Annotated in this window: 52 protein-coding genes and 7 pseudogenes (2 of these 59 running past the window's edge); 35 read left to right on the top strand and 24 right to left on the bottom strand. The window is 60.9% G+C overall.

Going from position 1 to position 56,868, the window contains the following annotated elements:
- The 6 genes from livM to N7E02_RS08515 all read left to right on the top strand — a co-directional run.
- On the top strand, positions 1–1,063 hold the 3' portion of the coding sequence (gene livM, locus N7E02_RS08540) for a high-affinity branched-chain amino acid ABC transporter permease LivM (protein WP_374730755.1). Its footprint begins 290 nt before the window's first position; the window shows 1,063 of its 1,353 coding nt (coding positions 291–1,353); its start codon lies off the left edge, out of view; it ends in the stop codon at positions 1,061–1,063.
- Entirely contained in the window at positions 1,063–1,950 is an 888-nt protein-coding gene (locus N7E02_RS08535) for an ABC transporter ATP-binding protein (protein WP_286581444.1), read from the top strand. The genes livM and N7E02_RS08535 overlap by 1 nt, the downstream gene beginning before the upstream one ends.
- Positions 1,950–2,678 carry an ABC transporter ATP-binding protein gene (locus tag N7E02_RS08530; protein ID WP_286581443.1) on the top strand — a complete coding sequence of 243 codons (729 nt, stop codon included), beginning with the start codon at positions 1,950–1,952 and terminating at the stop codon, positions 2,676–2,678. Before N7E02_RS08535 ends, N7E02_RS08530 begins: the two co-directional genes overlap by 1 nt.
- 39 nt (positions 2,679–2,717) lie before the next feature.
- On the top strand, positions 2,718–3,071 hold the full coding sequence (locus tag N7E02_RS08525) for a DUF6867 family protein (protein WP_286581442.1): 354 nt from the start codon (positions 2,718–2,720) through the stop codon (positions 3,069–3,071).
- Between the two features lie 139 nt (positions 3,072–3,210).
- Positions 3,211–4,332, top strand: a complete 1,122-nt coding sequence (locus N7E02_RS08520; RefSeq protein ID WP_286581441.1) for a branched-chain amino acid ABC transporter substrate-binding protein — start codon at positions 3,211–3,213, stop codon at positions 4,330–4,332.
- A 278-nt stretch (positions 4,333–4,610) separates the two neighbouring features.
- Positions 4,611–5,057 (top strand): PAS domain-containing protein, encoded by a 447-nt coding sequence (locus N7E02_RS08515; RefSeq protein ID WP_286581440.1) that lies wholly within the window; start codon positions 4,611–4,613, stop codon positions 5,055–5,057.
- A gap of 308 nt (positions 5,058–5,365) precedes the next feature.
- Here the strand turns inward: N7E02_RS08515 and N7E02_RS08510 are convergent.
- From N7E02_RS08510 to N7E02_RS08495, 4 genes and pseudogenes are all read right to left on the bottom strand, one after another.
- Positions 5,366–6,297: pseudogene (locus tag N7E02_RS08510) on the bottom strand (response regulator).
- Positions 6,290–9,675 (bottom strand): annotated as a pseudogene (locus N7E02_RS08505) (hybrid sensor histidine kinase/response regulator). The pseudogenes N7E02_RS08510 and N7E02_RS08505 overlap by 8 nt, the downstream one beginning before the upstream one ends.
- A gap of 86 nt (positions 9,676–9,761) precedes the next feature.
- Positions 9,762–10,106 carry a DMT family transporter gene (locus tag N7E02_RS08500; protein WP_286581439.1) on the bottom strand — a complete coding sequence of 115 codons (345 nt, stop codon included), beginning with the start codon at positions 10,104–10,106 and terminating at the stop codon, positions 9,762–9,764.
- On the bottom strand, positions 10,103–10,672 hold the full coding sequence (locus tag N7E02_RS08495; protein WP_286581438.1) for a TetR/AcrR family transcriptional regulator: 570 nt from the start codon (positions 10,670–10,672) through the stop codon (positions 10,103–10,105). Before N7E02_RS08495 ends, N7E02_RS08500 begins: the two co-directional genes overlap by 4 nt.
- Positions 10,673–10,978: 306 nt before the next feature.
- Between N7E02_RS08495 and olsC the strand changes: the two genes are divergently transcribed.
- Positions 10,979–11,803 carry an ornithine lipid ester-linked acyl 2-hydroxylase OlsC gene (gene olsC, locus N7E02_RS08490; protein WP_286581437.1) on the top strand — a complete coding sequence of 275 codons (825 nt, stop codon included), beginning with the start codon at positions 10,979–10,981 and terminating at the stop codon, positions 11,801–11,803.
- A 93-nt stretch (positions 11,804–11,896) separates the two neighbouring features.
- On the opposite strand, the gene N7E02_RS08485 is transcribed toward olsC, so the two are convergent.
- Positions 11,897–12,616: a DUF1194 domain-containing protein gene (locus N7E02_RS08485; protein ID WP_286581436.1), complete on the bottom strand. Its 720-nt coding sequence runs from the start codon at positions 12,614–12,616 to the stop codon at positions 11,897–11,899.
- A 350-nt stretch (positions 12,617–12,966) separates the two neighbouring features.
- Between N7E02_RS08485 and urtA the strand changes: the two genes are divergently transcribed.
- The 21 genes and pseudogenes from urtA to ureG all read left to right on the top strand — a co-directional run bounded on the left by urtA (position 12,967) and on the right by ureG (position 30,212).
- Positions 12,967–14,256: an urea ABC transporter substrate-binding protein gene (gene urtA, locus N7E02_RS08480; RefSeq protein ID WP_286581435.1), complete on the top strand. Its 1,290-nt coding sequence runs from the start codon at positions 12,967–12,969 to the stop codon at positions 14,254–14,256.
- A gap of 182 nt (positions 14,257–14,438) precedes the next feature.
- A complete protein-coding gene (gene urtB, locus N7E02_RS08475; protein ID WP_286581434.1) occupies positions 14,439–16,043 on the top strand; it encodes an urea ABC transporter permease subunit UrtB in 1,605 nt (534 codons plus the stop codon).
- Positions 16,040–17,215: an urea ABC transporter permease subunit UrtC gene (gene urtC / locus N7E02_RS08470; RefSeq protein ID WP_286581433.1), complete on the top strand. Its 1,176-nt coding sequence runs from the start codon at positions 16,040–16,042 to the stop codon at positions 17,213–17,215. The genes urtB and urtC overlap by 4 nt, the downstream gene beginning before the upstream one ends.
- A 4-nt stretch (positions 17,216–17,219) precedes the next feature.
- Positions 17,220–17,981, top strand: a complete 762-nt coding sequence (gene urtD, locus N7E02_RS08465) for an urea ABC transporter ATP-binding protein UrtD (RefSeq protein ID WP_286581432.1) — start codon at positions 17,220–17,222, stop codon at positions 17,979–17,981.
- 260 nt (positions 17,982–18,241) lie between these two features.
- Complete coding sequence (urtE, locus tag N7E02_RS08460) at positions 18,242–18,937, top strand: urea ABC transporter ATP-binding subunit UrtE (RefSeq protein ID WP_286581431.1); 696 nt, start codon at positions 18,242–18,244, stop codon at positions 18,935–18,937.
- 203 nt (positions 18,938–19,140) lie between these two features.
- Positions 19,141–20,295 carry a CE1 family esterase gene (locus N7E02_RS08455; protein ID WP_286581430.1) on the top strand — a complete coding sequence of 385 codons (1,155 nt, stop codon included), beginning with the start codon at positions 19,141–19,143 and terminating at the stop codon, positions 20,293–20,295.
- Positions 20,232–21,056 carry an urease accessory protein UreD gene (locus N7E02_RS08450; protein WP_286581429.1) on the top strand — a complete coding sequence of 275 codons (825 nt, stop codon included), beginning with the start codon at positions 20,232–20,234 and terminating at the stop codon, positions 21,054–21,056. The genes N7E02_RS08455 and N7E02_RS08450 overlap by 64 nt, the downstream gene beginning before the upstream one ends.
- A 33-nt stretch (positions 21,057–21,089) precedes the next feature.
- Positions 21,090–21,392: an urease subunit gamma gene (locus N7E02_RS08445; RefSeq protein ID WP_286581428.1), complete on the top strand. Its 303-nt coding sequence runs from the start codon at positions 21,090–21,092 to the stop codon at positions 21,390–21,392.
- A gap of 12 nt (positions 21,393–21,404) precedes the next feature.
- Positions 21,405–21,662, top strand: coding sequence for a DUF1272 domain-containing protein (locus tag N7E02_RS08440; protein WP_286581427.1), 258 nt, complete (start codon positions 21,405–21,407; stop codon positions 21,660–21,662).
- Positions 21,663–21,673: 11 nt separating this feature from the next.
- Complete coding sequence (locus N7E02_RS08435; RefSeq protein ID WP_286581426.1) at positions 21,674–21,979, top strand: urease subunit beta; 306 nt, start codon at positions 21,674–21,676, stop codon at positions 21,977–21,979.
- Position 21,980: 1 nt separating this feature from the next.
- On the top strand, positions 21,981–22,340 hold the full coding sequence (locus N7E02_RS08430; RefSeq protein ID WP_286581425.1) for a GFA family protein: 360 nt from the start codon (positions 21,981–21,983) through the stop codon (positions 22,338–22,340).
- A gap of 9 nt (positions 22,341–22,349) precedes the next feature.
- On the top strand, positions 22,350–22,772 hold the full coding sequence (locus N7E02_RS08425; RefSeq protein WP_374730677.1) for a lysozyme inhibitor LprI family protein: 423 nt from the start codon (positions 22,350–22,352) through the stop codon (positions 22,770–22,772).
- Between the two features lie 54 nt (positions 22,773–22,826).
- Positions 22,827–24,536 carry an urease subunit alpha gene (gene ureC / locus N7E02_RS08420; protein WP_286581424.1) on the top strand — a complete coding sequence of 570 codons (1,710 nt, stop codon included), beginning with the start codon at positions 22,827–22,829 and terminating at the stop codon, positions 24,534–24,536.
- An 18-nt stretch (positions 24,537–24,554) separates the two neighbouring features.
- Positions 24,555–24,995, top strand: coding sequence for a GNAT family N-acetyltransferase (locus N7E02_RS08415; protein ID WP_286584103.1), 441 nt, complete (start codon positions 24,555–24,557; stop codon positions 24,993–24,995).
- Between the two features lie 12 nt (positions 24,996–25,007).
- The gene (locus N7E02_RS08410) at positions 25,008–25,679 is read left to right on the top strand and encodes a TIGR02117 family protein (protein WP_286581423.1); all 672 of its coding nucleotides are present in this window, start codon (positions 25,008–25,010) and stop codon (positions 25,677–25,679) included.
- Positions 25,680–26,625: 946 nt separating this feature from the next.
- A complete protein-coding gene (locus N7E02_RS08405) occupies positions 26,626–26,901 on the top strand; it encodes a DUF982 domain-containing protein (protein ID WP_286581422.1) in 276 nt (91 codons plus the stop codon).
- Positions 26,902–27,259: 358 nt separating this feature from the next.
- Complete coding sequence (locus N7E02_RS08400) at positions 27,260–27,436, top strand: hypothetical protein (RefSeq protein ID WP_286581421.1); 177 nt, start codon at positions 27,260–27,262, stop codon at positions 27,434–27,436.
- A 188-nt stretch (positions 27,437–27,624) separates the two neighbouring features.
- Positions 27,625–28,167: a peroxiredoxin gene (locus tag N7E02_RS08395; protein WP_286581420.1), complete on the top strand. Its 543-nt coding sequence runs from the start codon at positions 27,625–27,627 to the stop codon at positions 28,165–28,167.
- Positions 28,168–28,305: 138 nt separating this feature from the next.
- The gene (gene ureE / locus N7E02_RS08390; RefSeq protein WP_286581419.1) at positions 28,306–28,836 is read left to right on the top strand and encodes an urease accessory protein UreE; all 531 of its coding nucleotides are present in this window, start codon (positions 28,306–28,308) and stop codon (positions 28,834–28,836) included.
- Positions 28,837–28,858: 22 nt separating this feature from the next.
- Positions 28,859–29,559 (top strand): annotated as a pseudogene (locus tag N7E02_RS08385) (urease accessory protein UreF).
- A gap of 41 nt (positions 29,560–29,600) precedes the next feature.
- Positions 29,601–30,212 (top strand): urease accessory protein UreG, encoded by a 612-nt coding sequence (ureG, locus tag N7E02_RS08380; RefSeq protein ID WP_286581418.1) that lies wholly within the window; start codon positions 29,601–29,603, stop codon positions 30,210–30,212.
- A 92-nt stretch (positions 30,213–30,304) separates the two neighbouring features.
- Here ureG and N7E02_RS08375 read toward each other — a convergent pair whose 3' ends face one another.
- The 8 genes and pseudogenes from N7E02_RS08375 to N7E02_RS08340 form a co-directional block, all read right to left on the bottom strand.
- A complete protein-coding gene (locus N7E02_RS08375; RefSeq protein ID WP_286581417.1) occupies positions 30,305–31,006 on the bottom strand; it encodes a Crp/Fnr family transcriptional regulator in 702 nt (233 codons plus the stop codon).
- Between the two features lie 165 nt (positions 31,007–31,171).
- Positions 31,172–34,468 (bottom strand): efflux RND transporter permease subunit, encoded by a 3,297-nt coding sequence (locus N7E02_RS08370; protein ID WP_286581416.1) that lies wholly within the window; start codon positions 34,466–34,468, stop codon positions 31,172–31,174.
- A pseudogene (locus tag N7E02_RS08365) lies at positions 34,465–35,663 on the bottom strand (efflux RND transporter periplasmic adaptor subunit). Before N7E02_RS08365 ends, N7E02_RS08370 begins: the two are co-directional and overlap by 4 nt.
- A gap of 273 nt (positions 35,664–35,936) precedes the next feature.
- Positions 35,937–36,902, bottom strand: coding sequence for an ABC transporter substrate-binding protein (locus N7E02_RS08360; protein ID WP_286581415.1), 966 nt, complete (start codon positions 36,900–36,902; stop codon positions 35,937–35,939).
- A 55-nt stretch (positions 36,903–36,957) separates the two neighbouring features.
- Positions 36,958–38,085 (bottom strand): ABC transporter permease, encoded by a 1,128-nt coding sequence (locus tag N7E02_RS08355; RefSeq protein WP_286581414.1) that lies wholly within the window; start codon positions 38,083–38,085, stop codon positions 36,958–36,960.
- Positions 38,082–38,981 (bottom strand): ABC transporter permease, encoded by a 900-nt coding sequence (locus N7E02_RS08350; protein ID WP_286581413.1) that lies wholly within the window; start codon positions 38,979–38,981, stop codon positions 38,082–38,084. Before N7E02_RS08350 ends, N7E02_RS08355 begins: the two co-directional genes overlap by 4 nt.
- Entirely contained in the window at positions 38,981–39,316 is a 336-nt protein-coding gene (locus tag N7E02_RS08345; protein ID WP_286581412.1) for a hypothetical protein, read from the bottom strand. The genes N7E02_RS08350 and N7E02_RS08345 overlap by 1 nt, the downstream gene beginning before the upstream one ends.
- A gap of 261 nt (positions 39,317–39,577) precedes the next feature.
- A complete protein-coding gene (locus N7E02_RS08340) occupies positions 39,578–40,375 on the bottom strand; it encodes an ABC transporter ATP-binding protein (protein WP_374730676.1) in 798 nt (265 codons plus the stop codon).
- A 126-nt stretch (positions 40,376–40,501) separates the two neighbouring features.
- Between N7E02_RS08340 and N7E02_RS08335 the strand changes: the two genes are divergently transcribed.
- The gene (locus tag N7E02_RS08335) at positions 40,502–40,915 is read left to right on the top strand and encodes a cupin domain-containing protein (RefSeq protein WP_286581411.1); all 414 of its coding nucleotides are present in this window, start codon (positions 40,502–40,504) and stop codon (positions 40,913–40,915) included.
- 55 nt (positions 40,916–40,970) lie between these two features.
- Here N7E02_RS08335 and hydA read toward each other — a convergent pair.
- The 5 genes and pseudogenes from hydA to N7E02_RS08310 form a co-directional block, all read right to left on the bottom strand.
- A pseudogene (gene hydA / locus N7E02_RS08330) lies at positions 40,971–42,424 on the bottom strand (dihydropyrimidinase).
- Positions 42,425–42,459: 35 nt separating this feature from the next.
- Positions 42,460–42,792 carry a type II toxin-antitoxin system PemK/MazF family toxin gene (locus N7E02_RS08325; RefSeq protein ID WP_286581410.1) on the bottom strand — a complete coding sequence of 111 codons (333 nt, stop codon included), beginning with the start codon at positions 42,790–42,792 and terminating at the stop codon, positions 42,460–42,462.
- Positions 42,789–43,001, bottom strand: coding sequence for an antitoxin MazE-like protein (locus N7E02_RS08320; RefSeq protein WP_286581409.1), 213 nt, complete (start codon positions 42,999–43,001; stop codon positions 42,789–42,791). Before N7E02_RS08320 ends, N7E02_RS08325 begins: the two co-directional genes overlap by 4 nt.
- A gap of 486 nt (positions 43,002–43,487) precedes the next feature.
- Positions 43,488–44,741: a Zn-dependent hydrolase gene (locus N7E02_RS08315; RefSeq protein ID WP_286581408.1), complete on the bottom strand. Its 1,254-nt coding sequence runs from the start codon at positions 44,739–44,741 to the stop codon at positions 43,488–43,490.
- A gap of 11 nt (positions 44,742–44,752) precedes the next feature.
- Complete coding sequence (locus tag N7E02_RS08310; protein WP_286581407.1) at positions 44,753–45,007, bottom strand: hypothetical protein; 255 nt, start codon at positions 45,005–45,007, stop codon at positions 44,753–44,755.
- Here N7E02_RS08310 and N7E02_RS08305 point away from each other — a divergent pair.
- On the top strand, positions 45,000–45,638 hold the full coding sequence (locus tag N7E02_RS08305; RefSeq protein WP_286581406.1) for a TetR family transcriptional regulator C-terminal domain-containing protein: 639 nt from the start codon (positions 45,000–45,002) through the stop codon (positions 45,636–45,638). The two genes, N7E02_RS08310 and N7E02_RS08305, sit on opposite strands and share 8 nt — an antisense overlap.
- 295 nt (positions 45,639–45,933) lie before the next feature.
- Here N7E02_RS08305 and N7E02_RS08300 read toward each other — a convergent pair whose 3' ends face one another.
- Positions 45,934–46,968, bottom strand: coding sequence for a glutamine synthetase beta-grasp domain-containing protein (locus N7E02_RS08300; protein WP_286581405.1), 1,035 nt, complete (start codon positions 46,966–46,968; stop codon positions 45,934–45,936).
- A 415-nt stretch (positions 46,969–47,383) separates the two neighbouring features.
- Between N7E02_RS08300 and N7E02_RS08295 the strand changes: the two genes are divergently transcribed.
- Positions 47,384–47,575: a DUF2735 domain-containing protein gene (locus N7E02_RS08295; protein ID WP_286581404.1), complete on the top strand. Its 192-nt coding sequence runs from the start codon at positions 47,384–47,386 to the stop codon at positions 47,573–47,575.
- Positions 47,576–47,632: 57 nt separating this feature from the next.
- On the opposite strand, the gene N7E02_RS08290 is transcribed toward N7E02_RS08295, so the two are convergent.
- The gene (locus N7E02_RS08290) at positions 47,633–48,664 is read right to left on the bottom strand and encodes a YeiH family protein (RefSeq protein WP_286581403.1); all 1,032 of its coding nucleotides are present in this window, start codon (positions 48,662–48,664) and stop codon (positions 47,633–47,635) included.
- Between the two features lie 111 nt (positions 48,665–48,775).
- On the opposite strand from N7E02_RS08290, the gene N7E02_RS08285 reads away from it, so the two are divergent.
- Positions 48,776–49,657, top strand: coding sequence for a LysR family transcriptional regulator (locus N7E02_RS08285; RefSeq protein ID WP_286581402.1), 882 nt, complete (start codon positions 48,776–48,778; stop codon positions 49,655–49,657).
- A gap of 29 nt (positions 49,658–49,686) precedes the next feature.
- On the opposite strand, the pseudogene N7E02_RS08280 reads toward N7E02_RS08285, so the two are convergent.
- From N7E02_RS08280 to N7E02_RS08265, 4 genes and pseudogenes are all read right to left on the bottom strand, one after another.
- Positions 49,687–51,536 (bottom strand): annotated as a pseudogene (locus N7E02_RS08280) (ABC transporter ATP-binding protein).
- 205 nt (positions 51,537–51,741) lie between these two features.
- Positions 51,742–53,655 carry a methyl-accepting chemotaxis protein gene (locus tag N7E02_RS08275; RefSeq protein WP_286581401.1) on the bottom strand — a complete coding sequence of 638 codons (1,914 nt, stop codon included), beginning with the start codon at positions 53,653–53,655 and terminating at the stop codon, positions 51,742–51,744.
- A gap of 346 nt (positions 53,656–54,001) precedes the next feature.
- A pseudogene (locus N7E02_RS08270) lies at positions 54,002–54,408 on the bottom strand (rhodanese-like domain-containing protein).
- Positions 54,409–54,933: 525 nt separating this feature from the next.
- Positions 54,934–55,239 (bottom strand): helix-turn-helix transcriptional regulator, encoded by a 306-nt coding sequence (locus N7E02_RS08265; protein ID WP_286581400.1) that lies wholly within the window; start codon positions 55,237–55,239, stop codon positions 54,934–54,936.
- Positions 55,240–55,438: 199 nt separating this feature from the next.
- Between N7E02_RS08265 and N7E02_RS08260 the strand changes: the two genes are divergently transcribed.
- The 3 genes in view from N7E02_RS08260 to N7E02_RS08250 are tightly spaced (at most 58 nt apart) and all read left to right on the top strand, a layout consistent with a single transcriptional unit that may run on beyond the window.
- The gene (locus N7E02_RS08260; RefSeq protein WP_286581399.1) at positions 55,439–55,714 is read left to right on the top strand and encodes a hypothetical protein; all 276 of its coding nucleotides are present in this window, start codon (positions 55,439–55,441) and stop codon (positions 55,712–55,714) included.
- Positions 55,715–55,767: 53 nt separating this feature from the next.
- Entirely contained in the window at positions 55,768–56,367 is a 600-nt protein-coding gene (locus N7E02_RS08255; protein WP_286581398.1) for a hypothetical protein, read from the top strand.
- Between the two features lie 58 nt (positions 56,368–56,425).
- Positions 56,426–56,868: the 5' portion of an AAA family ATPase gene (locus N7E02_RS08250; protein ID WP_286581397.1), read on the top strand. Its footprint extends 217 nt past the window's final position; only the first 443 of its 660 coding nucleotides appear in the window; the start codon lies at positions 56,426–56,428; its stop codon lies off the right edge, out of view.

Raw genomic sequence — 56,868 nt, 5'->3', positions numbered from 1 at the left:
GCTCTTCCTGGTCTGCTACCCGTTCCTGGCAATGCTGATCTTCGGCCGCCAGGGCTCGCTCAAATATGTCGACAATTTCGGCATCCAGATCCTCATCTACGTAATGCTCGCCTGGGGCCTGAATATCGTCGTCGGTCTCGCCGGCTTGCTGGACCTCGGATATGTCGCCTTCTACGCAGTCGGCGCCTATTCCTACGCGCTGCTCTCTGCCAATTTCGGCTTCTCCTTCTGGCTGCTTCTGCCGCTTGCAGGCATTCTGGCCGGCTTCTGGGGCATCATCCTCGGTTTCCCTGTGCTCAGGTTGCGAGGTGACTACCTTGCGATCGTGACGCTTGCCTTCGGTGAGATCATCCGCCTCGTGCTGATCAACTGGACGGACGTTACCCGCGGCACCTTCGGTATCTCCGGCATCGCCAAGGCCTCGTTCTTCGGCATCTGGTCCTTCGATGTCGGCGCTGCCAACAACTTCAACAAGGCGTGGGGACTGCCGAGCTCGTCGGTCTATTACAAGATCTTCCTGTTCTACGTCATCCTGGCGCTCTGCCTGCTCACTGCCTATGTGACGATCCGCCTGCGCCGCATGCCGATCGGCCGTGCATGGGAAGCGCTGCGCGAGGACGAGATCGCCTGCCGCTCGCTCGGCATCAACACGGTCATGACCAAGCTGACGGCCTTTGCCACTGGCGCCATGTTCGGCGGCTTTGCCGGTTCCTTCTTCGCCGCCCGCCAAGGCTTCGTCTCTCCGGAAAGCTTCGTCTTCCTGGAATCGGCGGTCATCCTTGCGATCGTCGTTCTCGGCGGCATGGGCTCGCTGACGGGCATTGCGATCGCGGCTGTCGTCATGGTCGGCGGCACCGAATTGCTGCGTGAGATGGAATTCCTCAAGCATGTCTTCGGTCCCGACTTCACGCCTGAACTCTACCGTATGCTGCTCTTCGGTCTGGCGATGATCATTGTCATGCTGTTCAAGCCGCGCGGCTTCGTCGGCTCGCGAGAACCGACGGCCTTCCTCAAGGAACGCAAGGCTGTCTCCGGCAGCTTTACCAAGGAAGGTCACGGCTGATGGCGACCGGAACAACGACGATGACATCCAATACGGCATCCAACATGGCCGGCGACACTCTGCTCAAGGTCGAACACCTGTCGATGAAGTTCGGTGGCCTGATGGCGATCAACGACTTCTCGTTCGAAGCCAAGCGCGGCGACATTACCGCGCTGATCGGCCCGAACGGTGCGGGCAAGACCACCGTGTTCAACTGCATCACTGGCTTCTACAAGCCGACGATGGGCATGATCACCATGCGGCAGAAGAACGGTGAGGAACATCTCCTCGAGCGCTTGCCGGATTTTGACATCACCAAGAAGGCGAAGGTCGCGCGTACCTTCCAGAACATCCGGCTGTTTTCCGGCCTGACGGTTCTGGAAAACCTGCTGGTCGCCCAGCACAACGTGCTGATGAAGGCTTCGGGCTTTACCATTCTCGGCCTGCTCGGCCTGCCGGCCTATAGGACGGCTGCGGCGGATGCGATCGAGAAGGCACGCTACTGGCTGGAAAAGGCCGATCTGATCGATCGTGCCGACGACCCGGCAGGCGATCTTTCCTACGGCGCCCAGCGTCGCCTGGAAATCGCCCGAGCCATGTGCACCGGGCCGGAACTGCTCTGCCTGGACGAGCCCGCGGCCGGCCTCAACCCCAAGGAATCGCTGACGCTGAACGCGCTTCTGCGCGGTATTCGTGACGAGGGAACATCGCTGCTCCTGATCGAGCACGACATGTCGGTCGTCATGGAGATTTCCGACCATGTCGTGGTTCTCGAATATGGCCAGAAGATTTCCGACGGCACGCCGGATCATGTGAAGAACGACCCGAAGGTGATTGCAGCCTATCTCGGTGTCGAGGATGACGAAGTTGAAGAAATCGAGGAAAAGCTTGATGAGGGGACCGTCTGATGGCCGGTGAAACCCTTCTGAAAGTCCAGGGTGTCGAAACCTATTACGGCAATATCCGTGCACTCGCGGGCGTCGATGTCGAGGTCAACAAGGGCGAGATCGTCAGCTTGATCGGCGCCAACGGCGCCGGCAAGTCGACGCTGATGATGACGATCTGCGGCAGCCCCCAGGCGCGTGTCGGCCAGGTCATCTTCGACGGCGAGGACATTACCAAGCTGCCGACCCATCTGATCGCGCGCAAGCGCATCGCCCAGTCGCCGGAAGGCCGCCGCATCTTTCCGCGCATGACAGTGCTGGAAAACCTGCAGATGGGCGCCAATCTCGATAACCTCAAATACTTCAAGGAAGACGTCGAGAAGATCTTCGTGATGTTTCCGCGGCTCAAAGAGCGTCAGAGCCAGCGCGGCGGCACGCTTTCGGGCGGCGAGCAGCAGATGCTGTCGATCGGCCGCGCGCTGATGGCACGCCCGAAGCTGCTTCTCCTCGACGAGCCGTCGCTCGGTCTCGCGCCCCTGATCGTCAAGGGCATTTTCGAGGCGATCAAGAAGCTCAACAAGGAGGAGGGGCTCACCGTCTTCCTCGTCGAGCAGAACGCGTTTGCTGCACTGAAACTGTCCGACCGCGCCTATGTGATGGTCAACGGCAAGGTGACGATGAGCGGATCGGGCAAGGAACTGCTTGCCAATCCGGAAGTCCGCGCCGCCTATCTTGAAGGAGGCCGGCATTGAGCGCGACCATCATCATCTCGGGCATCGGGAGATACTGACATGCAGGGCCTGTTCTTCGAAACCGATACGGGCGTTCGTTATTTCCTCCGCGGCATGGTCATGCTGCTCGGCTTCTGGACGGCGTGGCGCGCCGGCAAGGCGGTCGCGGATGGATGGGGCGGTTATGGGCAGGTCGTTGCCTATACGCTGCTGCTCGGCGTCGTCATGCAGTTCATGCATTACGCGCTGTTCCAGGGGCCGTTCATCAGCGCGTTCTACTACGTTATCGACGTCGTGCTTCTGGCCATCTTTTCCTTCAGCGGATTTCGCATCCGCCGTACTCGGCAGATGGTTCAAAACTACTACTGGCTCTACGAGCCGACCTCCGCTTTCTCGTGGAAGAAGAAAGATTGACAGCAGGACTTTTCTGACTTCAGATTAGTTTGGGTCGAATAAGAAATACACCAAAGGTGGAACAGTTTTCCGGCGCAGTGATGGTGGGTATTGCGCTGGAGCCCCAATATGCACTCACCTAAAAACTGGGAGTAAATCCATGAAGAAGTCTCTTCTTTCTGCTGTTGCACTGTCGGCCATGGTTGCCTTCAGCGGCAACGCCTGGGCCGATATCGTGATCGGCGTTGGTGGTCCGCTGACCGGCCCTAACGCTGCATTCGGTGCGCAGCTCCAGAAGGGTGCCGAACAGGCTATCGCCGACATCAACGCCGCTGGCGGCATCAACGGCGAAAAGCTGACGATCGCACTCGGCGACGACGTGTCCGACGCCAAGCAGGGCGTTTCCGTCGCCAACAAGTTCGTTGCCGACGGCGTCAAGTACGTGGTCGGTCACTTCAACTCGGGCGTTTCCATTCCGGCTTCGGAAGTCTATGCCGAAAACGGCATCCTCGAAATCACGCCTGCCGCCACCAACCCGGTCTTCACCGAGCGCGGCCTGTGGAACACGTTCCGTACCTGCGGCCGTGACGACCAGCAGGGCGGCGTTGCCGGCAAGTATCTCGCCGACAAGTTCGCTGACGCAAAGATCGCCATCATCGACGACAAGACCCCGTACGGTCAGGGTCTCGCCGATGAAACCGCCAAGGCATACGCTGCTGCAGGCAAGAAGGAAGTCATCCGCGAAGGCGTCAACACTGGCGACAAGGACTTCTCCGCGCTCATCGCAAAGATGAAGGAAGCCGGCGTCTCGATCATCTACTGGGGTGGCCTCCACACCGAAGCCGGCCTGATCATCCGCCAGGCAAAGGACCAGGGCCTCAAAGCAACGCTCGTTTCGGGTGACGGCATCGTCTCCAACGAACTGGCCTCGATCGCCGGCGACGCTGTCGAAGGCACGCTCAACACCTTCGGCCCCGACCCGACGCTGATCCCGGAAAACAAGGAACTGGTCGAGAAGTTCAAGGCCGCCGGCTTCAACCCGGAAGCCTACACGCTCTACTCCTATGCCGCCGTTCAGGTCATTGCCGAATCCATCAAGGCTGCAGGCAGCGCCGAAGACGCTGAAGCTGTTGCCAAGGCGATGCACGAAGGCACGTTCAAGACCGTTCTCGGCGACCTCGCATTCGACGAAAAGGGCGACCCGAAGCTTCCGGGCTACGTCATGTACGAGTGGAAGAAGGGCCCGGACGGCAAGTACAGCTACTTCCAGCAGGGCAGCTAAGTTCTGCAACGTCCCATTTCAAATCAGGAGAAGCCCGGTTTTTACCGGGCTTCTTTGCATCTTGGGGGTGTAATGAAGCAAGTGTTCCGATAAACGTAGGCGCGTATGCGACCCTGCAAGAGTTTGCAGGTCAAAACATGCAATTTACGGAATCCTAATGTTCCAAAATAAGTCTGACATCTCTTGTCGATTACAGGATCATGATGCTTCTTACCGATGACCAGTCGCATGCGGCGCTTATTCCCGGCGGAATGGCGTTTTTCAGTTGGGATCTTGCCGTGGATAAACTGTACGGGGATGCCGTCATGGCGGACTTCTTCAGTCTCGACCCGGCAGCTATGGCATCTGGCATTCCCATCCTGACGGTCATCAACAAGATCACCGACGAGGATCGGCCGCTGGTCGCGGAATCCATCCACAAGGCGATCACGACCGGAGCACTGCGCCAGCAGCGCTACCGCATTCGTAACGAGCGTCATGGAATGGTAGACGTGTTTTCGGTCGGTCGCTGCCTGAGGGACGAGCAGGGTACGCCCTCGATCTATAACGGCACCATCATTGATGCGGCGGCAGGCGTCGTCAAACTGGAGTCTGACGCACTCGAAGAACACTGCCAATCGGCGCTGGGTATCGCCGAGCGGCGGGGCAACGAACTTGCCGCGCGTTACATTTCCTGCGCGCTGCGGGCGATCGGCGGCATTGCCGGCATTACTGGTGTTCGCTGAAAGAGCGCGAGCCGCTCGATCAGGTTGGAAACCCGCTCAGCCTTTTCGGACGAAGAGATTTCAATTGAGGGAGACTGGCGCTTCAAGGCCTTCACGGCGATCATGAGTGCGTTGAGGGGGAAGTGTTCGTGTCGGGTGTCATCGTGCAAACCTGTGGATGCACAAGGCCCATAACTGGTTCGTGGTTGCAGTGCAATAAATGCCTGATTGCATTGTCTCATGAGTATATTCTAATTCGAGAATATAGATAGATAGTCAGTTATTTTATCCGCGCCGGCAAAGTTGGAAATCCAGTTCTATAGAGAACTTCATTGGCGTTCTCCTTCATGTAGAGCATGCGCGGCCTTGACGGCCGCCGATGCCCGGTTTTCGACGCCGAGTTTCACATAGATCTGCTCGAGATGCTTGTTCACCGTTCTGGCAGACAGTCCAAGAATTTCGCCAATATCGCGGTTCGGCTTACCCTTGGCGATCCAGGCGAGGACTTCAGATTCACGCGCCGTCAGCTGGAAGTGCTCCTCAATACCTCGGTATCGGTCTGGCGGTTGTTGAGGGTGAGGCGAAACAGGAATTCGTCCGCGCCGAGCCCGCCGAGATAGGAGAGCTGCAGGCCCTTTTCCTCGGCCTGCGACAGGGCGAAGGGAACATCACGGACAAAATCTGGGCGATCCCGCTCTTTCATCCAGACCGAAACACGGGCGGCGACGAGCTCCAGGCCGTCGTCGCTGTTCGTCGCAGCATTGATCAGGCGGGTGGCCTGAGGGGTTGACCACTGGATGCTGCCGTCTCCCCGTACTGCCAGAAGATGCCGTCCTGCCGCATCGAGCGCGACGCGCGCGCTTTGGGCAGAGCGAGCGTTAGAGAGATGGACACGGATGCGGGCGCGCAGTTCGTCGATATTGATCGGCTTGGTCAGATAGTCGACGCCGCCGGCGCCAAGCGCATGAACCACATGCTCGGTCTCGGTCAGGCCGGTCATGAAGATGACCGGTACCTGAGTCGCGCCGCCATTCAGCTTCAGCCTGCGGCAGGTCTCGAAACCGTCCATGCCGGGCATGACGGCATCGAGCAGGATCAGGTCCGGCGTGATGCGGTCGACGATACCGAGAGCCGAGGCGCCGGATGTGGCGATCAGCACCGAGAAGCCCGACTGTTCCAGCGCTTCGGTCAGGAAGCCCAGCGCTTCCGGGCTGTCGTCGACGAGAAGGACGATATCGCGGGGAGATGCCTGCTCAGCCATCCTGCTTCTCCTCAGTCTCCATCCGCGTAAGGTATTTCATGTATCCCGCCATATCGAATGCTTTGACAAAAACGCTGAGTTCATCTGCAAAGCGCCGGTGTCTCTCGTCAGCAGCGAGATCGGCGAGCTTGGCTTCGATGCCGCGGACGTAGCCGATTTCGCCAAGCCGCAGCAGGTCCTGCACATGTGTCGGTCCGGGGCTTTTGACGGGCTTGCCGACTTCCGGCGGTGGAGACGGAGGGGCATCCGTTTCGTAGATCCAATTGAGGCCGAGATGGGAGGCAAGCTTGTCGGCGAGCCGTCTTATGTCGACCGGCTTGGCGATCGCGTCACTGTGGCCGGCATCCTCGGGCACGGAGGCTGCGCCATCGCCGATATTAGCCGACAGCATGATGACCGGAGCCAGCTGGCCGATCTCGCGCAGTTTGGCCACAAGCTGCCAGCCGTTCATATCGGGCATGGATATGTCGACAAGGAAGAGGTCGGGCGTCGTGCCCTCGATCAGCGTCAAGCAGTCAAGGCCGCCGGTCGCCGTCAGGACGACGAAGTCCATCGGCGCCAGAACCTCGCGCATCAGGTCGCGGTGATCCTGGTTGTCGTCGACGACGACGATGGTGCGGCGCGGGCCGGTATAGGAGACGATCTTCTTTTCCGGGGCCGGTGCGGTATTGGGACGCTCGATCGCCGACAGCATCAGCCGCACGCGGAAGGTCGAGCCGACATCCTTGGTACTGGCCGCGATGATTTCGCCACCCAGCGTGTTGGTCAGCAGTTGCGTGATGGTGAGGCCAAGGCCGAGGCCGGGCATCGGCCTTACACTATCCGCCTCGCCGCGCTGGAAGGGTTCGTAAACGCGGGCCAAATCCTTCTCGGCAATGCCGCGACCGGTATCGGCAACGGTGAATGTAGCGACCTGGCTGCGATAGGCGATTTCGAAACGCACGGTGCCTTCGTCGGTGAACTTGATGGCGTTCGACAGAAGGTTGACGAGGATCTGCCGCAACCTCTTCTCATCGGTGCGAACATATTGCGGCAGGAGAGGAGAGCGGATGTGCTCGAAGACGAGACCCTTCTGCCTGGGCCTGCAGCGAGAACATCTCGACGATCTGGTCGAGAAAATCCTGGATGTTGATCTCGTTGGAATAGACCTGCAGTCGGCCGGCCTCGATCTTGGAAATATCGAGAAGACCGTCGATCAGGCCGGACAAATGGTCGGCCGAGCGCTTGATGACCTTGATCGCCGATTGCCGTGGCGCCGGGATCGTCTCATCCCGCTCAAGAATCTGCGCATAGCCTAGCACGGCATTGAGCGGGGTCCTGAGCTCGTGGGAGAGCCCGACGACATAGCGGCTCTTCGCACGGTTGGCGGCCTCCGCCGTTTCCTTGGCATCCTGCAATGCCGCGTCGGTCTTCTTGTGGGCGGCGATTTCCTTCAGCAGCAGCGTATTCTGGCGCGAGGATTCCTCCTCGGCGACGACGCGGCTGTCATGCGCCAATACGTAGAACCAGGAGACGATGCCGGCGATGATGGCGAAGACGAAGAAGACGATAGAGATCGTACCATAGATGATCTCGGCATTGGCTGGGGCCGCTTCGCCCGCCTGATAGGCGACCATGGCAAGGATCGCGCCCATGATCGAGATCGATGTCACGGCGGTGGCGGCATAGCGCCCGAGCCGCGTCGTCAGCTTGGCGATGACGTGTTCGGGGAGGAAGGAGCGGGTGACGGTGCCGACCTGGGTGTTCAGCCGCGCATTGGGCTTGCACATGTCATGGCAGCGGCTGTCCAGCGAACAGCAGAGCGAACAGATCGGCGCCGCATAGGCCGGGCACCAGGCCATGTCCTCCGGCTCGAACGGGTGTTCGCAGATGGAGCAGGTAATGGAGGTCTGGTTCTTCCAGCTGTGGCGCGGCTTGCGGGCGAGATAATATTTGCCGCGCGTGGCGAAGGCGGTTGCGGGAGAAATGAGGAAGGCGATCAGCGTCACATAGGTGGCAAGCGATGCCATCAGGGGGCCGAACAGGCCGAAATGGGCGGCAAGCGCCACGGCTGCTGAGCCGAGCATGGAGATCAGCCCGACCGGGTTGATATCGTAGAGATGGGCGCGCTTGAACTCGATACCTTCGGGCGCTAGCCCCAGCGGCTTGTTGATGAAGAGATCCGCCGAAATGGTACAGAGCCAGGCCATGGCGATGATCGAGAAAATCCCGAGCGTTGCCTCCAGCAGCCGGTAGATACCGAGTTCCATCAGCAGGAGCGCGATCGCGACGTTGAAGATCAGCCAGACGACGCGGCCCGGATGGCTGTGGGTGAGCCGCGAGAAGAAGTTCGACCAGGCGAGCGACCCCGCATAGGCGTTCATCACGTTGATCTTCAGCTGCGAGACGACGACGAACGCAGCCATCAGGAGGAGAGCAGCCGTCTCGTTGGGGATCATGTAACCGAAGGCTGCGAGATACATATGCGCCGGGTCTGCCGCTTCCCGGATCGGCACGCCGGTCGACAGGGTGAGCACCGCGAGGAAGGAACCTGCGAGCAGCTTCGGTACGCCGACCACGACCCAGCCGGGGCCGGCGAGAAAGACGGCCAGCCGATGGCGCCATTTTCGCTGTCCTTCTGAGGGCAGAAATCGCAGGAAGTCCACCTGTTCGCCGATCTGCGGCATCAGCGCCAGGATGACGGCGGAGGCCGCGCCGAATTCGACGAGATCGAAAGGGCCGCACCGCCCACTTCCGCGTTGGAATAGTTGACGCCGGCAAAGGCGCGCCAGAGATCGAATTTTTCCCAGTCGAGGAAGGCGATGAAGACGAAAGGCAGGATGTTCAGCACGATCCAGAACGGTTGGGTCAGCAACTGGAAGCGGGAGATGAGCTGCACGCCGTAGATGACGAGCGGGATCACCACGACGGCGCTGATGATGTAGCCGATCCAGAGCGGAATGCCGAAGGCGAGCTGCAGCGCGCCCGTCATGATCGACGCCTCGATCGCAAATAGCATGAAGGTGAAGCTCGCATAGATCAGCGAGGTGATGGTCGAACCGATATAACCGAAGGAGGCGCCGCGCGTGAGCAAGTCGATATCGACGCCGTGGCGGATGGCGTAGCGGCTGATCGGCAAGCCGACGACGAGCATCAGGACGGCGGCGGCGATGATGGCGAAGAAGGCGTTGGTCGTACCGTAGGAGAGCGTGATCGCCCCGCCGATTGCTTCCAGCGCTAAAAGGAGATCGCACCGATCGCCGTATGGGAGATACGGCTCGACGAAAAGCGCCGTGCGCTCTTGGCGGTGAAGCGGAGCGCATAGTCTTCCAATGTCTGGTTCGCGACCCAGCGATTATAATCTCGCCGGATCGGGATGATCCGTTGCCGCGCAGCCATGCCTTATTTTTAATCCCCTCTGGGGCGTGATCCCCAAAGAGGCACTTTCCGTGCTGCACGCGGAATTTGCAACAGAATTGAAGCGTTTAATGCGAGACGGTGTTGGAAAAGATATTGACCACGACGACGCCCGAAATGATCAGCCCGAGCCCGATGATCGCTGCAAGATCAAGTGTCTGGCGGAAAACGATGAGACCGACCACCGAGATCAGCACGATCCCGAGACCACTCCAGATTGCGTAGGCAACGCCGACCGGCAGGACGCGCAGCGTAATCGACAGGAAATAGAAGGCCAGACCATAGCACAGCGCCATGCCGAGCGTCGGTAGGAGACGGGTGAATTGCTGGCTCTGTTGCAGCAATGTCGTGCCGACGACTTCCAGCGCGATCGCGACGAAGAGCGATCCGTAAGTGAAAAGGGCAGGGTTCACGGTACTTCCTTCCGGGTCATGGCAATCAGGCCTTCGATTAGCGTCTCGCGGCTTTCATCCGGGCCGCCGGAATAGTCCAGCAGGCCGGCGAGCCACAGGCCGTCGGCCGCGTAGCGGGCGAGGGCGAGCGGCACGCCACTGTCGGTTTTTGCATGGCGAGCAAGCTGCTCTGCATACCAGGTCGACCAAATCGCCTTCATCTCGGGGTCGGTCAGCGAGGAGAGAGGCAGGGCATTCCACTGTTCGCCCATCTGTCGGTTCTCCGCCTTGGCGAAGGCACGGATATAGGCGCGGGTGAAGCGGCCATGGGGTTCGGCATCGGCCGCGATCAGTTGTTCAATTTCGGCGTCCAGCTGCTCCAGCAGATCGTGGAATACGGCCTGCACGAGCGCCTGCTTGCTGGGAAAATGGTGCAGCAACCCGCCCTTGGTGACATGGGCTGCATCGGCCACCGCCTGCAGCGTCACGGCCGGCAATCCCTGTTCGAGCGAAATGCGCGCCGCGCAATCCAAAAGGGCGCGGCGAACGGTTTCAGGCTGTTTCTTGCGTTCGTGTGCGGATGTCATGAAGTAAACATACCATACGGTCGGTATGTTTGGAAAGCAAAATTTTGTTCGACACGCAGCTCGGTTGAGTCTCGGGTGAGGGAGTTCAGCTGGCGGCAAGGATCGCGCATGAACCAGCAAAATGAGCAGCCATCGTTTTGCCCGATTCCACTCGAAACTCATATGCTGGCTATCGAAGCTGCCGCTCGATTCCCTCAACTTTCAGTCGATTTTTGCAAGTCGTTTTCCGCATAGCATGTCAAACCTGTGACACGACGGGGGCATCCCGCCGCCACGCCTGATCAAGATATCTTAAAGGCTTCTCCAGTGGACAACGTTTCTTCTCCCAATGTTTCTCAACCCTCGCAGGATTTCGGGACGACCGGCATTGCGCCTATGGATCGTCCGAGCGCCATCACCCGCTTCTTCATGGGCATTGTGGCCTGGGCGGAAAGGCTGAATTTCAAGCACGCAAAGCTCGGCAATCCGCCGGTCTATGACAATGCGACCTTTCCATGGGCTGCCGAGGTCGAGGCTGCTGCGCCCGCCATTCGCGCCGAGCTCGACCGCATTCTCGTGCGCAAGGACGAGTTGCCGACCTTCCAGGACATTTCCACCGACGTGAAGACGATCTCGTCCGATACCGGCTGGAAGACCTTCTTCCTACTCGGCTTCGGCATCAAGTCGGAGCAGAACGTCAAGGCCTGCCCGGAAACCTGGAAGGCGATGCAGAAGATCCCGGGGCTCACCACGGTGATGTTCTCCATCTTCGAGCCGGGCAAGCATCTTCCGGCCCATCGCGGCCCCTATAACGGCGTTCTACGCCTCCATCTCGGTCTCATCGTCCCGGAAAACACCGGTGACGACCTCGCCATCCGCGTGAAGGACCAGATCTGCCATTGGGAAGAGGGCAAGGTGCTGATCTTCGACGATGCCTATGAGCACGAGGCCTGGAACCACACCGACAAGACGCGCGTCGTGCTCTTCGTCGATTTCGTCAAGCCGCTGAAATTCCCGGCGCGGCTGGTCAACTGGATGCTGATGCATATGGCGATCTTCACGCCCTTCATCCGCGAAGGGCTCGATAATCACAAGGAATGGGAAAAGAAGTTTTACGCGCAGGCCGAGGCGTTGCGGAACCGGCCGAACTGAAGTCTCAAGGCCCCGGATTCACAATGGGCAGCAGTCTTGTGTTTCCCGGCTGGCGGGTCTTCGAGTTGAGACCGGCCGCCGATTGGTGCGGCGTTACCTCACTAGCTTCACGCGGGTTCGGCCGGAACTGGCGACGAACGGGTTCGACAATTCACGCAGCAACTTCTTGCGCATCGCCGACGCGTAGTCTCCCGGATCGTTCACCTCCATGGTGAAGCCGCCGGAACCGTGCACGACCTCGCGTTCGTAGTAGCTGGCGAGTTCTTCGTCATCGGCGGTAATCGCCAGCGCGTTTATCGTGACACCCATTTGTTTGGCCCGCTGTTTGGCTTGGTAAAGTGTCGCTCCCAGGCGTCTTTTGGGCACCGTCGTTTCGCGGCCGTCGCCCGAGACGTTGATCATCATGCGATGGGCACACATGTTCGGGGGCGATAGCATTTCCAGCGCCGCCCAGAGGCCGTTGCCGATCGCGGTGTCGCCGTAGACACGCCGCTCGCTGGCTTCGACTTCGTCGGCGAAGGCTTCAGAGCCCACGCCCTGGTCGACGATGAACCAGGCGAGCCTCTGCGTCGGAAACTCACCGTCTCCCCAGAAGACTGCGGACAGGGCGACGGTGCCGGCTTGCCTCAATGCGGACTTGATCGCGCCGTCGCGAAAGGCCGATGCGATTGCCGACTTCTGGAAGCGGTATTCGCCATCGGTAACGCTGCCGGATCCGTCGATCGCCAGCACGAGCGCAAGATCCGGGCAGACCGGCTGTGCTGCGGCTTCGCCATTGCAGGCGAATGCGAGCAGCGCCAGCGGCGCTGCCATTCCCCATCCCCGCATTTCCTCCGGCCCCCATCCATTCTTTTAAAATGACAGATGATCGCAATTTTTCGCGATACTAGGTCTCTTCCATCTGGCACGGGTCATGCAATTCCGTTGGTAAGCCTTCGGGCGTGCAGGAAACCCGCTTCGCAGCGGAACCTGGTGCAGCGGGACCTGCGACAATTCTCGGCATCGAAAGGCTTATGGCCGCACCGCGCTGCTTCGCGCCTGTGCATCTCCCCACGCCATTACGTCATTTTACGTATGTGGTTTTGCACTGCAGCGGCCGATAGTCCGCTTAAGCAACGGTCAAGGTCTCTGTTGCCGAGCGAACAAGAAGAGGGGTTCGACCAATGAATTTCAGAACGAAACTGGGCGGTGCATTGCTGGCCGCCGCACTCTCCACCACCGCGTTCCACGGCGCTTTCGCAGCGGACGACACGATCAAGATCGGCGTGCTGCACTCGCTTTCCGGCACGATGGCGATTTCCGAGACGACGCTCAAGGACGCCATGCTGATGATGGTGGAAGAGCAGAACAAGAAGGGCGGCGTGCTCGGCAAGAAGCTGGAAGCCGTCGTCGTCGATCCGGCTTCCGACTGGCCGCTGTTTGCGGAAAAGGCCCGCCAGCTGATCAGCCAGGATAAGGTCGCGGCCGTCTTCGGTTGCTGGACCTCGTCGTCGCGCAAGTCCGTCCTGCCGGTCTTCGAAGAGCTGAACTCGATCCTCTTCTACCCGGTCCAGTACGAGGGTGATGAATCCTCGCGCAACATCTTCTACACCGGTGCGGCGCCGAACCAGCAGGCCATCCCGGCCGTCGATTATCTGGCAGAGACCGAAGGCGTCGAGCGCTGGGTTCTCGCCGGCACCGACTATGTCTATCCGCAGACGACCAACAAGATCCTGAAGGCCTACCTGATGTCGAAGGGCGTCGCGGAAGAGGACATCATGATCAACTACACGCCGTTCGGTCATTCCGACTGGCAGACGATCGTCTCCGACATCAAGAAGTTCGGCTCGGCCGGCAAGAAGACCGCCGTCGTCTCCACCATCAATGGTGACGCCAACGTTCCGTTCTACAAGGAACTCGGCAACCAGGGCATCAAGGCCGAAGACATTCCGGTCGTCGCCTTCTCCGTCGGTGAAGAAGAACTCGCCGGCCTCGACACCACACCGCTCGTCGGCCATCTGGCTGCCTGGAACTACTTCCAGTCCGTCGATGCACCGGTCAATGCCGAGTTCATCAAGACCTGGCACGCCTTCACCAAGAACGACAAGCGCGTGACCAACGACCCGATGGAAGCCGCCTATATCGGCTTCAACGCCTGGGTTAAGGCCGTCGAGGCTGCCGGCACGACCGACACGGATGCCGTTCTCGACTCGATCATCGGCGTCTCCGTTCCGAACCTCTCGGGCGGCACCTCCACCGTCATGCCGAACCACCACATCACCAAGCCGGTGCTGATCGGCGAAATCCAGGCCGACGGCCAGTTCGAAGTCGTGCAGGAAACCGCGGCCGTCGTCGGTGACGAATGGTCGGATTACCTGCCGGACTCGAAAGACCTGATCTCCGATTGGCGCAAGCCGATGGAATGCGGCAACTTCAACGTCGCCACCGGCAAGTGCGGCGGCAAGGGTAGCTGATCCGTCAGCGTCTGGGGCCAAGACCCCTCCCAACCCTCCCCACAAGGGGGCTTTAACCCAGCCGCCCCGCCGCGGTTCACATCAGCCGAGGCGGATGCCGCGAGTTTTCTCCCCCTTGTGGGGGAGGTGGCCGGCAGGCCAGAGGGGAAACGCCCTCGCAACGCCATCCGGGGGACAGACATATGCTTATCCGTTTCATCACACTGATCTTTCTGGTCCTAGCTTCTGCCGCGACTTCCTTCGCGCAAGGCGCAGACCCAAAGCCGCTGTTCAACCAGCTGGCCGATGCCAATTTCAACGAGGCGGAAAAACTCGTCGGCGAAATCGCCGCGACCGGTGATCCGCGTGTCGTGCCGGCGCTCAATACGTTTGCCGAGGGCGATCTCTATTTCCGCAAGTCCGACAAGGCTGTCTTTTCCGCCAAGTCCGCCGGTTCGCAGTTCGACCTGATCGATCCGGTGACGGGCGCGAGCGCCGGCCAAGTCGCCAAGGGCGCGGTGACGAAAATCCGCGTCAATAACAACCTTCGCCGCGCCATCCGTGCAGCTCTCGGCGGGTTGACGCTGATGAGCCCGGATCGTGGCGCACGACTTTCCGCCGCCGATGCCATTCTGCGCTCGCCGAGTGCGGAAACGCTGGAACTGGTCGAGGCCGCGCTCGCCAAGGAAACCGACGCGGAAGTGAAGGCCCGCATGGAGGAGGCGCGCGCCGTATCGCTGCTCGCCTCCGACCGTTCCATCGATGAAAAGCGCGCCGCGATCGAGACGATTTCCGGGCTCGGCGCTCCCGGCCTCGGCGTGCTGAATTCCGTCGCCGGCACGATCGATCCGAGCCTCAAGCCCGATCTCGACGCGGCGATCGCCTCGATCCAGAACGAACAGCAGCTGTGGAACCTCGCCCAGAATGTCTGGTACGGCATGTCGCTCGGCTCCGTGCTGCTGCTTGCCGCCATCGGCCTCGCCATCACCTTCGGCGTCATGGGTATCATCAACATGGCGCATGGCGAAATGGTCATGCTCGGCGCCTATTCCACCTTCATGGTGCAGCAGGTGATCCGCGACAATGCGCCCGGCCTGTTCGACTGGTCGCTGGCGATCGCGCTCCCCGTCGCCTTCCTCGTCACCGGCCTTGTGGGTTTCGTCATCGAGCGCGGCGTCATCCGCTTCCTCTATGGCCGTCCGCTCGAAACGCTGCTGGCCACATGGGGTGTGTCGCTCATCCTGCAGCAGGCGATCCGCACGATCTTCGGCCCGACCAACCAGGAAGTCGGCAATCCGTCCTGGATGTCCGGTTCCTTCCCGCTCGGCGGCATGACGATCACTTACAATCGCATGTGGATCATCGTCTTCTCGCTGACGATCTTCTTCGCGCTGCTCTTCGTGATGAAGAAGACGGCTTATGGCCTCAACATGCGCGCCGTCACCCAGAACCGCCGAATGGCATCCTCGATGGGCATCCGCACGCCCTGGGTCGACGCGCTCACCTTCGCGCTCGGATCGGGCATTGCCGGCATTGCCGGCGTGGCGCTTTCCCAGATCGACAACGTCTCGCCCAATCTCGGCCAGAGCTACATCATCGACAGTTTCATGGTCGTGGTCTTCGGCGGCGTCGGCAATCTCTGGGGCACGCTGGTCGGGGCGCTTTCGCTCGGCATCCTCAACAAGTTCCTGGAGCCCTCCGTCGGTGCCGTGCTCGGAAAGATCCTCGTGCTCGTCCTCATCATCCTCTTCATCCAGAAACGTCCGCGCGGTCTCTTCGCGCTCAAGGGAAGGGCGGTGGAAGCATGATTACCGGCTTCATTCTCCGTGCCCTGGAGGGCAAGATCGTCATCGCCGTCGGCATTCTTCTGGCCGTCGCCATCATCGTCCCGGCGCTCAATCTGCTGACGCCGCCGGACAGCGCCCTGCATATCCCGACCTATGTCATGGCGCTGATGGGCAAGTATCTCTGCTATGCGCTTCTGGCCTTGGCACTCGATCTCGTCTGGGGTTATTGCGGCATCCTCTCTCTCGGCCATGGCGCCTTCTTCGCGCTCGGCGGTTATGCGATGGGCATGTATCTGATGCGCCAGATCGGTTCCCGCGGCGTCTACGGCAATCCCGACCTGCCGGATTTCATGGTCTTCCTCAACTGGAAGGAATTGCCTTGGTTCTGGTACGGATTCGATATGTTCCCGTTTGCGATGGCGATGGTGCTGATCGTGCCGGGCCTGCTCGCCTTCGTCTTCGGCTGGTTCGCCTTCCGGTCCCGCGTCAACGGCGTCTATCTGTCGATCATCACCCAGGCGATGACCTATGCGCTGATGCTCGCCTTCTTCCGCAACGACATGGGTTTCGGCGGCAATAACGGCCTCACCGACTTCAAGGATATCCTCGGCTTCCAGGTTCAGGCCGGCGGCACGCGTGCGGTCCTCTTCGCCATGTCGGCGATCATGCTGGCACTCTGCCTGATCGTCGCTTCGGCCATCACCCGTTCGAAGTTCGGCAAGGTTCTGGTCGGCGTGCGCGATGCCGAAAGCCGGGTGCGCTTCCTCGGTTTCCGGGTGGAAAACATCAAGCTTTTCACCTTTGTCGTCTCGGCCATGTTTGCCGGCATCGCCGGTGCGCTCTTCGTGCCGCAGGTCGGCATCATCAATCCGGGCGAGTTCGCGCCGGCCAACTCGATCGAAGTCGTCGTCTGGACGGCCGTCGGTGGCCGCGGCACGCTGATCGGCCCGATCATCGGCGCCATCCTCGTCAATGCGGGCAAGAGCTATTTTACCGGCGCCTTCCCGGAATTCTGGCTCTTTGCGCTCGGCGGCCTGTTCATCGCCGTCACGCTGTTCCTGCCCAAGGGCATCGTCGGCACGATCCAGCACGGCTGGAACGCCCGCAAGGCTTTGAAGGCTGCAGCGGACGCGGAAAAGTGCAGGGATGCCGGCGCGCCACCAACGGTGCAACAGGTCCAGGCAGCGGAGTGACATCATGAACACGATTTCGGAAACCCGCTCCAAAAGCCTTCTCTATCTGGAAGATGTCTCCGTCTCCTTCGACGGGTTCAAGGCGATCAACTCGCTGTCGCTTGTGGTGGAGCCCGGCGAACTGCGCGCCATCATCGGGCCAAATGGCGCCGGCAAGACGACGATGATGGACATCATCACCGGCAAGACGCGGCCGGACACCGGCAAGGTGATCTTCGAGGAGACGATCGACCTGACCAAGAAAGACGAGGCCGATATCGCGCAGCTCGGCATCGGCCGCAAATTCCAGAAGCCGACCGTGTTCGAAAGCCATACCGTCTGGGACAATCTGGAACTGGCGCTCAACCGCTCCCGCGGCGTCTTCGCCACGCTGTTCTACACGCTGACGGCTGAGGACAAGGCGCGCATCGAGGAGATCCTCGACACCATCCGCATGACGCATCGCAAGGATGAGTATGCGGCCAACCTTTCGCACGGGCAGAAACAGTGGCTGGAAATCGGCATGCTGCTCGCCCAGGAGCCAAAACTGCTGCTCGTCGACGAGCCTGTGGCCGGCATGACGGATGCCGAGACGGCCGAGACGGCTGTGCTGTTGCGCGAGATCGCCAAGACCCGTTCGGTCGTCGTCGTCGAACACGACATGGGCTTCATCCGCGATCTCGGGGTGAAGGTGACGTGCTTGGCGGAAGGATCGGTGCTCGCCGAAGGGTCGATCGATTTCGTTTCGAACGATCCGAAGGTGATCGAGAATTATCTGGGGCGGTGATGGTGAGCTCAGTGGCTGTGATACCCCCTCTGGCCTGCCGGCCATCTCCCCCACAAGGGGGAGATCAGCTGGGCGCGCTCTATCTGCCTCAAGCTGGCATCTTTTTCCGCTTCGATTTTCTTGCAGGATCACGTCCGGCCTCCGCTCAACCTTCAACGGGGGCGAGGGATTGCATCCTTCCGATCTCCCCCTTGTGGGGGAGATGCCCGGCAGGGCAGAGGGGGTAACGCCTCCCCACTTAGCAAACAGGGAGGCACCCCATGCTGACAGTCGACAACGTCAATCTCCACTACGGCGCAGCCCAGGCGCTTCGCGGCGTCTCCATCACCGCTGAGATGGGCAAGATCACCTGTGTGCTCGGGCGTAACGGCGTCGGCAAGTCGTCGCTGCTCAGGGCCGTCACCGGCCAGCATCCGGTTTCGGGCGGCACGATCAGCTTCCAGAACGAGACGTTGAACGGGCTTGCCCCGTATTCCCGCGCCAAGCATGGCATCGGCTATGTGCCGCAGGGCCGCGAGATCTTCCCGCTGCTGACCGTTCAGGAAAACCTGCAGAGCGGCTATGCGCCGCTCGCCCGCAAGGATCGCTACATCCCGGACGAAATCTTCTCGTTGTTTCCCGTGCTGAAGACCATGCTCGGTCGTCGCGGAGGCGACCTGTCCGGCGGCCAGCAGCAGCAGCTGGCAATCGGCCGGGCCATGGTCACGCGCCCGAAGATCCTCGTGCTCGACGAGCCGACCGAGGGCATCCAGCCGTCGATCATCAAGGATATCGGCCGGGCGATCCGCTATCTGCGCGATTCAACCGGCATGGCAATCCTGCTCGTCGAACAGTATCTCGACTTCTGCCGGGAGCTGGCAGATCAGGTCTACATCATGGATCGTGGCGAAATTGTGCATCAAGGGCCGGCTGAAACCTTGGATACGGCAGAAGCAAGGCGGCATCTAACAGTTTAATGGTCAATGTTTGCATAGCTTCTATTCGTTCAAACTGTATCAATACCTGAACCTGTATGCTAGATGAACGGCAGATGAACGACATCTCCGAACATCCTTGACAACCCGCACCCCATGATGAGGCGCTGATGGTCTTTGCATGCATCCTTGGTCACCGTTCCCGCTCCGCTCTTGTTCGCCTGACCGCGACCGGAGCCTTTTTCTTGGCTGCAGGTGCCGCCTTTGCCGGCTGCGGTCAGCCGATGGAAGCCGGTCGTCATGCGCTGACGATCGAGGCTGACGGCATTACGCGCCAAGCCGTCTATTACGTCCCGACCTCCTATACCGGCAAGGACAAGGTGCCGGTCGTGTTCGATTTCCACGGCAGCAACAGCAACCCTACCGGTCAGCTGAACCGCTCGTCCTGGGACAAGGTCGCCGAGAAGAACGGCTTCATCGCGATCGCGCTGCAGGGCAGCCTGCCGGGCAAGACGCCGGGCACCTTTGCCTGGAACGTGCCGCATGTCGAAGTCAGCAAGGCCATCATCCCGACGGGCGGCGCAGGCGGTCTCGACGAAATCTCCTTCATCCGCGAAGCGGTCGACGAAGTGAAGGAAGATTTCTGCGTCGATCCGAACCGCATCTTCGCGTCCGGCTATTCCGGCGGCGGCCGCATGCTGTCGGCCTATCTCTGCTCCGGTGGCGAGGGCTTCACCGGCGCTGGCTTCGTCAATTCGCTGCGCGCCGGTCGTCCGGTGGAGACCGACGGCAAGTGGGGGCCGGACAAGGAAAATTGCAGCCCGGTCAAGCCGATCTCGATCATGGCTTTCGCCGGCATCAAGGATGCACAGAACCCCTATGCGGGTGGCGGCGCGGCCTACTGGCAGTACAGCTTCAAGACCGCGATCCAGCGCTGGAGCGATCTCGACGGCTGCAAGGGCAATGACAATGCCAAGACGATCGACGACGTGACGTTCAGCATGTACGGCACCTGCAAGAACGGCGCCCGTATCGCGTCCTATGTCTTCGCAAACGGCACGCATGACTGGCCGAAGCCTGTCGTCGCCAAGCAGGCCGTTCTTGCTGCTGCCAAGGATGGCGCCGCGAGCGTCACCAAGGTCGCGGCTACCGCGTCTGCAAAGCCCGCCTTCGACACCAACGTTGATCCGGCTTTCCGGATGTGGGACTTCTTCGGCAAGGCTGACTCGACGGATGTCGTCGCGACGGCGGCGCCCGCCAAGTCCAAAGCCGGGGCGAAGTCTGGCACGTCCATTGCTTCTGACTGCGCAACACAGGCAGAAATCGAAGGTACGTCGTGCAGCAGCTCCCAGCCGATCAATATGCGCCGCAGCGGGCAAGGGGTTCAGGACGCCTTGTAACCAAGGTTTTCGGCGGGCGGACAAGGCTTGACGAATTCTACCAGGAAGGCTGCGCAAAAATACGCCTTCCGGAAACTTTCTCGCCTGAAATGGAGGCGATTCTCATCAATACGTCAGGGGGACTGACGGGCGGCGACGTGATCGAATGGTCCGTCGCCGCTGCGCCTTCCACAAGGCTCTCGGTCACCACCCAGGCGAACGAGAAGATTTACAAGGCCGCCTCCGATACGGCCTCCGTCTCCACCGACATCACGGTCGGTGCTGGTGCCTCCGTCCACTGGCTGCCCCAGGAAACGATCCTTTTCGACCAGGCCTCGCTGACGCGGCGGCTCGATGTCGATCTTGCCGACGACGCGGAATTTCTCGCCGTCGAGGCGGTACTGCTCGGGCGCAAGGCGATGGGCGAGGCGGTCGGTCGCGGCTTCTTCCGCGATCGCTGGCGGGTACGCCGCAATGGTCAGCTCATTCATGCCGAGGAACTGCGTTTCGAGGGCGAAATCGAGCGGCTGACCCAGGCCGCCGCCGTGCTCTCCGGCCAGGTCGCCTTCGCCACCCTGTTCTATACCGGTCCGCTTTGCGAGGCCCTCCTGCCGCGCCTGCGGGAATGCCTCGATGGCACGCCCGGCGGCGCAAGCCATTGGAACGGCAAGCTCATCGCCCGCATTGCGGCGCCGACCGGCTTCGACTTGAGAAAAATCCTGGTACCGGCAATTTCCGTATTGCGTAACGGCGCGCCAGTGCCGAAAGTCTGGCATATCTGATTTGCCGATTGCGACGATTACTGCGGGAAGCCCATGAACCTGACGCCCAGAGAAAAAGACAAGCTGCTGATTTCCATGGCTGCGATGGTCGCGCGGCGCCGCCTTGAGCGCGGCGTGAAGCTGAACTACCCGGAAGCGATCGCGCTGATCACCGACTTCGTCGTCGAAGGCGCCCGGGACGGCCGTTCCGTCGCCGATCTGATGGAGGCGGGCGCCCATGTCATTACCCGCGCTCAGGTGATGGAGGGCATCTCGGAAATGATCCACGACGTGCAGGTGGAGGCGACTTTTCCTGACGGCACGAAGCTCGTCACCGTGCATGAACCGATCCGCTAAGGAGGGTAGGCGATGCTGGAACTGCGCCCAAACTGCGAATGCTGCGACAAGGATCTGGCGCCCGACAGTCGCGAGGCGATGATCTGCACGTTCGAGTGCACGTTCTGCAGTGATTGCGTCACCAACGTTCTTGGCGGCGCCTGCCCGAATTGCGGCGGAGAGTTCGTTCGCCGTCCGGTGCGGCCACCCGCCGCACTGGCACGCAACCCGGCATCGACGAAGCGTGTTCTGAGAGCCGACTGCAAGCCCCAAATTGCTTTAACTGCCTGAGGAGGTGATTCATGATCCCCGGTGAAGTCATTGCCGCTGCAGGCGAAATCGAGCTCAATGTCGGCGCGCCGACGATCTCGATCGAGGTGTCCAATACCGGTGACCGGCCGGTCCAGGTGGGCAGCCACTACCATTTCTTCGAGACCAACAATGGACTATCCTTCGAGCGCGACAAGGCGCGGGGTATGCGGCTCGACATTCCCGCCGGCACTGCGGTGCGATTCGAGCCCGGCCAGACCCGCTCCGTGACGCTCATTCCGCTTTCCGGCGACCGGAAGGTTTTCGGTTTCCAGCAGAAGATCATGGGAGAGCTCTGACATGGCGACGAAACATTATCTCGGCAGCTGCCAATGCGGCGCGGTTTCCTTCGAGGCCGATGTCGATCTGGATCAGACGATCACCTGCAACTGCTCGCGCTGCCAGCGGCTCGGCTCGGTTCTGGCCTTCGCGCCGCGCGGTGCCTTCACGCTGAAATCCGGCGAGGACAATCTTACCGAATACCGCTTCAACACGAAGAAGTTGCAGCACCTGTTCTGCAAGACCTGCGGCATCGAGAGTTTTGCCTATGGGGATTCTCCGAAGGATGGCTCGCCCATGGTGGCAATCAACGCCAATTGCCTCGAAGGCGTCGATCCACGGGCACTGACCTCGCATCACTTCGATGGCGCTGCGGCCTAGGGAATTCGAATGCTGAAACTCGCGCTTTTGCCGATGCTCTGCGGATGTGTACTGCTGGTGGATGCCCCGACCTCGAACGGGCAGCAGCCGGAGGTCGATTGCGACAACGCGCAGACCCAGATGGCCATGAATATCTGCGCCGGGCAGGACTTCGACGAGGCCGATGCGGAGCTCAATACCCAATACAAGCTGACCCGCGACGAAATGCGCGCGGCGGATAAGGATGCGAGCGAGGCGACTGCCGGTGCCGAGGATGCGCTGGTCAAAGCCCAGCGCGCCTGGGTCTCCTATCGCGATGCGCAATGTGCATCCTACGGCTTTCAGGCGCGCGGCGGCTCGATGCAGCCGATGCTGATTTCCGGATGCCAGGCCGATCTGACGCGCAAGCGTACCCAAGAACTGAAGGAGCTGACGGAAAACTCGGGCAACTGAACCTGTCTCCGTCACTCTCCCGCGACCAAAGTTGTCGAACTCCAGAGGTAGTCCATGTCCTTCAAGATGTCCCGCGCCGCCTATGCCTCGATGTTCGGTCCGACGACCGGCGACAAGGTGCGGCTGGCCGATACCGAGCTGTTCATCGAGGTGGAGAAGGACTTCACCACTTACGGCGAAGAGGTGAAGTTCGGCGGCGGCAAGGTCATCCGTGACGGCATGGGCCAGAGCCAGGCGACGCGCGGCGAGGGCGCGGTCGATACGGTCATCACCAATGCTTTGATCATCGACCATAGCGGCATCTACAAGGCGGATGTGGGTCTGAAGGACGGCCGTATCCATGCGATCGGCAAGGCCGGTAATCCGGATACGCAGCCGGGCGTCACCATCATCGTCGGACCTTCCACGGAAGCCATTGCCGGCGAGGGCAAGATCCTGACGGCCGGCGGCATGGACGCGCATATCCATTACATCTGCCCGCAGCAGATCGAGGAAGCGCTGATGAGCGGCGTCACCTGCATGCTCGGCGGCGGTTCCGGCCCGGCACACGGGACGCTCGCCACTACCTGCACCGGCGCCTGGCATATCGAGCGGATGATAGAGAGTTTCGACGCCTTCCCGATGAACCTTGCGCTTGCCGGCAAGGGCAATGCCTCGCTGCCTGCGCCGCTCGAAGAAATGATCCTTGCCGGCGCCTCGTCGCTGAAGCTGCACGAGGATTGGGGCACGACGCCGGCGGCGATCGACAACTGCCTGACGGTGGCCGATGCGTTCGACGTGCAGGTGATGATCCATACCGATACGCTGAACGAGAGCGGCTTCGTCGAAGACACGGTGAAGGCGATTGCCGGCCGCACCATCCATGCCTTCCACACGGAAGGGGCGGGCGGCGGCCATGCGCCCGACATCATCAAAGTCTGCGGAAATCCGAACGTCATTCCGTCGTCGACCAACCCGACTCGGCCCTACACGGTCAACACGCTCGCCGAACATCTCGACATGCTGATGGTCTGCCATCACCTGTCGCCGTCTATTCCCGAAGACATCGCGTTTGCCGAAAGCCGCATCCGCAAGGAAACGATTGCTGCGGAAGACATTCTCCACGATATCGGCGCCTTCTCGATCATCTCGTCCGACAGCCAGGCCATGGGCCGCGTCGGCGAGGTGGCGATCCGCACCTGGCAGACGGCCGACAAGATGAAGCGCCAGCGCGGCCAGCTGAAGGACGAGACCGGCGACAACGACAATTTCCGCGTCAAGCGCTACATCGCCAAATACACGATCAACCCGGCGATCGCCCATGGCGTTTCCCACGAGATCGGTTCGGTGGAAGTCGGCAAGCGCGCCGATCTGGTTCTGTGGAGCCCGGCCTTCTTCGGCGTGAAGCCGGAAATGGTGCTGCTCGGCGGTTCGATCGCGGCGGCTCCGATGGGGGATCCGAACGCCTCGATCCCGACGCCGCAGCCGATGCATTACCGCCCGATGTTCGCCGCCTATGGCAAGCTGCGCACCAATTCCTCGGTCACCTTCGTTTCCCAGGCCTCGCTCGATGCCGGCCTGTCGCACAAGCTCGGCGTCGCCAAGAAGCTGGTGGCGGTGAAGAATGTCCGCGGCGGCATCGGCAAGGCGTCGATGATCCACAATTCGGCAACGCCGCATGTGGAGGTCGACCCGGAAACCTACGAGGTGCGTGCCGACGGCGAGCTCTTGACCTGCCAGCCGGCGACGGTTCTGCCGATGGCGCAGCGCTATTTCCTGTTCTGACGGGGAGGGTCGGCGGTGATGCAAACCGTCCGGCGATGTGAGGCTGCGGATATCGCCGAATGGGCGCGTCTGCGGCATGCGCTCTGGCCGGACGGATCCGCAGACGGGCATGCCGCCGAAATCGCGGCGGCGCTGTCGGACGGTTCGTTGCGCGGTTATCTCGCCGTGAGCGGGGAGGGCGAGGCGATCGGCTTTGCCGAGATTTCCATTCGTCGCTACGCCAATGGCAGCACCCAATCGCCGGTGCCGTTTCTGGAGGGCATCTGGATTGCGGTGGAATACCGTCGCCATGGTATCGGACAGATGCTGATCGAGCGGATTTCGACGGATTGCGCGGCGGAGGGTTTCGTCGAACTCTGCTCCGATGCGGAGATCGACAATCTTGCGTCCCACCATGCCCATGAAAGCTGGGGCTTTGCTGAGACGGAGCGGGTCGTCTATTTTCGCAAACCCCTTTGAGATATCACGACGATGAAATCCGCTTTCCGCGTCCTGCTTGCCGTCGTTGCCGTGATTGTGCTGGCAGTCGCGGCAGGTACATTCGTCCCGCGCCCGCTGTCTGAGCGTGGCTCCTCCGGAGAGGCCGCAGAGACACGGCGCATTCTCGTGCTCTCCAATCCAATTCACACGGATATCGCCATTCCGCTAGATGCCGAGACGCGGGCGGCCTATGGGTTTCTCGGGGCTTTCGGCGTGCCGGTCGGCGAGCCCGGCGCGGAATGGCTGATCATCGGCTGGGGAGGCCGGGCTTTCTATCTGGAAACGCCCACCTGGGCCGAGCTGAAGCCCATGCCGCTGTTTCGGGCGCTGACGATCGACAGATCGGTCATGCATGTGGACGTGGCGGGTGGGATCGAGGAGGAGCACCCGTCCATCAGGTCCTTTGACCTCGGACCTGCGGAGTTTGGAGCACTGTCCGACTTCATACAGGCAAGTTTCGTCCGAAACGGCGGTAACGTCGTCGTCATCCCTGATGCGAGCTATGGAATGTACGATCGGTTCTTCGAGGCGCATGGTTCGTTCAACGCTCTCGTCGGGTGCAACACATGGACGGCGCGCGCCCTTCGTTCGGCGGGCATTCGGACCGGCTGGTGGAATCCCCTGCCGCAAACATTGGGTCTCTCGCTAGACCTGTTCAATTGAAGGACGGAGTCCCCCTTGGCGATCCTCGGGTCTCACTGCGCTCGCCCGAGGATGACGGGCATTTTTCTGCTCGGGTTAAATCCGAGGATCGGCCGGGACACGTCGGGTGCCTCGAATTGAATTTTTATATGTGACACTCGGCGTGTCCCGTTCGGTGTGTTTTTCCACGCAACTCCGGTCCGTCTAGGGCGGCAGGTCTTAATGTCCTTGCGGACTGCCGGCCGGTTTGTGTGCGACACACGCACGCCTCCTTGCAAAAGGAGAGGCAGACCATTTTCTGCGCAGCCCCGGATGTCCCGCCTGCATCACTGCGGTCCATCCGATCACCGATCCCGCCTCGCCGGCAATGCTGACCGGTGTAGCCGAAGCGGAACGGCGAGATTGTAGGCATGGGGCAAAAGGGCGTGGATGAAAAAAGAGGTAAGTGACTGGAATTGCTCGGGCGTGGTGTCGAAACGTCCACGGCTACCATCCACCGCTGACCTGTCATCCCGCCATCGATGTTCAGGGCAGAGATATGGTTCTCCTCGGCCGTCTCAGGTGATTGATAAAATATCCGTCAATATTGTCGTGCCGGAAATTGGTTTTTACTATGAATCATGACGTTAATCCATGTTAATCCAAGTTTTGGAAGGGTTATTCCTCGTTCTGCCACGAGAGATCCTCCAGTCGACTGGACAGCGCATTAGAAACATCTATAGTAGCTCCATCGTCGGCAAATCAGCCTGTAGGCGCCGACGGCTGAGAGCCACGCTCCCGCCTGCGTAATCGAGGTGGCTGCGGTGACATCCAAGGATTTACATTCTCCATCAGCGCTTATGAAATACCTGTCAAAGCTTCGCGACATGAAAGAAGCGTACGCAGCCGGTCACCGACCGCACACGGCCGGTGGCAGGCTGTCGACCAAGCTTCCCGATGACGAGGCGGAGGTTTTAAGCGAGCAGCCATGGGGGCCGTGATCCGCATAGGCTTTACGCTACATTGGAAAAAGCCGGTGCATGTCGGTACGGAGGACCGACTGGATGTCACGATACGGGGGCCGGGCGATGCGATCCGGTACATGCACGCCAATTTCGTGGCCAAGCGAGGTTCCAGCTATTGGCGGGCGCATTCATTGTGTCATCATGCCATTTCCGGTCAGATGCACCATGAGCTGTCCCGGCAGGCTTTTCTGGATGCTTGGGTCGAGCAGACCTTCATCGTCGAGGGCGCTTCCGACTGATCCGTCAGCACGGGCGAGCATTTCTTTGGAACAGAAGGTGATATCGCTTGTTGGCTCTATGTCGCATTCCGCGACAAGGAGTACGCAAAGTGCAAGACACTCCAAAGCCTGGCCAGAAGCCCGACAGCCGGCCTGACCAGCAGAAGGACCGGCCGGACGACAAGTCCCCTGTCCAGACCAAACCAAGCGACCGTCACGACGATAAGGTAGATCGTCGCTAACTCATGCCCCGGCTGGGTTATGCCCCAGCCGGACGTTCAGAGGAGTCGGCTGACAGAGGGCCTTTCCTGTCCAGATCTCATCGCCGATGCTCGGCGGTTGGGAATAGCCGAACTGTCGCGGAGGCGAGGAGAGAGACGTGACCCCCAGTTTTCAGTACGAGCCCGAGATGAGGGTGATCTACGACATTTTCACGAAAGAGGTTCTCGTGACGTTTCGCGGCGAAGTCAGGATGCTTGGCCCTTTCCCGGACAAGAAGGCCGCCACGGCAGCGGCAGAGGATTTCTGCCGTTCGAAAGGCTGGCAGGATCATTGACAGCGCCGCCATTGTAGGCTTCGTACTCAGCGGATCGCGCAGAAACGGTGCAAAGCCCTGCTTCCTGTGAATACCTGCCCTGCAGAACCGGTTTTTATCAAGAACTTTGCTGCACTGCGGAAAAAGTGCCGCTATGAGAAGGCATCTGCCTCTGGACGGGGCGAATGTTCATTCTCATGGAGGCATATATGCTGGGCAAGAAGGTTCCCAACGTCATTTTCCGCACCCGCGTACGCGACGAAGCCGTCGGCGGCCCGAACCCTTTCCGCTGGCAGGACATGACCTCGGCCGACTATTTTGCCGGCAAGCGCGTCGTGCTGTTCTCGCTGCCGGGCGCATTCACGCCGACCTGCTCGACCTACCAGCTGCCCGATTTCGAAAAGCTCTTCCCTGATTTCCAGGCCGAAGGCATCGATGCAATCTACTGCATGTCGGTCAACGACGCGTTCGTGATGAACGCCTGGGCCAAGAGCCAGAACCTTGCAAACGTCTCGGTCATCCCAGACGGTTCGGGCGAGTTCACCCGCAAGATGGGCATGCTCGTCGCCAAGGACAATCTCGGCTTCGGCATGCGCTCCTGGCGCTATGCCGCGATCGTCAACGACGGCAAGGTCGAGCAGTGGTTCGAGGAAGAAGGCTATTCCGACAACTGCGAAACGGACCCCTATGGTGCGTCGTCGCCGCAGAATATTCTCGACAGCCTCAAGGCCGTCAAGGTCGCTGCCGAGTAAGGCGTTGCGCTCTTAATTTTCAGAAGCCCGGCCTCTTGATGAGAGGCTGGGCTTTTTTGTTGCTCTGCGCATGTTGCGCTTGTGCTCGGCGCAACGGACGGCAATGATGCGGGACCTTTGCAGATTAAAGAGTTCATCATGCAGCACATCCATTCCTACCGCCCGGCCGGCGAGATCTCCGATCCGCCCATCGATACCGTCAGCCTGCCGCACGACCTGCGCCATCTTCGCCGCAAGCTGCTGCATCTGTCCAATGGCGACATGGTGATGCTCGACCTGAAAGAGGCCGTACTCTTCCATCATGGCGACCGGCTGGTGCTCGACAATGGCGACACGGTGGAGGTGCAGGCAGCGCCCGAAAAGCTGTTCGAAGTGAAGGCGCGCGATACGCTGCATCTGATCGAGCTCGCCTGGCATCTCGGCAACCGGCATCTCTCGGCGCAGATCGAGGAAGGCCGCATCCTGATCCTGCGGGATCACGTAATCCGCGCGATGCTGCAGGGCCTCGGCGCGACGGTTTCTGATGTGGAAGAGGGTTTTCAGCCGGCGCGGGGTGCCTATCACTCGCATGGCTCCCATTCCCATGGCCACGATCACCACGACCACGGCCATCATGATCATGGTCACCATGGGCACGATCATGGCGACGGTCATCACCATCACGACTGATCTGCACGTGAATGGGGAGGAAATGCCGGCGCAGCGGCTGGCGAATGCTAGGCCTGAGAGTGCCATCGATACGCGGGCGCTTCTGCGGCTGATGGCCTGGCTCTCGCCGGCCTTTCCGATCGGCGGGTTTGCCTGGTCGGGCGGGCTGGAGCGGGCGGTTGCCGATGGTCTGGTGAAGAACGCCGACGATCTGCAGGACTGGCTTGCGACGCTGCTGGCTCACGGTTCGCTGTGGAACGATGCGGTGCTGTTTTCCGAGGCCTGGCGGCAGGCGGAGAATGATGCTGCCCTTCGGGATGTCGCGGCGTTGGGGCTGGTGCTCGCCGGTTCGGCGGAGCGGTTCAGCGAGACGCTGTCTTTGGGCAAGGCTTTTGCGACGGCAGCAGCGGCTTGGCCGCATCCGGTGCTGGAGCGACTGCCGGAGGATCTGCCGTTTCCGGTCGCGGTTGGTGCGGTGGCTGCGGGGCACGACGTGTCCTTGTCCCAAGCGCTGGCCGCCTATCTGCATGCCGCCGTGTCCCAGGCCGTTTCGGCCGGCATCCGGCTGAGTGTGGCCGGGCAGGCGCAGGGGTGGCCATTCTTGCGGCGCTGGAGGCACCGGTTGAGGAAGTGTCACGGCAGGCGTCGAGCACGAACCTCGATGATCTCGGGACTTCGGCGGTGCAGGCAGAGATCGCAGCACTCAGACACGAAACACAGCATTCGCGGCTTTTTCGCTCCTGACGGCGGAACTAAGCTGTGGCGACAATCGAAAGGACATGATGATGAAATCGGCGAACGGACCCCTGCGGGTCGGCATCGGCGGGCCGGTGGGCTCGGGCAAGACGGCGCTGACGGAGAAGCTCTGCAAGGCGATGCGCGACGACTATTCCGTCGCTGTCGTCACCAACGACATCTACACCAAGGAAGATGCCGATGCGCTGGTGCGCATGCAGGCTCTGTCGTCCGACCGCATCGTCGGTGTCGAGACGGGCGGTTGCCCGCATACGGCGATCCGCGAGGATGCGACGATCAATCTGCAGGCGATCGCGGGCCTCAACCAGCGTATCCCGGATCTCGACGTCGTGTTCATCGAATCGGGCGGGGACAATCTGGCGGCGACCTTCTCGCCGGATCTTGCCGACATCACCATCTACGTGATCTCGACCTGTCAGGGCGAGGAGATCCCGCGCAAGGGCGGGCCGGGCATCACCCGCTCGGACCTGCTCGTCATCAACAAGAAGGATCTGGCGCCCTATGTGGGTGTCGATATCGATGTGATGGACCGGGACGCGGCGCGCATGCGCGAGATGAAGCCGCATGTCTTCACCGACCTGAAGCGCGGCGAGGGGGTCGGCCATATCGTCGAGTTCCTGCGCCGTCAGGGCGGACTCTGAAACAAAAAAGGCCGGCAGCCCTCCAGCCGCCGGCCAACGCCTGTTGCTGGACACCCCTGTCGCAACACGCGTGGATCAAGGACCCGCTCTGTCTATCGTGTCCTCGAAGCGTCGGATTCTCGCAGAGCCTGCACATCACCGACTTGGATAATCCGACCGCGGACGGTCACGCCCGCCTTGCGCAGGCTGGAAAAGGCGCGAGACAGTGCCTCGGGCGCCAGGCCCAGCATGCCGGCGAGCAGGTTCTTCTGGAACGGCAGGCGGATCGAGGCCGGTCCCCGCTCGTCAGGGCAGCGGCTGACGATGTAATTCGCGACGCGCTGGGGCGCGGTGAACAGCCGGTCATTGGTGATGCAGTCGATCGTATCCTGCAGATTGCGCGATATCGAGGCGATGACGGCCCTGGCGATCTCCGGCTCCTCCTGGGCAAGCTCGCGCACCGCCTGCATGTCAAAGCGGGCCAGCGTCGTCGGCTCGGCGGTCAGCGCGTTGTAGCGATAGGTGTTTTCGCCGAAAAGCAGGCATTGGGCGAAGGTATCGCCCGGGGCGCAGACCATGATGTCGGCCTCGCGGCCTTCGCGGCTCAGCCTGAAGAGGCGCACATAGCCGCTCAAAACGCAATAGAAGGCGTCAGCAGGTTCACCCTCGCGCGCCACGAATTTTCGGGCGGGAAGCGTGCTCACCGTCATCGCCGACATCAGGCGAACCAGGGTCTCCTGGCTCAGGCCCGCAAGGAACGGGGCCTTGAGAAGCACGGCCCGGTCTCGATTGTTGAGCTTCAGGTTGCTGTTCATGTCCGCCATCTCTTCCCTATGCGACTGTTTTGACCACCCATGGTGGTACAATAGCCTTTGCTGAAGAGAGGGATTTGATACTGATCAAATGTGCGATGCATTTCGTCCTCGGCAGAATTCGCATGCCAAGAGCGGAAACGGCCGCCTTTATGGCGGCCGTCTGGATCATCGCATACCGCGCTGGGCGCCGATGCCGCGCGTGCCGGTGTCCTGCTCGATCTGGACCAGGCGCTCTTGGAGATCGGAAAGGCCGCGGTCGTTGCTCTGCGTCCGGCGCGTGAGTTCTTCCGGCGACAGGACTTCCTCGTCCTCTTCCTTCTTCCCGACGAAGCGGCCGAAGAGTTTTCCGAGCAGGCGCGACAGGTCGTCCATGATGAGGAAGAAGGACGGCACGACAACGAGGGACAGCACGGTCGAGACGATGATGCCGCCGATGACCGCGATCGCCATCGGCGCGCGGAAGGAGCCACCTTCGCCAACGCCCATGGCCGAGGGCAGCATGCCGGCGGACATGGCGATCGAGGTCATGATGATCGGCCGCGCGCGCTTGCGGCCGGCCTCGACCATGGCGTGAACCCGTTCCAGCCCGTGCCGCTTCATCTCGATGGCGAAATCGACGAGCAGGATGGCGTTCTTCGTCACGATACCCATCAGCATCAGAATGCCGATCAGCACCGGCATGGAAAGCGCGTTCTGCGTGACGATCAGCGCCACCGCAACGCCGCCGATGGCGAGCGGCAGCGAGAAGAGGATGGTGAAGGGCTGGATGACATCCTTGAACAGCAGGATCAGCACGACGAGCACCAGCATCAGCCCGAGCAGCATGGCATTGCCGAAGCTCTGCTGCATTTCGGCCTGGACCTTCGCGTCACCGCTTTCGGCCAGCCGCACCGTGGGCGGAAGCTCGGTCTCGTCGACGATGCGCTTGAACTCGGCGGTTGACGAATCCAGTGCCGTGCCGAAGGGGACGTCGGAGCCGATGGCGACGACGCGGTTGCGGTCGTTGCGCTTGATCGAGCTCGGGCCCTCCGCATAGTCGATATCGGCGACGCTGGTAAGCGGCACCATGGAGCCGGACGAAGTCTTGACCTTGAGATTGCGGATCGCCTGCAGGTCGCGGCGCACGTCGAGCGAGGTCTGGACGCGGATCGGGATCTGCCGGCTGTCGAGCGAGATTTTCGCGAGGTTCGCATCGATATCGCCGATCGTCGCGACGCGGACTGTCTCCGAGATCTGCTGCGGCGTGATGCCGAGGCGCGAGGCTTCCGCCATGCGGGGTCGGATCTGCAGTTCTGGGCGGGGCAGGGCGCCGTCGGACGAAACGTTGGCCAGGATGCTGGAGGCGCGCAGGCGCGATTCCAAGAGGCTGACCGCCTCGTTCAGGTCGTCCTCGTTGGAGGAGAGGAAGTTGAACGAGAGCTCGCGCTCGGCGCGGTCGTTGACCTTGGAAATGCGCACGTCCGGGATGGAACGGACCGCGGCGAAGATATCCTTCTCCACATCCCATTGCGGCCGGGTGCGGCCGTTTTCCGGCAGCTTCGGCAGGTAGCCGCCGATCAGCGGCAGGCCGCCGAGGCCCTTGTTGACCAGCGTCTTGACCAGCGAGTGATCGATATTCTTCAGGATGACGCGGACCGTCGAGCGGCGCAGTTCCAGATCGCCCTTGGGCGAGGCGCCGCCAAGGGTAAAGACGCTCTCGACGCCATCGATATTGCGCACGGCCTCGAAGACCTGGGCGCTGACGACATCGGTCTCGTCGAGCGTCGCATTGGGCGGCAGTTCGACGGACAGCACGACGCGCGATGAATCGTCCGGCGGCAGGAAGGAGCCGGGTACCTTGCTGAGCAGGACCATGGAGCCGAAGAGGAAGGCGATTGCCGCAATGAGGGTGGCATAGCGCCAGTACCATTTGCGGGTCGTGCCGGTGACGAGGCGGGTATAGGCGCGCATCATCCAGCCGTCATTGTCCTCGTGGTCGTCCATCGCGTCTTCGGCGCGCATCAGATAGGCGGCCATCAAAGGCGTGATCAGGCGCGCTACAGCGAGCGAGAAGAAGACCGAGAAGGCGACGGTGAGGCCGAACTGGATAAAATACTGGCCCGGAATGCCCGGCATGAAGGAGACCGGCACGAAGACGGCGATGATGGTGAAGCTCGTCGCGATCACCGCAAGGCCGATTTCGTCGGCGGCTTCCAGGGCCGCGCGATACGGCGTCTTGCCCATCTTGATATGGCGGGCGATGTTTTCGATCTCGACGATCGCGTCGTCGACGAGAATGCCGGTGGCGAGCGTCAGTGCCAGGAAGCTCACGAGGTTCAGCGAGAACCCCATGATATCCATGATCCAGAAGGTCGGGATGGCGGAAAGCGGCAAGGCCACGGCGGCGATCAGCGTCGCGCGCCAGTTGCGCAGGAACAGGAAGACGACGATAACGGCGAGGATGGAGCCTTCCATCAGCGTGTGGAGTGCCGCCTCGTAGTTTCCGTAAGTGAAGTAGACGCTGTCGTCGACCATCTCGATCGCGACGTCCGGATGGGCCTTGCGGATGATGTCGAGGCTTTCGGCAACGGTTTCAGCAACCGAGACCTCGCTGGCACCCTTGGCGCGGAAGACGGCGAAGGTGACAGCCGGGGTGCCGTTGAAGCGCGAGAAGGATTTCGGCTCCTCATAGGTGTCGGTGACGCGGCCGAGCTCGGACAGCTTGACGAAGCGGCCGTTGGGGAGCGCGATTGAGGTATCGGCAAGCTGCGCCACGTCGCGGGCGTCGCCGAGGGTGCGGATCGACTGCTCGTTGCCGGCCACCTGACCACGGCCCGAACCGAGGTCGACGTTGGTTCCGCGCATCTGCGTGTTCACGTCGGCGGCGGTGATGCCATAGGCGTCGAGCTTGGCCGGGTTGAGGGCGACACGCACTTCGCGGTCGGCGCCGCCGTAACGATCGACGCGGCCGATGCCGGGCTCGCCCTGCAATTCGCGGGTGATCGTGTCGTCGACGAACCACGAAAGTTCCTCAAGCGTCATGTTTGGCGAGGAGACGGCGAAGGTCTGGATCGCCTGGCCTTCGACATCGACCTTGGTGACGATGGGTTCCTCGATGCCGGCCGGCAGGTCGCCGCGGATCTTGTCGATTGCGTCCTTGGTGTCCTGCACGGCTTCCGCCGTCGGCTTTTCGATGCGGAAGACAACCGTGGTCAGCGACTGGCCGTCGGTGACGGTCGACTGGATCTCGTCGATGCCGCTGATCGAGGCGACCGCATCCTCGATCTCCTTGGTCACCTGCATTTCAAGTTCGGACGGCGAGGCACCACTCTGCGCCACCGTGACGGAGACGACGGGAACGTCAATGTTAGGGAAGCGGGTGATCGGCAGCGCATAGAAGGACTGAATGCCGACGACCATCAGCAGCACGAAACCGAGCAGCGGCGCGATCGGATTCTTGATCGACCAGGCGGAGAAGTTCATTGGGAATTCTCCGTGGCCTTGGCGGTTTTGTCTTCGGGAACGGGTTTGATGTGATCGCCGTCGCGCACGAAGGCGCCGGCCTTGGCCACGACGACGTCGCCTGCCTCGATGCCGCTGACGACCTGGATGAAGCCGCCGTCCTGGAAGCCGGTGACGATCTCGGCCTGCTTGACGACGCCGTCTTCCACCTTGCGGGTGGTGGCGCCCTGTCGGCCGACTGTCACGGCGGACAAGGGAGGGCAAGCGCCTCGGTTTCCTCGACGATGACGGAGGCGCGGCCATACATGCCGGCGCGCGCGCCGCTATCGGCATCGATCTCGACATGGACGAGGCCGAGCCTTGTCGTCGGGTCGACGGTCGGTGATACGAGCCGCACGCGGCCTTCGATCTCCTTGCCGTTGCCGGCAACCGCAACGACTGCCTTCTGGCCGATCTTGGCCTTCTGGATGTCGGTTTCGGAAATATCGGCGACCAGTTCGATCGCGCCGTCGCGGATGACGGTGAACAGCGGATCGCCGTTGCCCGAGGCGATGGCGCCGACCTTGGCATTCTTGACCGAAACGACGCCATCGACCGGGCTTTTCACGCCGGTGCGGGCAAGCTGCAGTTCGACATCGGCAAGCTGGGCCTCGATAACGCGGACATCGGACTGCGCGACGGTGACGGACTGCCGCGCGGCGTTGAGTCGGGCGCGCGCGACCTGGACCTGGGCATTGGCCTGTTCCAACTGCGAAATCGTGCTGGTGCCGTTCTCGCTGAGTTTTTCCGTGCGGTCGCGCCGACGCACCATGTCATCCTGATTGGCTTCGGCTTCGATGACCTGCGCCTCGTATTGGGCGACCGATGCCTCGGCCTTGGCCTTGTTGGCCTGATACTGGCTCTTCTGCAGGATCAGCGCATCGTCGTTCAGCGTCGCGAGTACCTGGTCTGCCTTGACCTCATCGCCGACATCGACATTGAGCTGCTTGACCGAAAGGCCTTCGACGAGCGGCTGGACCTGGATTTCGTCGACCGGGCGTATCGTACCGGTCGCGACGATACGGTCCGTCAGCGGCCGTTTCACCGCTTCGGTCACAACGATCGCCGGGAGCTTTGCCTGAGATGCTGCCGGAGCATTTGCTTCCTGTGCCGCAAGTGGAGAGGCGACAAGCAAAGCAATCAGCGGCAGGATCGAGTTCGATGGGCGGTAAGACATGCAGCAAATCCAATGTTCGGAGAAGCAGGTCCACACGACCGACATAGTCGCGCCGCCATACCTCCTCCCTGTATGACGCGCGGTGAACTCTGCATCCGACAATTACTTCCGGCATAAGGCGGAAAAATTATCTGCATGTTCTGGCGCCACTTTTACGTGTTCATCGTCTCACGATCAATCCGTCGCCAGCCGACGAAATGACATGTGCTCATGGCAAAAAAATGCCCGGTTTGTTGCCGGGCATGAAGAATATCGAATGCAATTGTTGCCGGATTATTTCAGCGCGGCTTCCGTAATATCGGCCGTATAGGCGCCTTCCGGTGCCTTGCTGATGATCTTCTGGTCGGTAAGAGCCTTCACCGTGCGTTCGTAAGTTCCCATGTCCAGCTTGCCGTCGCCGATCAGCTTGGCGACTTCGCCCATCATCCGCTTCTGATGGTTTTCGTCCTGGCCGCCATTGTCCATGACGATTTCGGCGGCTTCATCCGGGTTGTCGATCGCGTATTTCCAGCCCTTCATGGAGGCGCGGACGAACTTGACCATGTTTTCCTTGAACTTCGGATCGGCGAGCTTGGTTTCGAGCGCGTAGAGGCCGTCTTCCAGCAGGTCGTTGCCAAGCGCCGTGTAGTTGAAGACGACGAGGTCTTCGGCCTTGAAGCCGGCGTCGATCGCCTGCCAGTATTCGTTATAGGTCATGACCGAGATGCAGTTTGCCTGCTTCTGGACGAGTGGCTGCACGTCAAAGCTCTGCTTCAGCACGGTCACGCCGTCGGCGCCGCCCTCGGTCTTCAGGCCGAGCTTGTTCATCCAGGCGAAGAACGGATATTCGTTGCCGAAGAACCAGACGCCGAGCGTCTTGCCCTTGAAATCCGCTTCGGTCTTGACCGGGCCGTCCTTCGGGCAAATCAGTTCGAGGCCGGATTTCTGAAACGGCTGGGCGATATTGACGAGCGGCACACCTTTCTCGCGGGCCACCAGAGCGCCGCCCATCCAGTCGACGATCACGTCGGCGCCGCCGCCGGCAATGACCTGTTCGGGCGCGATGTCGGGACCGCCCGGCTTGATCGTCACGTCGAGGCCTTCCTCTTCGTAGAAGCCCTTGTCCTTGGCGACGTAATAGCCGCCGAACTGGCCCTGGGCCACCCATTTCAACTGCAGCGTCAGCGCGTCGGCTGCAAACGCCTGTGCGGCGGCGAGGGACATTGCCCCGGCCATCAATGCCATCATGATCTTTTTCATTGCCGTCACCCTCTGTTTTCCGCCCTTGCGATGTTACGCGGGCGGTTCGTTGCGCCTAACCCCCACGGTTAGACGGATGCCAGAATGTCGTCGCGCGCTCGCCAAGCGCCACGACACCATAAAAGACCGAGCCGACCAGCGCCGCAACGGCGATTTCGGCCCATACCATGTCGACATTCATGCGGCCGATCTCGGTGGATATCCGGAAGCCCATGCCGACGATCGGGGTGCCGAAGAATTCCGCCACGATCGCGCCGATCAGCGCCAGTGTCGAGTTGATCTTCAGCGCATTGAAGATGAAGGGCATGGCCGCCGGCAGGCGCAGCTTGGTCAGCGTCTGCCAGTAATCCGATGCGTAGGAGCGCATCAGGTCGCGTTCCATGGAACCTGCTGCCGAAAGTCCGGCGATGGTGTTCACCAGCATCGGGAAGAAGGTCATGACGATGACGACGGCGGCCTTGGACTGCCAGTCGAAGCCGAACCACATGACCATGATGGGGGCGACGCCGATGATCGGCAGGGCGGACATCAGGTTGGCGATCGGCAGCAGGCCTCGGCGGAAGAAGGCGATGCGGTCCGCAAGGATCGCCACGGCGAAGCCTACAGCGCAGCCGACGACATAGCCGAAGACGACGGCCTTGAAGACAGTCTGCTGGACATCGGTCCAGAGCGTCGGGACGGAAGTGGTAAGGCGGGCGCCGATCGCGGATGGTGGCGGCAGGATGATGAAGGGGATGCCGAGGCCGCGGGTGATTGCTTCCCAGAGGATCAGAATCCAGGCGCCGAAGATCGCCGGAATGACGAGGCGCAGCAGGCCGTCGAGGGCTCTCGATCGGGTTTTGATGGCCGAGAGCAGGCTGACGCAGCGCCAGGCGAGCAGCCAGTTGGCGGCAAGGACGAAGAGGAAGGCAGGGGATGCGCTTCCTTCATTGCCGTTGAGCCGTGAGAGAAGCAGGCCAACCGAAAGGTGGCTGCAGACGAAAAGCACGACGGCGAGGAAAAGGCCTGGAAGCGGCAGAAGCGATGCGGCAGCGGCGCCGATCGCCAGCACGTAGACGGAAAACATCCTGACCGGCACGTACGGGTCCGGGATGTCGGAAATGCCGAGCGGGAACGTGGCCAGCGCTGTAAGTGCCAGCACGAGTGCAAGCCAGGACTGCCAGGAGCGCATCACCATGGTCATGCCGGCCTCCCTTGCGGTTTTGTCCCCATGGCGCGGTCGACGAGCCTGCCGACAAGGGTGACGATCGCGACCAGCAGTGCGGCGAGAACCGAGCCGGCGATCAGCGCCGCCCATATATCGATCGTCTGGCTGTAATAGGCGCCGGCGAGCAGTTTGGAGCCGATGCCGGCCACCGCTCCCGTCGGCAGTTCGCCGACGATCGCGCCGACGACGCTGGCGGCGATCGCAACCTTCATCGAGGTGAAGAGGAAGGGGATGGAGGCCGGCACGCGCAGTTTCCAGAACGTCTGGGCACCGCTCGCATTATAGGTGCGCATCAGGTCGAGCTGGATCAGTTCCGGCGATCGCAGGCCCTTCACCATGCCGACGGCGACGGGGAAGAAAGAGAGATAGGTCGAGATCAGCGCCTTGGGCAGAAGTCCGGTAATGTTGACGGCGCCGAGTACGACGATGACCATGGGTGCTACGGCAAGGATCGGCACCATTTGCGAGGCGATGATCCAGGGCATAAGGCTGCGCTCCAGCGCCCGGACATGGACGATGCCGACGGCGATCAGGATGCCGAGCAGCGTGCCGAGCGTGAAGCCGACGACGGTCGACGAGAGCGTCACCCAGGCATGGTAGACGAGGCTGCGGTTTGAAGTGACGCGGCGCAGGAAGGTGTTTTCGAAGACGTTCGTTGCCACCTGATGCGGCGCCGGAAGCGTCGGTTTCGGCTGCGACATGGTCTTTTCGAAGAATTCCATGGAAGTCGAGGTGACATTGCCGCGCCGGTCGAGATCGCGCTGGAAGGGGGCGTTCATGAAGTAGGCTCCGGCATACCAGATGGCGATGATGGCAAGCACGATCGTCGCGACGGGCAGGATACGGTGCTGAAACAGCTTTTCCTGTCGCATCAGCCTTTCGCCCCCATCGGAAAGAGCATCAGCACCATCGCCGCGACCCCGAGCCCGACGCCGGCAAGCTGGGTCGCACTCAGCTTCTCGCCGAAGATGAAGACGGCGATGACGTTGATCAGCAGCAGCTGCGCGATGGCCGAAGCCGAGATCGCCAGCCCAAGCCCACCCTCGCGCATCAGTTTCACCATCATCAGGTTGCCGACGCAGTAGAGCGTGAGCGAGAAGACGAGCAGCAGCATGTTGCTGGTGGCGATATAGGCACGCGACGCGGTGGCTGCGGCAAGGAAGACCGCCATGGCGCCTGCGAGCCAGAGGAGGAAGACGGGGTTCATGGGGCCGGTTCCTCGTGATGCGCCATGTTGCCAGCGATGGTCTTACCCCGCGACTCACCCCCTCTGCCCTGCCGGGCATCTCCCCCACAAGGAGGGAGATCAGCTGGGGGCTTGCCAACCATTCCGTCATTGACCTTTGCATATTTCTCGACATTGCCTGGAGGCGATGGGCGTGCCGCTTGTGATCTCCCCCTTGTGGGGGAGATGCCCGGCAGGGCAGAGGGGGTATCTTTCGACAGTGCGGACGGCATGTTCGAGAGATTATTCCTCATAGCTATGCCCCGCCCTTAGCCCCTCGCGCACACGATGGGCGATCGCCAGAAACTCCGGCGTCTCGCGGATCTCGAGCGGGCGTTCCTTGGGAAGCGCCGAGGTGATCACGTCGGTCACCCGGCCGGGGCGGGGAGACATGACGACGATCTTTGTCGAAAGGTAGACGGCCTCGGGAATGGAGTGAGTGACGAAGCAGATGGTCTTTTCCGTCCGCGCCCAGAGTTTCAGCAGCTGTTCGTTCAGGTGGTCGCGGACGATCTCGTCGAGGGCGCCGAAGGGTTCGTCCATCAGCAGGAGGTCGGCATCGAAGGCAAGCGCACGGGCGATCGAGGCGCGCTGCTGCATGCCGCCGGAAAGCTGCCAGGGATATTTCTTGCCGAAGCCCGCAAGATTGACGAGGTCGAGCGTGCGCTCGATGCGCGCCTTCCGCTCCGCCGCTGTGTAGTTCATGATTTCCAGCGGCAGCGCGATGTTCTTCTCGATTGTGCGCCAGGGATAGAGTGCCGGTGCCTGGAAGACATAGCCGTAGGAGCGTGACTTTCGCGCATCTTCCGGCGTCATGCCGTTTACGGCGATCTCGCCCGAGGTTGCCGTCTCAAGATCAGCTATGACGCGCAGAAACGTCGTCTTGCCGCAGCCTGAGGGGCCGATGAAGGAGACGAAATCGCCCTTTTTCACCTCCAGGTCGACATTGGATAGCGCATGGACCGGGCCGTCGCCGGTCTCGAAGGTCAGACCGAGCTTCCTGGCGGAGACGACCGAAGACTGATTGGCATTTATCGGCATGTCGGCATCAGCCCCATTTTCGTGTCACGGATGAAACCGAAGCTCCGCCTACGGCGGATTTCGTCGGTCTCGGGCACTGATTGTGATAGAAGGTCGGAGTACTGATCTCTAAGGAGGAACATGGCGATGGATACCGCATCAAAGCCCACCTGCCGCATCGTGAAACCGGGCTCGTCCTATGACGGGAAGCAGGGGCTGAGCTATTTCGAGGGCATTTCTGCCCAGAGCGTCGCATCGCAGGGCATCTGCATGCATCTTCTGACCATCCCGCCTGGCGGGCAGGCCAAGGCCCATCTCCACCAGTCCCACGAGACGGCGATCTACATGCTGTCCGGCTCGGCCGACACCTGGTATGGCGACCGGCTGGAGAACCATGTCGTCGTCCATGCGGGCGAGCTTTTCTACATTCCCGCCGGCGTGCCGCATGTTCCCGCCAACCGCAGTACGACGCCGTGCACCGCGATCATCGCGCGCACCGACCCCAATGAACAGGAGAGTGTCGTGCTTCTGCCGGAGCTGGATGCGCTGGTGCCTGCCTAACAACGATCTCTTCCGGTGGACGGAGAGGCTGCCGATCGAAACGGATGCCCTCATCTTACACACCGCTCGCCGGGATGCCGGTGCGTTCCACCTTGCGGGGCGCGGTCAGTTCCTTCCAGGTGGACAGGGCCTTGTTGACGGCAGGGTAGGGCTCGCGGGCGACGAACTGGCCGTGGCCTTCGCGGCTCTTCATTGCGCCGTCCTCGACGGCCACGACGCCACGGGTCAGCGTGTAGCGCGGCAGGCCGGTCACCTGTTTGCCCTCGAAGACGTTGTAGTCGATCGCCGATTGCTGGGTCTTCGACGAGATCACCTTCGACTTCTTCGGGTCGAGCACGACGATATCGGCATCGGCGCCGACCAGGATCGCTCCTTCTTCGGATAGACGTTGAGGATCTTGGCGATGTTGGTGGAGGTGACGGCGACGAATTCGTTCATGGTGATGCGGCCGGTCGCCACGCCATAGGTCCAGAGCATCAACAGTCGATCCTCCAGCCCACCGGTGCCGTTCGGGATCTTTCGGAAATCGCCGAGGCCGGTGCGCTTCTGGTCTGTGGTGAAGGCGCAGTGGTCTGTCGCCACGACCTGCAGCGAGCCGGAGGACAGGCCGGCCCAGAGTGAATCCTGATGCTGCTTGTTGCGGAAGGGTGGCGACATGACGCGGCGGGCGGAATGATCCCAGTCCTTGTCGAAATATTCGCTTTCATCGAGCGTCAGGTGCTGGATCAGCGGCTCGCCATAGACGCGCATGCCGTTCTGCCGCGCCCGGCGGATCGCTTCGTGCGCCTGTTCGCAGGAGGTGTGGACGACGTAGAGCGGCACGCCGGCCATGTCGGCGATGATGATGGCGCGGTTGGTCGCCTCGCCCTCGACGGAGGCGGGGCGCGAATAGGCGTGCGCTTCCGGCCCGTTATTGCCTTCGTCCATCAGCTTCTGCTGCATGGCGGCGACGACATCGCCGTTTTCGGCATGGACGAGCGGCAGGGCGCCGAGCTCGGCGCAGCGGGAGAACGAGGCGAACATCTCGTCGTCGTTCACCATCAGCGCGCCCTTATAGGCCATGAAGTGCTTGAAGGTGTTGATGCCCTTGTCCTGAACCACTGTCTTCATGTCGTTGAAGACCTGCTCGCCCCACCAGGTGACGGCCATGTGGAAGGAATAGTCGCAATGGGCGCGCGTCGCCTTGTTGTCCCAGCGCTTCAGCGCATCGAGCAGCGACTGGCCGGGATCAGGCAGGCAGAAATCGACGACCATGGTCGTGCCGCCGGCAAGGGCTGCACGGGTGCCGCTATCGAAATCATCGGCGGAATAGGTGCCCATGAAGGGCATTTCGAGATGTACATGCGGGTCGATGCCGCCCGGCATGACATAACAGCCGGTGGCGTCGAGAACCTCGTCTCCCTTCAGGTCAGGGCCGATCTCGACGATCTTGCCGCCGTCGATCTTCACGTCGGCCTTGTAGGTGAGGTCGGCGGTGACGATGGTTCCGTTCTTGATCACTGTGGCCATGGTCGTTCCCCTGTTGGCTTCTTTTAATGTGTCAATTAAGTAAGGCCGGCGATGTGCAGCAATGCCGCCTCTATCCTCCTCAAGTCACCGTCGCTCAATCGTCCGATCTGCTGCCGGATCACTTCTTTTCTTAGCGGCGAGATCTTCTCGACCATGGTTTGAGTTACTTCCTGCAGTCCATTTTCTGCGTTCGGCACGATGATTGGGCGCAGCAAAGGCGCGTCGATGAGATGTGTGGTCATAGGGCATGCGAGAACCGTACTGAAGATTTCGATGAGATCATCAGATTGTAGAATGACTGCGGGTCGGGGTTTGCCAAGTTCGCCGGGGAAAACCGCAATAACGACATCTCCACGGCTTAGTTTCATGGCTTGTCCCAATCGGTAGGACCGACGGTATCTACCCAATCCATGATGTTGTCTGTCCGATCGGCGATCGCGATCCGATGGGCCTCCTCCTGCAGTTGCAGACGAAGAGCTTCATTTCCGAGATCCGGCACCCAAATTTCGACAGGGCGATAGCCGCGACGCAGCAAGTCTGCGCGTTCCTCCTGTGACAATTCTGTCGGGCGTCCCATCGATTGCTCCTAATCGTAAATGTTGCTCAGTCCCGTTCCGCAATTTTCGCTGTCGATCCTGATATCCACTTTGCCGCTCATCTTGGCGACGGCGATGGCTCCGTTCTTGATTTCTGTGACCAGTTCTTAGTCTCTATAGCCGAATACTTGGTAGAATTGACCGGGCTTATCCCACTCTCTAACAAATGGGAGGTAAGTGTCCGCACGCGTAAAGCGACGATCGCCCAAAAAGACCTTCTCGTACGTTCCGTCACCTTTCTTAAATCGGGTACGAAGAGCCTTTGCCTCATGCAGAGGCCACCATTGATGACCGTATCTCACGCACCACTTTGTATTCATTTCCTTGCCTGCGAAATGAATTACCCTCCGAATTCGCTTCATCCGAATTCCCGAAGTATTTCGGCTAAGTACGTAAATTGGGTCTCCAAGACTTTTGAATGATTGCCAATTCATGTGCCTATCTTCCTATTATGGGAATAGGGATATTTACTCCACAATCTCCGCCGTCTCCACCACCGCATGGAACAGCACGTCACACCCCGCCGCGGCCCACTCTTTAGATATCTCTTCGGCCTCGTTATGTGACAGCCCGCCAACGCAGGGGCAGAAGATCATCGTCGAAGGCGCGACCTTGGATGCCCAGCAGGCGTCGTGGCCGGCGCCGGAGATGATGTCCATGTGTGAGTAGCCGAGCTTTTCGGCCGCATCGCGCACGCGGCCGACCAGTGTCGGGTCGAAGGTCACGGGATCGAAATGGCCGACGGCTTCCACTGAGCAGCCGACGCCGAGAGCGTCGCAGATCTCTTTTGCGCCGACCTCCACCTTGGCCCGCATGCGGTCGAGCTTTTCCTGGCTCGGCGTGCGCATGTCGACAGTGAAGACGACCTTGCCGGGCAGCACGTTGCGGGAGTTCGGCGAGAAGAATGCCTGGCCGACGCCGGCGACCGCACCAGGCTGCTCCGCCATCGCCACCTCCTGCACCATTTCAAGGATGCGGCCGAAGGCGAGGCCGGCATTGACGCGCATCGCCATCGGGGTCGAGCCCGTATGGGCCTCCTTGCCGGTCAGGGTGAATTCCAGCCACCAGAGGCCCTGACAATGGGTGACGACGCCGATCTGCTTTTCTTCGGCCTCAAGGATCGGGCCCTGTTCGATGTGATATTCGAAATAGGCGTGCATCTTGCGGGCGCCGACTTCCTCGTCGCCCAGCCAGCCGATGCGCTTCAGTTCGTCGCCGTAGGTCTTGCCGTCCGGATCCTTGCGGCCATAGGCGTAGTCGAGTGAGTGGATGCCGGCAAAGACGCCGGAGGCGAGCATGGCGGGGGCGAAGCGAGCGCCTTCCTCGTTGGCCCAGTTGGTGACGACGATCGGGTGCTTCGTCCTGATGCCGAGGTCGTTCATCGAACGCACGACTTCCAGCCCCGCAAGCACGCCGAGTACGCCGTCATATTTGCCGCCGGTCGGCTGGGTGTCGAGATGGGAGCCGACATAGACGGGCAGGGCTTTGGAATCTGTGCCGGGGCGGGTGGCGAACATCGTGCCCATCTTGTCAGTGGCGACCGTCATTCCAGCCGCCTCGCACCATTTCTGGAAGAGATGGCGGCCCTCGCCATCGGCGTCGGTCAGGGTCTGGCGGTTGTTGCCGCCGGCAATGCCGGGGCCGATCTTCGCCATGGCCATCAGCATGTCCCAGAGACGGTCGCCGTTGACGCGCAAGTTCTCGCCCGGTGCTGCCACCATTCGTTCAGTCCTCACCTGTTTTCACGTCCTGCCGTGGCGGCAGTATGCTTGTTGTTCCCGATGGTCTTTTCTCGTCGGACCAGAGGTTTCGCCCTGCTGGCGTCGGAGATCGGCATTGCCTTTATTTCGCTTGTCGCCGATAATTTGACCGGTTGGTAAAAGCTTACAATGTCCGCGGTTTCACTCAAGTCGAAATCATCAAAAACACAGATGTTTTCGAAGATTTTGCGGGCGCGAAGAAGAAGGGCGAAAAGACGAATGGCCATCCCGAGGGCGGCTCAGACGCAGCGGCGCACCCGCATTCAGGAGGAGAAGGAAGAGCGCATCCTGGAAGCCGCGCTCGACGTGTTTTCGGCAAACGGTTTTCGCGGTTCGACGATCGACCAGATCGCCGAGGCGGCGGGCATGTCCAAGCCCAATCTTCTCTATTATTTCCGCACCAAGGACGCGATGCACCGGCAGCTGATCGACCGGGTACTGTCCACATGGCTGGAACCGCTCAGAGCGCTTGACGCCGAGGGCAATCCGGAAGCGGAGATCCGTTCCTATATCCGCCGCAAGCTTGAGATGGCGCGCGACTTTCCGCGCGAGAGCCGGCTCTTCGCCAACGAGGTGCTGCAGGGTGCGCCGCATATCGAGGACGAGCTGAAAGGTCCGCTGAAAGAGCTGGTGGACGAGAAGGCTGAGGTGATCCGTGCCTGGGCGCGAACCGGCAAGATCGCCAAGTGCGATCCCTATCACCTGATATTCTCGATCTGGTCGACGACCCAGCACTATGCCGATTTCGACGTGCAGGTGCGCGCGGTGCTCGGCCAGGCCTATGCGGGCGAGGGGCGGTTCGAGGATGCGGCGCGGTTTCTGGAGCAGCTGTTCATGGGTGGGTTGCTGCCGCGGTAGAGTGGGTGATCACGCAACAGCCGCGCCCCTCACCAACAAAATCTAGCACTTAGCCTCCGGCTAAGATGCTGATTTTGTAACCTCTCCCACAAGGGGAGAGGTAAACTCGCCGATGGTGCGGCATACCTATCTCTCCCCCTGTGGAGAGAAAGCGATTTCAACATCTTAGCTTCAGCTAAGTGTTAGAAATCGCAAGTGAGGGGATCATTTTGAACTCAATATCTACATGCCTCTTGACGCAAAAAAACGCCGGCGCTGGGGCCGGCGTTTTCCGTCTTGGGAGACTTGCAGCCTATCAGGCGGCTGCAGACTTTGCGGTCGGGACTTCCGAGATCGTCTTCAGAACCTGGGAAGCGATCTGGTAGGGGCAACCCTGCGAGTTCGGACGACGGTCTTCGAGGTAACCCTTGTAGCCGTTGTTGACGAAGGAATGCGGAACGCGGATCGAAGCGCCACGGTCGGCAACGCCGTAGGAGAACTTGTTCCACGGAGCGGTTTCGTGCTTGCCGGTCAGGCGCATGTGGTTGTCCGGACCGTAAACGTCGATATGGTCCTGCAGGTTCTTTTCGAACTGCGCCATCAGGGCTTCGAAATAGTCCTTGCCGCCGACTTCGCGCATGAACTTGGTCGAGAAGTTGCAGTGCATGCCCGAGCCGTTCCAGTCGGTGTCGCCGAGCGGCTTGCAGTGGAACTCGATGTCGATGCCGTACTGTTCCGTCAGGCGGAGCAGGAGGTAGCGGGCCATCCAGATCTGGTCGGCAGCGCGCTTGGAGCCCTTGCCGAAAATCTGGAATTCCCACTGGCCCTTGGCGACTTCGCCGTTGATGCCTTCGTGGTTGATGCCGGCAGCGAGGCACTGGTCGAGATGTTCTTCAACGATCTCGCGGGCAACTGCGCCGACATTCTTGTAGCCGACGCCGCAGTAATACGGACCCTGTGGAGCCGGGTAACCCTGTTCCGGGAAGCCGAGCGGACGGCCGTCTTCGTAGAAGAAGTATTCCTGCTCGAAGCCGAACCATGCATCTTCGTCGTCGAGGATGGTTGCGCGGCTGTTGGACGGATGCGGCGTGACGCCATCCGGCATCATGACTTCGCACATGACGAGAGCACCGTTGGTGCGAGCCGGATCCGGGTAGATCGCGACCGGCTTCAGCACGCAATCCGAGGAGCGGCCTTCGGCCTGCATCGTCGACGAACCGTCAAAGCCCCAGAGCGGCAGCTGCTCGAGCGTCGGGAAAGCGTCGAATTCCTTGATCTGCGTCTTGCCACGCAGGTTCGGTACTGGGGTGTAACCGTCGAGCCAGATGTACTCGAGCTTATACTTGGTCATGTTTTATCTCTCAGGCCGTGATCTTCATGGTTGAGCCATCCAGAATGCCTGCCTTGCGGCCGCCATCCCGGGCTTGTTCTATCAAAAGCACGTGCCGTGCCAGTTTGCCGTCTCTGGGCAGAGTGCCTTTAAAAAAATGTTACAAATGCAAGCTCGCGCACCTCTCGGTGGGACTGAATTGCATCCGCACACGGATAAGGCGGGCGTTTTGGGCGTTCGGGTGTGGGGCGCGGAACTTTCTCGCACCCATGCTGTTGGCTCTTCAACGCGCAGATTTCTGCGGCGAAACTCGACGCGATCTCAATCTTAGCTGGCAAGATATATGCAAATGATGTAAATTAATGCATCGAGCATAAAAAATAGGCAAAAATTAAGTCTTGGTCAGTTTGATGCAGTGAAGTGAGGAGGCGATAGGATGGCAAGCATCCATCGTGAAACAGCAAAAATCTACCAGTTTCCGGTCAACCCGCGGCGTCGTCTCGACAATGGTCTGACGACCCCTCTCGGTGTGGGAGACATCGTGTTCTCGGTCGTCGATACCTGCTGGTATCATGACGAAGCGGTTCGCGAAGAGGAGCGGCAGCCAGAGCGGCCAAAGCCCTGCTGAGTGACGTTTTAGGCCGGCCGCACCGCCTCAAGCGGGCGCGGCCGTGGTCCCCTGAAGTCAAAATCCGAAAAGTTTCAGCATCGCGAAGCCGAAGGCGGCGATGAAGATCCAGCCGAAGGCGCCTAGCGCCAGCGGTCGCCAGCCCTCTGCCTTCAGCTTGGCGATGTTGGCCTGCAGGCCCATCGCGCCGAGCGCCATGGAGAGCAGGAAATTGGTCAGCATGACGATGTTCCTGCTGGCCTCGGCCGGAATGTCGACCACGCTATTGACCGCCATCATGGCGATGAAGCCGAAAACGAACCAAGGCATTGGGACGCTGCCCGACTGTCCCTGACCGGTCGTGCTGGAGCGCAGGGCAAGCGCCAGCGTCATGACCAAAGGTGCCAGAAGCACGACGCGGGCGAGTTTCGAAATCGTGCCGAACTGGCCCGCGACATCACCCGCCTGAAAGGAAGCTGCGACGACCTGGGCGACTTCATGGATGGTGGCGCCGGACCACAGGCCGTAGGCGCGTTCGTCGAGCCCCAGCGGGGCTGCCAGCAACGGGTAAACCAGCATCGAGATGGAGCCGAACAGCGTGACGCAGGCAACCGCATAGGCGACATGCTCCTGCTTGCCGCGCACAACAGTGTTTGCGGCGATCACCGCGGATGCACCGCAGACCGAGGTTCCGGCGGCGATCAGGTCCGTCAGCTGGCGGTCGACGCCAAGCGCGCGACCGGCAAGCCTTATGGCGATGAATGAGGCGGCAAGGGTGAGCGCGACCATGACAAGAGCCGCACCGCCGAGCGAGAGGATCTGCGCCGCCGTCACCTGCAGGCCGAGCAGGATGATGCCGAAGCGGAGAATGCGTTTCAGCGAAAAGCCGATACCAGGTTCGATCGCGGCCGGGAGGCTCAGCGTGTTGCGGATCAGCATGCCGATGATGATCGACAGGATCAGCGGGCTGAGCGCCGTCCAGCCGGTCAGCGAGCGGATGGTCAGTGCGATCGCGGCGATCGCAGCCGTCAATAAAATGCCGGGCAGAAGTGGCGGCAGTGTCGCCAGCGAGCTGGTCCCGCGTTCTAGGGCTGTCGTGTTCGACCTCATGAAATTTCCAAAATATTCTGACTCTTTCGAAAATCATTCTCCTCCTCGCAAAAGAACAAATCCAATTGATAAGTTTTGTGATATCGTTCGATAAAATCGAATGGTGGCGTGATGACACTCGAACAGCTCAGGATATTTCTGGAGGTCGCAGCGCGCGAGCATGTGACGCGGGCAGCCGAGGTGCTCAATCTGACGCAATCGGCCGTCAGTGCCGCGATCTCGGCGCTTGAGGCGCGCCACGGGGTGATCCTGTTCGACAGGGTCGGCCGGCGCATCGCGTTGACCGAAGCCGGCAGGCTTTTTGTCGACGAGGCGCATGGCGTGCTGGAGCGGGCGAGGGCGGCGGAACTGGCGCTCGCAGATCTCGGCGGCTCGGCCTCTGGCGTGCTGCGCGTCCATGCCAGCCAGACGGTGGCGAGCTATTGGCTGCCGTCGCGGCTGGTGGGCTATCACGAGCGGTTTCCGCGCGTCGATCTGCGGCTTACCGTCGGCAATACCCGAAGTGCTGCGGAAGCGGTGCTCGCCGGTGCGGCCGAGCTTGCGGTGGTCGAGGGCGAGATCGCGATGCCGGAGCTTCGCCGCTCGCTGGTCGCGCGAGACCGGCTCGTCCTCGTGGTCGGCAGTCGCCACCCTTGGGCAGACGGGAGAGAGCTCGTGGCCCATGATCTTCTGGAAACATCCTGGATCATGCGCGAAAAGGGTTCCGGCACCCGCTCGGCCTTCGAGGCGCATCTTGCAAGCCTCGATATCGATCCGCAGTCGCTCTCCGTGGTGTTGGAAATGCCGTCCAACGAAGCGGCGATCGCGGCCGTCGAGGCCGGGTTGTCGGCAACCGTGCTCTCCAGCCGGGCGACCGAATTCCATTCGCTGGCCGGTGCGCTGCATGTAGCCAACTTCGAGATGCCGTCGCGCGCCTTCTCGACGCTGCATCACGGTGAGCGGCATGTTACGCGGGCGCTTGGTGCTATGTTGGGGATGCTGGGGGAAGGGTAAGCGAATGGCTTCCGAAACCGTCCGGCGGATCAGGCATCTTCCGCAATGAAGCCACCAGTCTGGCGTTTCCATAGGCGGGCGAAAAGGCCGTCGCTCTCGATCAGGTCTGCGGGCGCTCCTCCTCGATGACCCGCCCCTTATCGAGCACCAGAATACGATCCATCTTGGCAATGGTGGACAGGCGATGGGCAATCGCAATGACCGTTTTCCTCTCCATGACGAAATCGAGCCGGTCCTGGATCGCGGCTTCTGACTCGCTGTCCAGGGAGGATGTCGCTTCGTCCAGAACTAAGATAGGCGCGTTTTTCAGCAGGACGCGTGCGATGGCGATGCGCTGTCTCTGGCCGCCGGACAGTTTGATGCCGCGATCGCCGACAAAGGCTTCGTAGCCCGTGCGGCCTTCTGCATCCTTCAGTTCGGCAATGAACGCGTCGGCACTGGCGGTCCTTGCTGCATCCTCGATTTCCTGCCGTGTCGCTTCGGGGCGGCCGTAGCGAATATTGTCGCCGACGGAGCGATGAAGAAGAGCGACATCCTGTGCGATAACGCCGATATTTTGTCTCAGACTTCCCTGCGTAACGTTTTTTATGTCCTGACCATCGATCAAGATGGCACCATTGCCGGGATCGTAGAAGCGCAGAAGCAGGCTCACCAGCGTCGTCTTTCCTGCACCCGACAGGCCGACAAGGCCGATTTTTTCTCCGGGTTTGATGACGAGCGAAAGATCCTTGACCACTCGTTTTTCCGCCCGGTAGGCGAAGGTGACGTTCTGGAAGCGGATCTCTCCGTTCGTGACCGCAAGCTCTTCGGCTCCCGACCGATCGGTGATGGTCGGCGGTGTCGTCATCACCGGCATGGCGTCCCTGATCGTGCCGATGGCCTGGAAGATCTGCTGGCCCATCTGGAGAAAGGTGAAAGTGTGTGCTGACAGCCGCTGCAGCACGTAAACTGCTGCCACGAACTCGCCGACGGATATGAAGTCTTCGACCAGACCGGTCAGCCCGATCCAAAGGATGGTGAGCCAGAGGCCGGTATTGAGAGCGACCACGATTAATTCCGACGTCCGGTAGATCCGTTGCTCACTGTGCTGGGTGTCGACCGCATTTTGAAGGACGCGGCGGATTGCACCTGCCTCGCTGTCTTCAGCGGCAAACTGCTTGATCATCTGCATGTTGCCGTAAAGGTCGTTGACGGTGCCGGCGATCAGGCTGCGTTGTTTGGCCGTGCGGCGGGAGCGCTCAGTGAAGATGGGGGCCATCTTCACCGCCAGAGCGACGTTGAGCAGGATCCAGACGACGACAGGGAGCGCCAATTGCCAAGCGAGCGCGCTGAGCAGTACCACGGACCCCGCCATGGACAGAATGAAGCGCGGTATCGTCTGGAACGCCGCAATGATCTGCTGCTGCACGGCGGATGCGACCTGCGAAAGCCGTGAGACAACCTGTCCGGCAAAGAGATCGTGGAAGAATGCGATGTCCTGCCTCTCCACCGCCTTATGGCCCTGCCACTGGATCGCCGCCGGCATCGCAACGCTTAGCGTGTGGGATTGAAGAGTGTTCAGCAGGAACGAGGCGACCGGCATGCCCGGAAAAAGGAGCAGGCCCAGAAACGCCAACAGCCGCCACTCGCTTTTCAGGAAGGCCGCGGCGCCCTGCTGGCTGACCCCGTCAACGACTACGGAAAGCCCCCAGACGATGGTCAGATTGATCGCCTCCATTGCGATCGAGACGAGTGCAAGCGCGATTAGAACGCCGCGGAACATCGAGATGAAATGCATGAGCACCGCGACCGGGCCTTTGGAGGGCAGCGGTCGGTAAGGAATATCCAGCGGTTGGATCAGCGTCTCGAACGGGCGGTAAATCGCATCTGAAATCGACATGTCTCTATCGCTTCGAAAATCGGCAAAAAAGGCAGGTTTCAGTATTGCGACCAATAAGACCATCGTCTTCGCCACGAGGCAACCTCACGGAGCGTCAGGCCTGAAGTACAGCCGTGACATTTCGCAGGCTATATTTTTCGCAACGAAGAAAGGCCCGGGCGCATGGCGTCCGGGCCTTTCGATTTCGGTCGTTGCGTGTAGCCGATCAGGCGGCGTTGCGCATCCGGCGGCCCATGGCGCCGAGTTCGCTGCCGGCATCCAGCTTGAAGTTGCTCAGGATCTGCTGCAGCTGGCGGCTTTCGTCGGCAAGGGTCTCGCTGGCGGCGGTGGTTTCTTCCACCATCGCGGCGTTCTTCTGGGTCATCTGGTCCATGTGGTTGACCGAGGAGTTGATTTCGGCCAGCGCCGTTGCCTGTTCGCGGGCAGCGGTGGCGATCGATTCCACATGCTCGTTGACCCGGTTGACAAGGCCTTCGATCTCGACCAGCGCGCTGCCGGTGGAGCGGACGAGCGAGACGCCGCCTTCGACTTCGGCTGCCGAGGCGCTGATCAGCGTCTTGATCTCCTTGGCGGCGTTTGCCGAGCGCTGGGCAAGTTCGCGGACTTCCTGGGCGACGACCGCAAAGCCACGTCCTGCTTCACCTGCACGGGCAGCCTCGACGCCGGCGTTGAGTGCCAGGAGGTTGGTCTGGAAGGCGATCTCGTCGATGACGCCGATGATCTGGCTGATCTTGGTCGAGGATTCTTCGATACGGCCCATGGCGGTGACGGCGGAGCGGACGATCTCGCCGGACTTTGCCGCACTCTGCTTGGTCTCGTGAACCATGTCGCGGGCTTCGGTCGCACGGGCCGAAGCGGCGCGCACGGTTGCGGTGATCTCGTCGAGCGCTGCCGCGGTCTCTTCCAGCGCTGCGGCCTGCTGTTCGGTGCGCTTCGACAGGTCGTTTGCGGCGGAAGACAGTTCGGCCGAGTTGTTGTTGATCGTGCCGGCCGCGCCGCGGACATTGTGCATGGTGCCGCGCAGGCGGACCATGGTGTTGTTGACGTTGACCTGCAGTTCGGCGAAGGCGCCCTGGAACTGGCCTTCCATGCTCTGGGTCAGGTCTGCATCCGCCAGTGCTGCGATGACGCGGCGGACTTCGGTGACGGCCTCGTCGACGCTCTCGACCAGTTCGTTGACGCCGGAAGCGAAGCGGTTCAGGTCCTCGTTCTGGTAGTCCTTGGTGATGCGGCCGGAGAAATCGCCGGCGACGGCGGAGGCGACGACTGCGGAAATGCTGGACTGCAGGTCGCTGCTGCTGCGATGCAGGGCGGCTTCCTGCGCCTTCAACTCATCCATGGCGAGCGCATTGGTGCGGAAGACTTCGACCGCACGGGCCATCTCGCCGATCTCGTCCTTGCGGGCCGTATCGATGCCGAGATCGTTCACTTCGCCGTTCGCAAGGCCCGTCATGGCCTGGGTCAGCGAGCGGATCGGGCGGACGATGCCGCGGCGGGAGACCATGGTGCTGATCGCGGCGCCGATAATGATGAAGACGACGGCGGAGATTGCCGAGATCATCATGGCGGTGGTGGACGATGCGACGGCGGCGCCGCGGGCATCGGCCAGCGACTTGCCGGAATAGGTGCTGTAGACCTTGACCGTGTCGGTCACGACCTTCTGGCCGTCGAGCGCCGTCTTCAGCGCCGCAGCGATCGCCGGGGCGTCGGCCGGGTTCTTTTCGGCAATGTCGACCATGCCGCGGATCGAAGCGAAATAGCTGTCGAGCGCTGCGCGGATTGCCTTCAGCTGATCTTTCTCGGTCGCGTCGGCGGTGGATTCGATCTTCGGCAGGCGGCCGAGCATTTCGCCCGAGCGCTTCTCGGCTTCGGCCCGGAAATCCTTCGCCTTGTCCGGGGCCGAAGCCAGCTGGTAGGTCATGCGGCTGATGGCGATGATGTCGACGCGCAGGTCCATCGCCTCGCGGGCGACCTCCTCGCGGGCGCCGACGGAAACCATGGCCTTCTGCAGGCCGTAGAGGCCGGTTCCTGCAATGCCTGCGATAATCAGCGAAGAAAGACCCATCACCACGGTGACGAGGCCGAGTTTCTTCGAAATGGCCATGTCTCGAAATGCCATAGTTCACACCACTCAGTTTGCCCAACACAACAGCTCGTGGCGCGTTCTTATGGTCCGCGTCAGGATGCCTCGCTAACGTCTTGCCATGATTGCACTAATTGCGAGTTAAGATGGCTTGCGACTACTTGCTTGTTCTTGTGCGGGCGCTGATCTGGTCAATTTTACTGGTCATTATTCCTCATTTTGAGCAATTGCTCGAACAAGGCTCCGCTAAAATTCTTTTGATGTCCGGCACTTCGCTATCAGAAGGCGAAGTGCCGGCTGTTTATGTTGCGATGCAACATGGTCGGGTTGCAAACTATTCTTGCGGGCGTGGCGTTGATGATGCGGGTTTATCGAGGCGACCTCAGGCGGCGGCCGCTTCAGCTTCGAAGCTGAAACCTTCGTCAGCCCAGCCCGTCATGCCTCCGATCATAACCTTCACCGAAAGGCCGAGACGGGAGAGGCGAAGGGCGGCCTTGTCTGCGCCGTTGCAATGGGGGCCGGCGCAGTAGACGACGAAGAGCGTATCTGCCGACCAGTCCGACATGCGGTGCGCGGTCATCTTGCCATGAGGCAGGTTGGTGGCGCCCGGCACATGCGACTGCGCGAACAGTGCTGGGGCTCGGACATCGAGCAGGACGAAATCGACCTTGCCGGCGGCAAATGAGGCATGGACGTCCCAGCAGTCTGCCTCGAAGGCGAGCTTGCCGGAAAAATGTTCGGCGGCGTCCTGTGGAGCTGCGGCGGGGATTCCGATACGGGGCTTGGCATTGGCTTATCCTCTTGGGTGGTGGTTGCTGTTGCCGCCGATCATCGCCGATGCTACGAATGGCTGAAATTGGCCATCATGACTTGCAGCGTGAAGATCATGCCAAAATCGTCCATACGCCAAACGTCCGGCCCCCATGTCGTGACACTATCGGGACCGGATAAAAGCCATTCTAAAAGAGGGAAATATTCGTTCTTTCCGCGGGCAAAAACAATTCTAGAATCAATTCTACCTTACGCCTTAAAGCGCTAAGTCGCTGATTTCTTTAAACAGCCCAATTCCCGGCTTAGAGTTCCGATTTCGATCATCAAGCGCCTGCGCTGACGGTGAGTTGATGGCTCTTTCGTTTCAGAAAGAGATTCTTGGCTGCAATCTTTTGCAGTCGGCGATCGGCTTTCTACCAGTCACCCGCGGTGATGTCGCTTCGTTACAGGCAGGAGTGCCGACGCCGGGGAGGATTGGAGTTTGGGTGAGGGGGCTTGAGCGCTGATTTGGAGTGCGCAACGCTTGGGCCGTTGCGTGCTAAATCAGCTCGTCTCTTTCTTTCTCCGGCCGGCCGGGATTTCGGACAGCCTGTTCAGGCGATCTTTTCCGCTCGACACGTTCGCGTTCCGCAAGCCCCAACCTTGTTCTTCCGCGGGAGCCAGAAAGCGGATACCCTGATTTTCATAGAACTGGCGAACTACCGATATGTAGACCTCGGTGACTACCTCGCCGCGCTCGATCTTTTGTATCGTACTCCGGCCGACGCCAATGAGCGCCACCACCTCGTCCTGACTCAGGCCGAGAAATTCTCGCGCGATCTTTAGCAGTATGTGCGGCAGCGGCTCCATGAAGGATTCATAAGCATGGATTTTCGAGACGAGCAAAAATCTACGTCAAAAATCGTTGACGCCGGTCAAAATGTGGCGTCTAAAAAAGCCAATGGCTCGCTTCAAAAGCCAATGGCATTCGAATCCTTTCCGCATTCTCATCGAAATCTCTGGAGCGCAACGAATCATGCAGCCGAGTCTTGCTGGTCGAATATCTACCTTGAAGAAGCTCCTCGCCGACTTGGAGCGGCTTCAGGCAGGAAGCATTAAAGCACCTGATCTCATGTCCGTTCCGGTGCTAAACGACTGGGTGCACACGTTCACCATCGTAAGCTGCCTTAAAGGCTCGCTCGAGGGGCACCCGCGTTTTCCGGACGGCCACGAGGTTCGCACGAGCGAGTTCATCACTGTGCTCAAGGACGATGGCGAATTCTTTGCTCGCACAACGAATTCTTGGTACCGTCTCGGCTCGGCTGGCGGGATTGACGCGCGATGAGGCACCGGATCGCAGCGGGTGCCTTTAAGGAGCTTCGGCGCAGGCCGGGTGTGATGCTAAGCTACTTTGTCCTTCGGCGAAGCCTTCGCGATACGGTGCAATTTCGTAGCGATGCGCCTGGCATTCTTGTCGTGATCGTGGACAAGGGTTGGGTTGGCCGGTTTCACCGCGCGGGGGAACTTCTTCTTTCTGGACAGCGCCAGGCGTTTTTCAATGCCGAGACTTCCAGGCATCAGGTCGTCAGCATTGAGACGGGTTCCAGGAAGAATGTAGAGCTCGACATCCTCCGATATTCGGCTCAGACGATCGTTGTCACCGATAGTTTCGACGTGCTTCCCGATAAAGTAAAGATTGCAGCGGACGAGATTCGGTATGTTGATAACCCTACGCCTCGACAGATCAACGCAGTCCGGAAACTGACCGGCCGGAAGATGGTCCCCAACGAAACGGCGAGGCTGCTTGCCAATCAGAACTGGGACATGATCGACGCTCTGCTCTGTCGGGATTCTCTCGACCGATCGATGCTGGCTGCGCCCGCCTCAAACTCATCGGCCGCAGCACCCCGCCTGGGCGAACTGCCAGGATTCGGGTCGGTGCGATCCTGGGCGTCAGAGCTTTCTCGGGATCTGGCGGCGTGGAAGAGGAGAGCTTGAATGGTTCAATCTCGACCGCGCCGCATTGCTGATTGGTCCCCCCGGCGTAGGAAAGACGATGTGCGCCGGAGCGCTGGCTGCGGAGCTGGACCTCCAATTCATCGCGACTTCGGCTGGGCAATGGCAGTCGGCCGGCGGGGGCTACCTCGGCGACATGTTGAAGGCAATGCGCCTCGACTTCGAGAAGGCTTCGAAATCCCGCGGCGGGGCTCTGCTTTTTATCGACGAGCTGGACTCGATCGGGAACCGTGCCCATCCGAGCCAGCATGCGTACTATGAAACCCAGGTCGTAAACACTTTCCTCGAGCTCACAGGCCGGGTGATGCCGGGCGTCGTTCTGCTGGCGGCTACGAACCGCGTCGACGATATCGAGCTGGCGATCCTTCGGTCGGGTCGCTTCGAGCGCCATATTTCGATCGACCTGCCTACACCGCTGGAGCGGGCCGATATTCTGTCCTACCACCTCAAAGGGTTCGACGCCGGCCGTCTCAGACGCTGGAC

This window comes from Terrirhizobium terrae (assembly GCF_030323265.1).
Taxonomy (GTDB): domain Bacteria; phylum Pseudomonadota; class Alphaproteobacteria; order Rhizobiales; family Rhizobiaceae; genus Neorhizobium.
This window is presented reverse-complemented; position numbering and strand designations above follow the sequence as displayed.

Bases quoted from the DNA above. Each gene is read 5' to 3' on its own strand.
- N7E02_RS08535 (WP_286581444.1), top strand. From the start codon at position 1,063: ATGGCGACCGGAACAACGACGATGACATCCAATACGGCATCCAACATG.
- N7E02_RS08530 (WP_286581443.1), top strand. From the start codon at position 1,950: ATGGCCGGTGAAACCCTTCTGAAAGTCCAGGGTGTCGAAACCTATTAC.
- N7E02_RS08525 (WP_286581442.1), top strand. From the start codon at position 2,718: ATGCAGGGCCTGTTCTTCGAAACCGATACGGGCGTTCGTTATTTCCTC.
- N7E02_RS08520 (WP_286581441.1), top strand. From the start codon at position 3,211: ATGAAGAAGTCTCTTCTTTCTGCTGTTGCACTGTCGGCCATGGTTGCC.
- N7E02_RS08495 (WP_286581438.1), bottom strand. From the start codon at position 10,672: ATGACATCCGCACACGAACGCAAGAAACAGCCTGAAACCGTTCGCCGC.
- N7E02_RS08485 (WP_286581436.1), bottom strand. From the start codon at position 12,616: ATGGCAGCGCCGCTGGCGCTGCTCGCATTCGCCTGCAATGGCGAAGCC.
- urtA (WP_286581435.1), top strand. From the start codon at position 12,967: ATGAATTTCAGAACGAAACTGGGCGGTGCATTGCTGGCCGCCGCACTC.
- urtB (WP_286581434.1), top strand. From the start codon at position 14,439: ATGCTTATCCGTTTCATCACACTGATCTTTCTGGTCCTAGCTTCTGCC.
- urtC (WP_286581433.1), top strand. From the start codon at position 16,040: ATGATTACCGGCTTCATTCTCCGTGCCCTGGAGGGCAAGATCGTCATC.
- urtD (WP_286581432.1), top strand. From the start codon at position 17,220: ATGAACACGATTTCGGAAACCCGCTCCAAAAGCCTTCTCTATCTGGAA.
- urtE (WP_286581431.1), top strand. From the start codon at position 18,242: ATGCTGACAGTCGACAACGTCAATCTCCACTACGGCGCAGCCCAGGCG.
- N7E02_RS08445 (WP_286581428.1), top strand. From the start codon at position 21,090: ATGAACCTGACGCCCAGAGAAAAAGACAAGCTGCTGATTTCCATGGCT.
- N7E02_RS08440 (WP_286581427.1), top strand. From the start codon at position 21,405: ATGCTGGAACTGCGCCCAAACTGCGAATGCTGCGACAAGGATCTGGCG.
- N7E02_RS08435 (WP_286581426.1), top strand. From the start codon at position 21,674: ATGATCCCCGGTGAAGTCATTGCCGCTGCAGGCGAAATCGAGCTCAAT.
- N7E02_RS08430 (WP_286581425.1), top strand. From the start codon at position 21,981: ATGGCGACGAAACATTATCTCGGCAGCTGCCAATGCGGCGCGGTTTCC.
- N7E02_RS08425 (WP_374730677.1), top strand. From the start codon at position 22,350: ATGCTGAAACTCGCGCTTTTGCCGATGCTCTGCGGATGTGTACTGCTG.
- ureC (WP_286581424.1), top strand. From the start codon at position 22,827: ATGTCCTTCAAGATGTCCCGCGCCGCCTATGCCTCGATGTTCGGTCCG.
- N7E02_RS08415 (WP_286584103.1), top strand. From the start codon at position 24,555: ATGCAAACCGTCCGGCGATGTGAGGCTGCGGATATCGCCGAATGGGCG.
- N7E02_RS08410 (WP_286581423.1), top strand. From the start codon at position 25,008: ATGAAATCCGCTTTCCGCGTCCTGCTTGCCGTCGTTGCCGTGATTGTG.
- N7E02_RS08405 (WP_286581422.1), top strand. From the start codon at position 26,626: ATGGGGGCCGTGATCCGCATAGGCTTTACGCTACATTGGAAAAAGCCG.
- N7E02_RS08395 (WP_286581420.1), top strand. From the start codon at position 27,625: ATGCTGGGCAAGAAGGTTCCCAACGTCATTTTCCGCACCCGCGTACGC.
- ureE (WP_286581419.1), top strand. From the start codon at position 28,306: ATGCAGCACATCCATTCCTACCGCCCGGCCGGCGAGATCTCCGATCCG.
- ureG (WP_286581418.1), top strand. From the start codon at position 29,601: ATGAAATCGGCGAACGGACCCCTGCGGGTCGGCATCGGCGGGCCGGTG.
- N7E02_RS08375 (WP_286581417.1), bottom strand. From the start codon at position 31,006: ATGAACAGCAACCTGAAGCTCAACAATCGAGACCGGGCCGTGCTTCTC.
- N7E02_RS08370 (WP_286581416.1), bottom strand. From the start codon at position 34,468: ATGAACTTCTCCGCCTGGTCGATCAAGAATCCGATCGCGCCGCTGCTC.
- N7E02_RS08360 (WP_286581415.1), bottom strand. From the start codon at position 36,902: ATGAAAAAGATCATGATGGCATTGATGGCCGGGGCAATGTCCCTCGCC.
- N7E02_RS08355 (WP_286581414.1), bottom strand. From the start codon at position 38,085: ATGACCATGGTGATGCGCTCCTGGCAGTCCTGGCTTGCACTCGTGCTG.
- N7E02_RS08350 (WP_286581413.1), bottom strand. From the start codon at position 38,981: ATGCGACAGGAAAAGCTGTTTCAGCACCGTATCCTGCCCGTCGCGACG.
- N7E02_RS08345 (WP_286581412.1), bottom strand. From the start codon at position 39,316: ATGAACCCCGTCTTCCTCCTCTGGCTCGCAGGCGCCATGGCGGTCTTC.
- N7E02_RS08340 (WP_374730676.1), bottom strand. From the start codon at position 40,375: ATGCCGATAAATGCCAATCAGTCTTCGGTCGTCTCCGCCAGGAAGCTC.
- N7E02_RS08335 (WP_286581411.1), top strand. From the start codon at position 40,502: ATGGATACCGCATCAAAGCCCACCTGCCGCATCGTGAAACCGGGCTCG.
- N7E02_RS08325 (WP_286581410.1), bottom strand. From the start codon at position 42,792: ATGAAACTAAGCCGTGGAGATGTCGTTATTGCGGTTTTCCCCGGCGAA.
- N7E02_RS08320 (WP_286581409.1), bottom strand. From the start codon at position 43,001: ATGGGACGCCCGACAGAATTGTCACAGGAGGAACGCGCAGACTTGCTG.
- N7E02_RS08315 (WP_286581408.1), bottom strand. From the start codon at position 44,741: ATGGTGGCAGCACCGGGCGAGAACTTGCGCGTCAACGGCGACCGTCTC.
- N7E02_RS08305 (WP_286581406.1), top strand. From the start codon at position 45,000: ATGGCCATCCCGAGGGCGGCTCAGACGCAGCGGCGCACCCGCATTCAG.
- N7E02_RS08310 (WP_286581407.1), bottom strand. From the start codon at position 45,007: ATGGCCATTCGTCTTTTCGCCCTTCTTCTTCGCGCCCGCAAAATCTTC.
- N7E02_RS08300 (WP_286581405.1), bottom strand. From the start codon at position 46,968: ATGACCAAGTATAAGCTCGAGTACATCTGGCTCGACGGTTACACCCCA.
- N7E02_RS08295 (WP_286581404.1), top strand. From the start codon at position 47,384: ATGGCAAGCATCCATCGTGAAACAGCAAAAATCTACCAGTTTCCGGTC.
- N7E02_RS08290 (WP_286581403.1), bottom strand. From the start codon at position 48,664: ATGAGGTCGAACACGACAGCCCTAGAACGCGGGACCAGCTCGCTGGCG.
- N7E02_RS08285 (WP_286581402.1), top strand. From the start codon at position 48,776: ATGACACTCGAACAGCTCAGGATATTTCTGGAGGTCGCAGCGCGCGAG.
- N7E02_RS08275 (WP_286581401.1), bottom strand. From the start codon at position 53,655: ATGGCATTTCGAGACATGGCCATTTCGAAGAAACTCGGCCTCGTCACC.
- N7E02_RS08265 (WP_286581400.1), bottom strand. From the start codon at position 55,239: ATGGAGCCGCTGCCGCACATACTGCTAAAGATCGCGCGAGAATTTCTC.
- N7E02_RS08255 (WP_286581398.1), top strand. From the start codon at position 55,768: ATGCTAAGCTACTTTGTCCTTCGGCGAAGCCTTCGCGATACGGTGCAA.